Annotated in this window: 53 protein-coding genes and 2 pseudogenes; 41 read left to right on the plus strand and 14 right to left on the minus strand. The window is 69.4% G+C overall.

Features of this window, described 5'->3' with window-relative positions:
• Positions 1–391: 391 nt before the first annotated feature.
• From ACFVDI_RS16055 to ACFVDI_RS16090, 8 genes are read left to right on the plus strand one after another with little or no spacing between them, the layout of a single operon-like run.
• Positions 392–1147, plus strand: coding sequence for an SDR family oxidoreductase (locus tag ACFVDI_RS16055; RefSeq protein ID WP_378906691.1), 756 nt, complete (start codon positions 392–394; stop codon positions 1145–1147).
• Positions 1147–1923: an SDR family oxidoreductase gene (locus tag ACFVDI_RS16060; protein WP_378906693.1), complete on the plus strand. Its 777-nt coding sequence runs from the start codon at positions 1147–1149 to the stop codon at positions 1921–1923. The genes ACFVDI_RS16055 and ACFVDI_RS16060 overlap by 1 nt, the downstream gene beginning before the upstream one ends.
• Positions 1920–2903 carry an NADPH:quinone oxidoreductase family protein gene (locus ACFVDI_RS16065; RefSeq protein WP_378906695.1) on the plus strand — a complete coding sequence of 328 codons (984 nt, stop codon included), beginning with the start codon at positions 1920–1922 and terminating at the stop codon, positions 2901–2903. The genes ACFVDI_RS16060 and ACFVDI_RS16065 overlap by 4 nt, the downstream gene beginning before the upstream one ends.
• Entirely contained in the window at positions 2900–3535 is a 636-nt protein-coding gene (locus ACFVDI_RS16070; protein ID WP_378906697.1) for an HAD family hydrolase, read from the plus strand. Before ACFVDI_RS16065 ends, ACFVDI_RS16070 begins: the two co-directional genes overlap by 4 nt.
• Entirely contained in the window at positions 3532–4566 is a 1035-nt protein-coding gene (locus tag ACFVDI_RS16075) for a phosphotransferase family protein (protein ID WP_378906699.1), read from the plus strand. The genes ACFVDI_RS16070 and ACFVDI_RS16075 overlap by 4 nt, the downstream gene beginning before the upstream one ends.
• Positions 4566–5798 carry an acyl-CoA dehydrogenase family protein gene (locus tag ACFVDI_RS16080; RefSeq protein ID WP_378906701.1) on the plus strand — a complete coding sequence of 411 codons (1233 nt, stop codon included), beginning with the start codon at positions 4566–4568 and terminating at the stop codon, positions 5796–5798. Before ACFVDI_RS16075 ends, ACFVDI_RS16080 begins: the two co-directional genes overlap by 1 nt.
• Positions 5795–6982: an acyl-CoA dehydrogenase family protein gene (locus ACFVDI_RS16085; RefSeq protein WP_378906703.1), complete on the plus strand. Its 1188-nt coding sequence runs from the start codon at positions 5795–5797 to the stop codon at positions 6980–6982. Before ACFVDI_RS16080 ends, ACFVDI_RS16085 begins: the two co-directional genes overlap by 4 nt.
• Complete coding sequence (locus tag ACFVDI_RS16090; protein ID WP_378906705.1) at positions 6979–8061, plus strand: acyl-CoA dehydrogenase family protein; 1083 nt, start codon at positions 6979–6981, stop codon at positions 8059–8061. The genes ACFVDI_RS16085 and ACFVDI_RS16090 overlap by 4 nt, the downstream gene beginning before the upstream one ends.
• 135 nt (positions 8062–8196) lie before the next feature.
• Here ACFVDI_RS16090 and ACFVDI_RS16095 read toward each other — a convergent pair whose 3' ends face one another.
• Positions 8197–9411, minus strand: a complete 1215-nt coding sequence (locus ACFVDI_RS16095) for a PucR family transcriptional regulator (RefSeq protein ID WP_378906707.1) — start codon at positions 9409–9411, stop codon at positions 8197–8199.
• Positions 9412–9561: 150 nt separating this feature from the next.
• On the opposite strand from ACFVDI_RS16095, the gene ACFVDI_RS16100 reads away from it, so the two are divergent.
• From ACFVDI_RS16100 to ACFVDI_RS16205, 22 genes are all read left to right on the plus strand, one after another.
• Positions 9562–10407: an ABC transporter ATP-binding protein gene (locus tag ACFVDI_RS16100; RefSeq protein ID WP_378906709.1), complete on the plus strand. Its 846-nt coding sequence runs from the start codon at positions 9562–9564 to the stop codon at positions 10405–10407.
• Positions 10407–11111 carry an ABC transporter ATP-binding protein gene (locus ACFVDI_RS16105; protein WP_378906711.1) on the plus strand — a complete coding sequence of 235 codons (705 nt, stop codon included), beginning with the start codon at positions 10407–10409 and terminating at the stop codon, positions 11109–11111. The genes ACFVDI_RS16100 and ACFVDI_RS16105 overlap by 1 nt, the downstream gene beginning before the upstream one ends.
• A 13-nt stretch (positions 11112–11124) precedes the next feature.
• Positions 11125–12003 (plus strand): branched-chain amino acid ABC transporter permease, encoded by an 879-nt coding sequence (locus ACFVDI_RS16110; RefSeq protein ID WP_378906713.1) that lies wholly within the window; start codon positions 11125–11127, stop codon positions 12001–12003.
• A 2-nt stretch (positions 12004–12005) separates the two neighbouring features.
• Entirely contained in the window at positions 12006–13100 is a 1095-nt protein-coding gene (locus ACFVDI_RS16115; RefSeq protein WP_378906715.1) for a branched-chain amino acid ABC transporter permease, read from the plus strand.
• Positions 13097–14425, plus strand: a complete 1329-nt coding sequence (locus tag ACFVDI_RS16120) for an ABC transporter substrate-binding protein (protein ID WP_378906717.1) — start codon at positions 13097–13099, stop codon at positions 14423–14425. The genes ACFVDI_RS16115 and ACFVDI_RS16120 overlap by 4 nt, the downstream gene beginning before the upstream one ends.
• 90 nt (positions 14426–14515) lie before the next feature.
• Positions 14516–15295, plus strand: a complete 780-nt coding sequence (locus ACFVDI_RS16125; RefSeq protein ID WP_378906719.1) for an SDR family NAD(P)-dependent oxidoreductase — start codon at positions 14516–14518, stop codon at positions 15293–15295.
• Between the two features lie 10 nt (positions 15296–15305).
• On the plus strand, positions 15306–16076 hold the full coding sequence (locus ACFVDI_RS16130) for a serine hydrolase (protein ID WP_378906721.1): 771 nt from the start codon (positions 15306–15308) through the stop codon (positions 16074–16076).
• Between the two features lie 2 nt (positions 16077–16078).
• On the plus strand, positions 16079–17158 hold the full coding sequence (locus ACFVDI_RS16135) for a dipeptide epimerase (RefSeq protein WP_378906723.1): 1080 nt from the start codon (positions 16079–16081) through the stop codon (positions 17156–17158).
• Positions 17155–17736: a C40 family peptidase gene (locus ACFVDI_RS16140; RefSeq protein WP_378906725.1), complete on the plus strand. Its 582-nt coding sequence runs from the start codon at positions 17155–17157 to the stop codon at positions 17734–17736. The genes ACFVDI_RS16135 and ACFVDI_RS16140 overlap by 4 nt, the downstream gene beginning before the upstream one ends.
• Positions 17737–17821: 85 nt before the next feature.
• Positions 17822–19555 carry a glycerol-3-phosphate dehydrogenase/oxidase gene (locus ACFVDI_RS16145; RefSeq protein WP_378906727.1) on the plus strand — a complete coding sequence of 578 codons (1734 nt, stop codon included), beginning with the start codon at positions 17822–17824 and terminating at the stop codon, positions 19553–19555.
• Positions 19556–19711: 156 nt separating this feature from the next.
• The gene (locus tag ACFVDI_RS16150; protein ID WP_378906729.1) at positions 19712–20311 is read left to right on the plus strand and encodes a hypothetical protein; all 600 of its coding nucleotides are present in this window, start codon (positions 19712–19714) and stop codon (positions 20309–20311) included.
• A gap of 322 nt (positions 20312–20633) precedes the next feature.
• Positions 20634–20978: a hypothetical protein gene (locus ACFVDI_RS16155; RefSeq protein WP_378906731.1), complete on the plus strand. Its 345-nt coding sequence runs from the start codon at positions 20634–20636 to the stop codon at positions 20976–20978.
• Between the two features lie 387 nt (positions 20979–21365).
• Positions 21366–21881 (plus strand): hypothetical protein, encoded by a 516-nt coding sequence (locus tag ACFVDI_RS16160; protein WP_378906733.1) that lies wholly within the window; start codon positions 21366–21368, stop codon positions 21879–21881.
• Between the two features lie 249 nt (positions 21882–22130).
• Entirely contained in the window at positions 22131–22520 is a 390-nt protein-coding gene (locus tag ACFVDI_RS16165; RefSeq protein ID WP_378906735.1) for a hypothetical protein, read from the plus strand.
• Positions 22521–22693: 173 nt separating this feature from the next.
• Entirely contained in the window at positions 22694–23362 is a 669-nt protein-coding gene (locus ACFVDI_RS16170) for a hypothetical protein (RefSeq protein ID WP_378906737.1), read from the plus strand.
• Positions 23363–23803: 441 nt separating this feature from the next.
• Positions 23804–25426 carry a succinic semialdehyde dehydrogenase gene (locus ACFVDI_RS16175; RefSeq protein ID WP_378906739.1) on the plus strand — a complete coding sequence of 541 codons (1623 nt, stop codon included), beginning with the start codon at positions 23804–23806 and terminating at the stop codon, positions 25424–25426.
• The gene (locus tag ACFVDI_RS16180) at positions 25423–27135 is read left to right on the plus strand and encodes a GMC family oxidoreductase N-terminal domain-containing protein (protein WP_378906741.1); all 1713 of its coding nucleotides are present in this window, start codon (positions 25423–25425) and stop codon (positions 27133–27135) included. The genes ACFVDI_RS16175 and ACFVDI_RS16180 overlap by 4 nt, the downstream gene beginning before the upstream one ends.
• A 246-nt stretch (positions 27136–27381) precedes the next feature.
• Positions 27382–28956, plus strand: a complete 1575-nt coding sequence (guaA, locus tag ACFVDI_RS16185) for a glutamine-hydrolyzing GMP synthase (protein ID WP_378906743.1) — start codon at positions 27382–27384, stop codon at positions 28954–28956.
• Between the two features lie 36 nt (positions 28957–28992).
• Entirely contained in the window at positions 28993–30024 is a 1032-nt protein-coding gene (locus tag ACFVDI_RS16190; RefSeq protein WP_378906745.1) for a hypothetical protein, read from the plus strand.
• A 213-nt stretch (positions 30025–30237) separates the two neighbouring features.
• Complete coding sequence (locus ACFVDI_RS16195; RefSeq protein ID WP_378906747.1) at positions 30238–30579, plus strand: DUF3140 domain-containing protein; 342 nt, start codon at positions 30238–30240, stop codon at positions 30577–30579.
• Positions 30576–31217, plus strand: a complete 642-nt coding sequence (locus ACFVDI_RS16200) for a UdgX family uracil-DNA binding protein (RefSeq protein WP_378906749.1) — start codon at positions 30576–30578, stop codon at positions 31215–31217. The genes ACFVDI_RS16195 and ACFVDI_RS16200 overlap by 4 nt, the downstream gene beginning before the upstream one ends.
• Positions 31218–31310: 93 nt before the next feature.
• Entirely contained in the window at positions 31311–31682 is a 372-nt protein-coding gene (locus tag ACFVDI_RS16205; protein WP_378906750.1) for a DoxX family protein, read from the plus strand.
• A gap of 102 nt (positions 31683–31784) precedes the next feature.
• On the opposite strand, the gene ACFVDI_RS16210 is transcribed toward ACFVDI_RS16205, so the two are convergent.
• On the minus strand, positions 31785–32423 hold the full coding sequence (locus tag ACFVDI_RS16210; RefSeq protein ID WP_378906752.1) for a GntR family transcriptional regulator: 639 nt from the start codon (positions 32421–32423) through the stop codon (positions 31785–31787).
• A 147-nt stretch (positions 32424–32570) separates the two neighbouring features.
• On the opposite strand from ACFVDI_RS16210, the gene ACFVDI_RS16215 reads away from it, so the two are divergent.
• The 6 genes and pseudogenes from ACFVDI_RS16215 (at position 32571) to ACFVDI_RS16240 (ending at position 38718) form a co-directional block, all read left to right on the plus strand.
• On the plus strand, positions 32571–33827 hold the full coding sequence (locus tag ACFVDI_RS16215) for an NRAMP family divalent metal transporter (RefSeq protein WP_378906754.1): 1257 nt from the start codon (positions 32571–32573) through the stop codon (positions 33825–33827).
• 5 nt (positions 33828–33832) lie between these two features.
• On the plus strand, positions 33833–34603 hold the full coding sequence (locus ACFVDI_RS16220; RefSeq protein WP_378906756.1) for a LamB/YcsF family protein: 771 nt from the start codon (positions 33833–33835) through the stop codon (positions 34601–34603).
• Positions 34600–35394, plus strand: coding sequence for a putative hydro-lyase (locus ACFVDI_RS16225; protein ID WP_378906758.1), 795 nt, complete (start codon positions 34600–34602; stop codon positions 35392–35394). Before ACFVDI_RS16220 ends, ACFVDI_RS16225 begins: the two co-directional genes overlap by 4 nt.
• A pseudogene (locus ACFVDI_RS16230) lies at positions 35391–35993 on the plus strand (allophanate hydrolase subunit 1); the annotation flags it as partial. The gene ACFVDI_RS16225 and the pseudogene ACFVDI_RS16230, both read left to right, overlap by 4 nt.
• Before the next feature lie 150 nt (positions 35994–36143).
• Positions 36144–36995: pseudogene (locus ACFVDI_RS16235) on the plus strand (biotin-dependent carboxyltransferase family protein); the annotation flags it as partial.
• Position 36996: 1 nt separating this feature from the next.
• Positions 36997–38718, plus strand: a complete 1722-nt coding sequence (locus ACFVDI_RS16240; protein ID WP_378906760.1) for an acetyl/propionyl/methylcrotonyl-CoA carboxylase subunit alpha — start codon at positions 36997–36999, stop codon at positions 38716–38718.
• A gap of 2 nt (positions 38719–38720) precedes the next feature.
• Here the strand turns inward: ACFVDI_RS16240 and ACFVDI_RS16245 are convergent, their stop codons facing one another.
• Both ACFVDI_RS16245 and ACFVDI_RS16250 read right to left on the minus strand, forming a co-directional pair.
• Positions 38721–39566 (minus strand): alpha/beta fold hydrolase, encoded by an 846-nt coding sequence (locus ACFVDI_RS16245; RefSeq protein ID WP_378906762.1) that lies wholly within the window; start codon positions 39564–39566, stop codon positions 38721–38723.
• Positions 39567–39605: 39 nt separating this feature from the next.
• Positions 39606–40661 (minus strand): adenosine deaminase, encoded by a 1056-nt coding sequence (locus ACFVDI_RS16250; protein WP_378906764.1) that lies wholly within the window; start codon positions 40659–40661, stop codon positions 39606–39608.
• Positions 40662–40815: 154 nt separating this feature from the next.
• Here ACFVDI_RS16250 and ACFVDI_RS16255 point away from each other — a divergent pair, with 154 nt between their 5' ends.
• Positions 40816–40974, plus strand: a complete 159-nt coding sequence (locus ACFVDI_RS16255; RefSeq protein ID WP_378906766.1) for a hypothetical protein — start codon at positions 40816–40818, stop codon at positions 40972–40974.
• 35 nt (positions 40975–41009) lie between these two features.
• Here ACFVDI_RS16255 and ACFVDI_RS16260 read toward each other — a convergent pair whose 3' ends face one another.
• The 4 genes from ACFVDI_RS16260 to ACFVDI_RS16275 are packed head-to-tail and all read right to left on the minus strand — an operon-like array spanning position 41010 to position 44356.
• The gene (locus tag ACFVDI_RS16260; protein ID WP_378906768.1) at positions 41010–41831 is read right to left on the minus strand and encodes a hypothetical protein; all 822 of its coding nucleotides are present in this window, start codon (positions 41829–41831) and stop codon (positions 41010–41012) included.
• Positions 41832–41833: 2 nt separating this feature from the next.
• Positions 41834–42226 (minus strand): hypothetical protein, encoded by a 393-nt coding sequence (locus tag ACFVDI_RS16265; protein ID WP_378906770.1) that lies wholly within the window; start codon positions 42224–42226, stop codon positions 41834–41836.
• A gap of 9 nt (positions 42227–42235) precedes the next feature.
• The gene (locus ACFVDI_RS16270; protein ID WP_378906772.1) at positions 42236–44017 is read right to left on the minus strand and encodes a putative T7SS-secreted protein; all 1782 of its coding nucleotides are present in this window, start codon (positions 44015–44017) and stop codon (positions 42236–42238) included.
• 3 nt (positions 44018–44020) lie between these two features.
• On the minus strand, positions 44021–44356 hold the full coding sequence (locus tag ACFVDI_RS16275; protein ID WP_378906774.1) for a hypothetical protein: 336 nt from the start codon (positions 44354–44356) through the stop codon (positions 44021–44023).
• A gap of 105 nt (positions 44357–44461) precedes the next feature.
• Between ACFVDI_RS16275 and ACFVDI_RS16280 the strand changes: the two genes are divergently transcribed.
• The 3 genes from ACFVDI_RS16280 to ACFVDI_RS16290 are packed head-to-tail and all read left to right on the plus strand — an operon-like array spanning position 44462 to position 45517.
• The gene (locus tag ACFVDI_RS16280; RefSeq protein ID WP_378906776.1) at positions 44462–44791 is read left to right on the plus strand and encodes a hypothetical protein; all 330 of its coding nucleotides are present in this window, start codon (positions 44462–44464) and stop codon (positions 44789–44791) included.
• The gene (locus tag ACFVDI_RS16285) at positions 44791–45090 is read left to right on the plus strand and encodes a hypothetical protein (protein WP_378906778.1); all 300 of its coding nucleotides are present in this window, start codon (positions 44791–44793) and stop codon (positions 45088–45090) included. The genes ACFVDI_RS16280 and ACFVDI_RS16285 overlap by 1 nt, the downstream gene beginning before the upstream one ends.
• Positions 45091–45121: 31 nt before the next feature.
• Complete coding sequence (locus ACFVDI_RS16290; RefSeq protein WP_008364099.1) at positions 45122–45517, plus strand: VOC family protein; 396 nt, start codon at positions 45122–45124, stop codon at positions 45515–45517.
• Here the strand turns inward: ACFVDI_RS16290 and ACFVDI_RS16295 are convergent.
• Positions 45514–45969 (minus strand): DUF5709 domain-containing protein, encoded by a 456-nt coding sequence (locus ACFVDI_RS16295; RefSeq protein WP_378906781.1) that lies wholly within the window; start codon positions 45967–45969, stop codon positions 45514–45516. The genes ACFVDI_RS16290 and ACFVDI_RS16295 overlap by 4 nt on opposite strands.
• A 127-nt stretch (positions 45970–46096) precedes the next feature.
• Here ACFVDI_RS16295 and ACFVDI_RS16300 point away from each other — a divergent pair, with 127 nt between their 5' ends.
• On the plus strand, positions 46097–47644 hold the full coding sequence (locus ACFVDI_RS16300) for a sulfatase-like hydrolase/transferase (RefSeq protein WP_378906783.1): 1548 nt from the start codon (positions 46097–46099) through the stop codon (positions 47642–47644).
• On the opposite strand, the gene ACFVDI_RS16305 is transcribed toward ACFVDI_RS16300, so the two are convergent.
• The 5 genes from ACFVDI_RS16305 to ACFVDI_RS16325 all read right to left on the minus strand — a co-directional run bounded on the left by ACFVDI_RS16305 (position 47629) and on the right by ACFVDI_RS16325 (position 56049).
• The gene (locus ACFVDI_RS16305) at positions 47629–48603 is read right to left on the minus strand and encodes a formylglycine-generating enzyme family protein (RefSeq protein ID WP_378906785.1); all 975 of its coding nucleotides are present in this window, start codon (positions 48601–48603) and stop codon (positions 47629–47631) included. The two genes, ACFVDI_RS16300 and ACFVDI_RS16305, sit on opposite strands and share 16 nt — an antisense overlap.
• A gap of 61 nt (positions 48604–48664) precedes the next feature.
• Positions 48665–49879: a hypothetical protein gene (locus tag ACFVDI_RS16310; protein WP_378906787.1), complete on the minus strand. Its 1215-nt coding sequence runs from the start codon at positions 49877–49879 to the stop codon at positions 48665–48667.
• Between the two features lie 20 nt (positions 49880–49899).
• On the minus strand, positions 49900–52446 hold the full coding sequence (locus ACFVDI_RS16315; protein WP_378906789.1) for a bifunctional FO biosynthesis protein CofGH: 2547 nt from the start codon (positions 52444–52446) through the stop codon (positions 49900–49902).
• A 36-nt stretch (positions 52447–52482) separates the two neighbouring features.
• On the minus strand, positions 52483–54762 hold the full coding sequence (locus tag ACFVDI_RS16320; protein ID WP_378906791.1) for a serine/threonine protein kinase: 2280 nt from the start codon (positions 54760–54762) through the stop codon (positions 52483–52485).
• 111 nt (positions 54763–54873) lie between these two features.
• Positions 54874–56049 carry a hypothetical protein gene (locus tag ACFVDI_RS16325; RefSeq protein WP_378906793.1) on the minus strand — a complete coding sequence of 392 codons (1176 nt, stop codon included), beginning with the start codon at positions 56047–56049 and terminating at the stop codon, positions 54874–54876.
• Positions 56050–56152: the final 103 nt, after the last annotated feature.

Consider the following 56152-nt stretch of genomic DNA (forward strand, 5'->3'; position numbering starts at 1 on the left):
GGCCCACAACTGCGTTTTCGGCACTGCCGAGGCGTCACATACGTCGGCCGAGACGTCGCTCTCGTCGGCTGAGACGTCACTCCCGTTGGTCGAGCGGTCGCGACCGTGCCACCTCGGCCGACCGGAGGGACGCTTCGGCCGACGTACGGGACGCTTCGCCCGACCGGGGTGACGCTTCGCCCGACCGGGGTGACGCTTCGCCCGACCGGGGTGACGCTTCGACCGACCTACCTGACGGCTCGCCCGACGTACATGACGCCTCGGCCGACGGGGCCGACTTCTCGGCATTGCTTGGACATCGACCTTCCATGTTCTTGGGCTACCCCGTAGAGTGACCGCTGTCACCACCTAAGCAAGCGCTTAGATTAGCCGAGCACACGAGGGAATGAGCATGTCGAGGTTCGAGGGACGTACGGCGATCATCACCGGGGCCAGCCGGGGCATCGGGCTGGGCATCGCCCAGCGGCTGGTGGAGGAGGGCGCGAAGGTCGTCATCACGGCGCGCAAGCCCGAGGCGCTGGCGGAGGCGGTCGAGGGGCTCGGCGGCAAGGAGGTCGCCCTCGGCATCGCCGGCAAGGCCGACGACCCGGCCCACCAGGAGGAGGTCGTCAAGGCGGCGATCGACACCTTCGGCAGCGCGGACCTGCTGGTCAACAACGCCGGCATCAACCCGAAGGCCGGCGGCCTGATCGACATGGACCGCGAGTCGGCCCGCAAGACGGTCGAGGTCAACTGCCTCTCGCCGATCGGCTGGACCCAGCAGGCCTGGCGGCAGTGGATGTCCGAGCACGGCGGCGCGGTCGTCAACATCTCCTCGGTGGCCGGCCTGGCCCCGACGCCCCTGATCGCGACGTACGGCGCGAGCAAGGCGATGCTCAGCTACATCACCCAGGAGCTCTCGGTCGAGCTCGGCCCGAAGGTACGCGTCAACGCGATCCTCCCGGCGGTCGTGAAGACCAAGTTCGCCGAGCTCCTCTACGAGGGCCGCGAGGCCGAGGTCTCGGCGGCCTACCCGCTCAAGCGCCTCGGTGTCCCTGAGGACATCGCCGGCGTCGCCTCCTTCCTCCTCTCCGAGGACGCCGGCTGGATGACCGGCCAGCTCGTCACCGTCGACGGCGGCCTCACCCTCGCCGGCGGTCGCGTCTGATGCCGATCGCTCCCGACAGCACCGCCGTCGTCACCGGCGCCGCGGGCGGCATCGGCCGGGCCCTGGCCGCCCGGCTCGTCGCCGAGGGCGTCCGCGTGGTGGTCAACGACATCGACGACGTACGTCTGGCCGAGACCGCGAAGGAGATCGGCGCCCACCCGGTGGCCGGCGACGCGGCTTCCGTCGAGGGCGTCGCCCACCTGGTCGAGGCGGCGAAGGACCACCTCGGCCAGATCGATGCGTGGTACGGAAATGCCGGCATCGACCGCGGCATCGGCCTGGACTGTCCCGAGGAGGACTGGCAGGCGTCGTACGAGGTCAACGTCATGGCCCACGTCAGGGCAGCAAGGCTCCTCGTCCCCGAGTGGGTCGAGCGCAAGGCGGGCCGCTACGTCGTGACCGCGAGCGCGGCGGGGCTGCTGATGATGGTCGGTACGCCGACCTACTCGGTCACCAAGCATGGCGCGGTCGCCTTTGCGGAGTGGCTCTCGGCGACCTACCGCCATCACGGGATCGTCGTCCAGGCGATCTGTCCGCAGGGCGTCCAGACCGGGATGCTCGAGCGGTCCGGACCGATGGCGGGGTTGCTCAGCCGCGACGGCGCGCTCACGCCCGAGCAGGTCGCCGACGCCGCCTGGGCGGCGACGACCGATGACCGCTTCCTGGTGCTCCCGCACCCGGAGGTGGGCGACTACTACGCCGCGCGGGCGACACAGACCGACAAGTGGCTCGGCGGGATGAACCGGCTCTGGCAGCACGTGGAGGGACAGGTATGAAGGCGTGGCGGATCAACGAGCTCGGTGAGCCCAAGGACGTGATGAGGCTCGAGGAGGTGCCCGACCCGTCCCCCGGGGCCGGGCAGCTCGTCGTGAAGGTGCTGGCCAGCCCGGCCAACTTCCCCGACGTCCTGATGGCGCGCGGCCTCTACCAGGTCAAGCCCGAGCTGCCGTTCACCGCCGGCGTCGAGCTGTGCGGCGAGGTGGTCGAGGTCGGTGACGGAGTCGACGGCTTCCAGATCGGTGACCGCGTGATCGGCGGTGCCGCCCTGCCCTACGGCGGCTTCGGCGAGCTCGCGCTGATGGACGCCGCGACCACGTTCCCGGCACCCGCGGCGCTCACCGACGCCGAGGCGTCGAGCCTCTACATCGGTTACCAGACCGGATGGTTCGGACTGCACCGCCGAGCGAACATCCAGCCCGGCGAGACGCTGCTCGTGCACGCCGCGGCCGGCGGCGTCGGCAGCGCCGCGATCCAGCTCGGCAAGGCCGCCGGTGCCACCGTGATCGGCGTGGTCGGCGGCCCGGAGAAGGCCGAGGTCGCCAAGAAGCTGGGCGCGGACGTGGTCATCGACCGACACGAACAGGACTTCGTGAAGGTGGTCAAGGAGGTCACCGGAGGCAAGGGCGCCGACGTGATCTACGACCCGGTCGGCGGCGACACCTACGACCGCTCCACCAAGTGCATCGCCTTCGAGGGCCGGATCCTGATCATCGGCTTCGCCGGTGGCCGCATCCAGGAGGCCGCGCTCAACCACTCGCTGATCAAGAACTACTCGATCGTCGGACTCCACTGGGGCCTCTACAACATGCTCGCCCCCGCGCTCGTCGAGGAGTGCCACGCCGAGCTCACCCGGATGGCGGACGAGGGCTCGATCAAGCCGCTGGTCAGCGAGGAGCTGTCCCTGGACGAGGTGGCCGACGGCGTACAGCGTCTTGCCGACGGCACCACCGTCGGACGGGTCGTGTACGTCGCATGAAGGCTGTCATCTTCGACTACGGCGGGGTGCTGACCACACCGATCGGCGACTCGATCCGGGCCTGGCTGAAGGCCGACGGCATCAAGCCGGAGAGCTTCACGACGGTGCTCAAGGAGTGGCTGGGTCGCTACGCCGACGCCGGCACCCCGATCCACCGCCTCGAGCTCGGTGAGCTCTCGGTCAAGGAGTTCGACCAGCTCCTGGCCGCCCGCCTGGAGACGTACGACGGCAGCCCGGTCGATCCCGAAGGCGTCCTGTCCCGGCTCTTCGCCGGGATGCGGCCCAACCCGGAGATGTTCGCGTTGGCCGAGGAGCTCCGTGACGCCGGCATCCGGCTCGCCCTGCTCTCCAACAGCTGGGGCAACTTCTACCCGCGCAAGCAGGTCGACGCGCTCTTCGAGGTGGTGGTGATCTCCGAGGAGGTTGCGATGCGCAAGCCGGAGCCGCCGATCTTCGACCGCACCCTGAGCAGGCTCGGTCTCCCGGCCGAGGAGTGCCTCTTCATCGACGACGCCGAGCCCAACGTCCTCGGCGCCCGCGCGGTCGGTCTCGACGCACTGCTCCACACCGACCCGGCGAGCACCCGCGCAGCGCTCGCCCGGATGATTCCCACCCTCGGAGGTGCCGCGTGACGACCGAATCCCTGCCCGGACTCGACCTCGACAGGCTCGGGCCCTGGCTCGCAGAGCACGTGGAAGGCGCGGGCAGCACCCTGAGCGCCACCCACATCTCCGGGGGCAAGTCCAACCTGACGTACGCCGTCTCCGACGGCACCCACGAGTGGATCGTCCGGCGCCCGCCGCTGGGGCACGTGCTCGCCACCGCGCACGACATGAAGCGTGAGCACACCGTGATCACGGCGCTGCGCGACACCGACGTGCCGGTGCCGCACACCTTCGCGTTCTGCGAGGACGAGGAGGTGCTCGGGGCGCCGTTCTACGTGATGGAGAAGGTCAACGGCCGGCCCTACCGCTACGCCCGTGAGCTCGAGCCGCTGGGCGCCGAGCGGACCCGGGCGATCTCGGAGCAGCTCATCGACGTGATGGCCGCGCTGCACGCGGTCGACCCGGTCGAGGTCGGGCTGAGCGAGTTCGGCCGCCCGGAGGGTTTCCTGAGCAGGCAGGTCCGCCGCTGGAAGAAGCAGCTCGAGGCGTCGTACTCCCGCGATCTTCCCGCGGCCGACGAGCTCCATGCGCTCCTGGAGGCGCGGGTGGGTGCCGCCGAGGCCGCCTCGACCGGGCCCGGGATCGTGCACGGCGACTACCGGCTCGACAACGTCCTCACCGACGAGACCGACCGGATCAAGGCGGTCGTCGACTGGGAGATGGCCACCCTCGGCGACCCGGTCACCGACCTGGCGATCCTGCTCACCTACCAGCGGATGGCCTCGGTCTCCGGCGACGGCACCGTGACCGACGTCAGCAACGCACCCGGCTGGCTCTCCGAGGACGAGATCATCGCCCGCTACGACGCGGCCAGCCCGCGCGACCTGAGCGAGTTCGGCTTCTACCTCGGGCTGGCCGCCTACAAGCTCGCCGCGATCCTCGAGGGGATCCACTACCGCTACCTCAAGGGCCAGACCGTAGGGCCCGGTTTCGACACGATCGGGGACGGGATCCACCCGCTCCTGGACATGGGCATCAACGCGATGAAGGAGAGCTGATGGACTTCAAACCCGACGCCAGGACCGAGGAGCTCGTCGCCTCGGTGTGGGACTTCCAGAAGACGTACGTCGAGCCCAACGAGGCCGTCTTCGACGAGCAGCTCGCGGCACTGCCGGACAGGTGGGCGTGGGACAGTGTCCCGGTCCTCGGCGAGATCCGCGCCGAGGCCCGCAAGCGCGGCCTGTGGAACCTCTTCCTGCCCGGTGAGGGCGGGGCGGGGCTGACCAACCTGCAGTACGCCCCGCTGGCCGAGATCACCGGCCGCAGCCACCTCGCGCCGGCCGCGTTCAACTGCGCCGCGCCCGACACCGGCAACATGGAGGTGCTGCACGACTTCGGCAACGAGGCGCAGAAGAAGGAGTGGCTCTCGCCGCTGCTGGAGGGTGAGATCCGCAGTGCGTTCGCGATGACCGAGCCGGCCGTCGCCTCCTCGGACGCGACCAACATCGAGACCTCGATCGTGCCCGACGGCGACGAGTACGTCCTCAACGGCCGCAAGTGGTGGATCACCGGCGCGATGAACCCCAACGCCAAGATCTTCATCGTGATGGGCAAGACCGACCCGTCGGCCGAGCGCCACAAGCAGCAGTCGATGATCCTGGTGCCCCGCGACACCCCCGGCCTCACGATCAAGCGCGGCATGGAGGTCTTCGGCTACGACGACCACGACCACGGCGGTCACGCCGAGCTGATCTTCTCCGACGTTCGGGTGCCGGTGGGCAACCTCATCGGGGCCGAGGGCCAAGGGTTCGCGATCGCGCAGGCGCGCCTGGGACCCGGCCGCATCCACCACTGCATGCGCTCCATCGGCCTCGCCGAGCGGGCGATCGAGCTGATGTGCGCTCGGGTCGAGGACCGCGTCGCCTTCGGCAAGCCGCTCTCCGAGCAGGGCGTGATCCGCGACTGGATCGCCGAGTCGCGGGTGCGGATCGAGCAGCTGCGGCTCCTCGTCCTCAAGACCGCCTGGCTGATGGACACGGTCGGCAACAAGGGCGCCCACACCGAGATCCAGGCGATCAAGATCGCCACCCCGGCGACCGTCCAGTGGATCCTCGACAAGGCGATCCAGGCGCACGGCGCCGGCGGCCTGTCCCAGGACTTCCCGCTGGCCAAGGCGTACGCCGGCATCCGCACGCTCCGGTTCGCCGACGGCCCCGACGAGGTGCACAAGAACGCCCTCGCCAAGGCGGAGCTGCGCCGGCAGGCCGCACGACGGGAGGGTCGACAGTGACTCCGGAGGAGATCACGGGGCGGGTCGAGGAGTTCCTGGCAGCGCACCCGGTCGCGACGACCGAGCCGAGCGCCTTCCTGCACGCCCGCTACCGGGCCGGGCTGGCCTGGGTCGCGTTCCCCGAGGGTGAGGGTGGTCTCGGGGTCTCCCGGGCCCTGCAGCCGCTGGTGAACGACCTCTTCGAGGCCGCCGGTGCTCCCGACAACAACCCGCGGCGCAACGGGATCGGGCTCGGCATGGCCGCGCCGACGATCCTGGCCTACGGCACCCCGGAGCAGCGCTCGCGCTTCCTGGAGCCGTTGTGGTGCGGCGACGAGATCTGGTGCCAGCTCTTCTCCGAGCCCGGTGCCGGCTCCGACCTGGCCGGACTGGCGACCCGGGCGGTCCTCGACGGCGACGAGTGGGTCGTCAACGGGCAGAAGGTGTGGACCTCGGGTGCCCACAACGCCGACTTCGCGATCCTGGTCGCCCGCACCGATCCGGACGTCCCGAAGCACCGCGGTCTGACCTACTTCTTGTGCGACATGCACGATCCCGGCGTCGAGGTGCGCCCGCTGCGCCAGATCACCGGCGAGGCCGAGTTCAACGAGGTCTTCCTGACCGATGTGCGGATCCCCGACGCGCACCGGCTCGGCGAGGTCGGGCAGGGCTGGGAGGTCGCCAACGCCACGCTCAACAACGAGCGCGTCGCCATCGGCGGCGCCGCCATGCCCCGCGAGGGCGGGATGCTCGGCGTGGTCGCCGAGTCGTGGCGTACGCATCCTGACAACCAGACCCCAGAGCTGCGCGACCGGCTGCTCAAGCTGTGGGTCGAGTCGGAGGTGGCCCGGCTGACCGGGGCACGGCTGCGGCAGAAGCTGGCCGTCGGCCAGCCCGGCCCGGAGGGGTCGGCGATGAAGCTGACGTTCGCCAAGATCAACCAGCAGCTCACCGGGCTCGACCTGGAGCTCAGTGGTGAGGAGGGGCTTCGCTACGAGGACGGGGAGGGCTGGACGATGGTCCGGCCCGAGCACGTCGACTTCGCCGGCCGTGACGCCGTCTATCGCTACCTGCGCGCCAAGGGCAACTCCATCGAGGGCGGCACCTCGGAGATCCTGCGCAACATCGTGGCCGAGCGCGTCCTCGGCCTCCCCGGGGAGCACCGGGTCGACAAGGACGTGGCCTGGAAGGAGATCCCCAGATGAGTGAGGTCGAACTGCTCGACAACGAGCTCGACGCCGACCTGCGTGCCACGGTCAGGTCGTTCCTGTCCGAGCGCTGCGACCCGGCTGATGTCGTCAAGGCCTACGACGGCGACGGCTCGCTCACCCCGGTCCTGTGGAAAGGGATCGCCGGCGAGCTCGGGCTCGCAGGGCTGCTGATCCCGGAGTCCTACGGCGGCGCCGGCGCGTCCGCGCGCGAGGCCGCCGTGGTCCTGGAGGAGCTGGGCCGCTCGGTCGCCCCGGTGCCGTTCCTGACCAGCGCGGTCGTCGCGACCTCGGTCCTGCTGGCCGGCCCCACCGAGAAGGGCGTGGAGCTGCTGGGCGGACTGGCCGCGGGAGAGCGGACCGCGGCACTGGTCGTGCCGCTGACCGCCACGACCGTCCAGCCGCTGGAGCCGGTGGAGACCGAGGTGCGGTCGGTCGCCGGTGCCCTCGAGGCCGACACCCTCCTGGTGCCGGTCGCGACACCTGCCGGCATCGAGGTCCGAGCGGTCCCCGCGGACCAGGCGCAGATCGCCCTGGTGAGCTCGCTCGACATGACCCGCCGGCTCGCCGACGTACGCCTCGACCCGGCCGCCGGCGAGCTGGTCGTGACCGCGGAGCACGGTGCCGACGGCGTACGTTCCGGGCTGCTGGCCGGGGCCGCGCTGATGGCCTCCGAGCAGGTCGGGGTCGCGCAGTGGTGCCTGACCACGACGGTGGACTACCTCAAGGTGCGCCGCCAGTTCGGCCGGATCGTCGGTGGCTACCAGGCGCTCAAGCACCGCCTGGCCGACCTCTACACCAGCGTCGAAGGCGCCGGTGCGGCCGCGCGCTACGCCGCCGGAGCGCTGGCGCTCGGGAACGCCGAGGAGGCCCAGATCGCGACCCACGTCGCCGCCGCGTACTGCGGCGACCTCGCCGTCACCGCGGCCGAGGAGGCGGTGCAGCTGCACGGCGGCATCGGCATGACCTGGGAGCACCCCGCCCACCTCTATCTCAAACGGGCCAAGGCCGATCAGATCGCGTACGGCCTTCCGGGCGCCCACCGAGACCGTCTGGGGGCGCTGGTCGACATCTAGACCGCTGGTCGAGCCGCCGGAGCCGCTAGGCGGAGGCGTGTCGAGACCAACACAGTCCTATCGAGCGCCGAAGGGACCGTGTTGGTCTCGAGCCGTCGTCGTTCGTTCCTCACGACGACGGCTCGACCAGCGCGGCTACTTCTCCAGGGCCATCAGAGCCAGCGCCAGGAGCAGGCGGTCGCCGGGGTCGGAGATGCTCTTGCCGGTGAGGTCCTGGATCTGCTTGATGCGGTAGATGACCGTGTTGCGGTGGCAGATCAGGTCCTCGGCGGCGTGGGTGGGCGAGCCGCCGTGGGCGATCAGGGCGCGCAGCGTCGCCAGGAGCACGTCGGACTGGTGCGTCGGCTGCGCCAGGATCGGGCCGAGGGTGCGGCGTACGAGCAGCGACGAGACCGCAGGAGAGGCGGTCAGGAGCACCTGGGGGAGGCGGTCGTCGACGACCGCGATGTCCGTACGCCCCCGGGGCACCGTCTCCACAGTGTGCGTGGCGAGCTGGAACGCGGTGCCGAAGCCGCTCAGGTCGTCGGCGGTGGCGATCCCGACCCGACCGGAGTTGCAGCAGGCGAGCTGCTCGACCAGGTCGTCGACGGCCTCCGCGACCGGCCGCGACCCGAGCGGGACCAGCCCGAAGTGGTGGTCGCCGCGTACGTGCCAAAACGAGATCAGGTCTGCCTTCTCCAGCCGGTCGTCGGGGTTGCGCAGCGGTGAGTCGCGGTTGCCGTCGAAGGCGGCGACCACGCAGGCCATCTGCTCGTCGGCGGCGATCCCCAAGATGTCCTGCACCTCGGCGGCGAAGGCCGGGTCACCGCCACGGCCCTCGGCCAGGCCGTCCAGAAGCCTGCCCTGGAGCTGCAGGTCGCGACGCTGCAGCAGCGCCGCCTCCTTCCGGTAGGCGCCCGACATGACCGAGTTCTGCACGTCCAGGTCGGTCCACACCTGTCGCCCGGCGAGCACCATCACCCGGTCGTCGATGCCCAGGGCCTCCTGCTGGCGGACCATCGCCTCCCACAGCATCCGGGTGCCGACGGTGTAGGCGTTGAGGCAGTACTCGAGCGGCACGCCCTGCCGCGCGCGCCGCCGGCCGGTCTCGCGCCACAGGTCGACCGGATTGGCTCCCGGGGTCATTCCGGCCATGGCCCGGATGCCGCGGCGTACGTGCTCCCGGGTGCTCGAGCGCAGGTCGGCCCGCACCGACGGGTCGGCGTTCTGGTGCCACTCCGGCTGGATCGCGATCAGCGTCAACGTGATGTCGTCGGCGATCGCATCGGCCTGGCTCACCAAGGAGGCCCAGGCACGCTCCACCAGTGGTCGGAGCTCCGAGTCAGGAGATGTGTCGCGCATCACACCCATGTGCGGAGCGTCCCATGCCCACTGCCGTATCCGCCACCAAACCAGGGAATCTCGGACGGAGTGCCCGAAGGATTTTGGGCGCATTGCCCATATCCCCCGTTGTGCAGAGAGTCCAAAGTGATAGCCGTCACAACCGGCGAAGGGAGCACGATGCAGAATCCTGGCGAGGCCACGCCGCTGTTCGCCGTCGAGGGCGTCTCGGTGAGATTCGGTGGCGTGCGCGCCCTCGAGGACGTCTCCTTGTCGGTCGCGCCTCACGAGGTGCTCGGCGTCATCGGCCCCAACGGTGCCGGCAAGACCACCCTGTTCAACGTCGTGTGCGGCTTCGTGAGTCCCGCCGAGGGCGAGCTCCGGCTGCGCGGCGAGACGATCCAGAGCCTGCGCCCGCACCAGCTGGCCGGCCACGGCATCGCCCGGACCCTGCAGGGGCTCGGGCTGTTCGAGCGGATGACGGTGCTCGACAACGTCATGATCGGCGCCGACCGCCTCGCCCGTGCCGGCTTCCTGCGCGGGCTGCTCGGCCTCGGCCACCGCGACGACGCCCGGCTGGCCGCCAAGGCGCGCGAGGTGCTCGGCGAGCTCGGGATCGAGTCGTACGCCGCCCGCTACCCGGGCAGCCTGCCCTACCCGATCCGGAAGAAGGTCGCGCTCGCCCGCGCCCTGGTCGCCGAGCCGGAGCTGCTGCTCCTCGACGAGCCCGCGAGCGGGCTGAGCGCCGAGGAGATGAGCGAGCTCGGCGAGATCATCACCGGCCTGACCGAGCGCACCGCGGTGATGCTCGTCGAGCACCACATGGACCTGGTGATGTCGGTCTGCCACCGGATCACGGTGCTCGACTTCGGTCGCGTGATCGCGGCCGGTACGCCCGACGAGATCCGCAACGATCCCGCTGTCCTCGCCGCCTACCTGGGTGACCAGGTCGAGCACGACGACGAGGACACCGAGGTCCACGCGGTGGTCTCGACAAGCTCGACCAACGATGAGGTGGAGGCCTGATGTTCGCCGTCGAAGACCTGAGCGCTGCCTACGGACCCGTCAAGGCGCTCAACGGTGTCACCTTCACCGCGTCGAGAGGGCAGGTCACCGCGGTCCTGGGCGCCAACGGGGCAGGGAAGACCACGCTCCTGCGCACCGTCTCCGGGCTGGTGAGGTCGACCAGGGGCACCGTGAAGCTGGACGGCAAGGACATCACCCGCACCGCGACCGAGAAGCTGACCTCGTACGGCCTCTCCCACGTCCCGGAGGGGCGCGGTGTCATCGCCGAGCTGACCGTCGTCGAGAACCTTCGCCTCGGCGGTCTGCACCGCGCGACGGGCTCTCAGCCGATGCCGATCGAGCGGGTCTTCGAGCTCTTCCCGCGCCTGGGCGAGCGCCGCGACGCGACCGCCCATCAGCTGTCCGGCGGCGAGCGGCAGATGCTCGTCATCGGCCGCGCGCTGATGGCTCGCCCGTCCGTGCTTCTGCTCGACGAGCCCTCGCTGGGGCTCGCGCCCCGGGTCGTCGCCCAGATCTTCGACCTGCTCCGCGGGCTGGTGCAGACCGAGGAGCTCACGGTCGTGCTGGTCGAGCAGAACGCCCGCAGTGCCCTGTCCATCGCTGATCACGGCGTCGTGCTCAACCTCGGCAAGGTCGTCGCCTCGGCGCCGGCCGCCGAGCTGGCCGCCGACGAGCAGCTCCGCCACGCCTACCTCGGGTTCTAGGAGGCCACGAACGATGCAACAGTTCCTCGACACCACCCTCGGTGGGCTGGTCCTGGGCGCGGTCTACGCCGCGTTCGCGCTGGCCCTGTGCCTGATCTGGCGCTCGACCCGGATCGTCAACTTCGCCCAGGCGGCGATGGCGATGGTGACCACCTACATCGCGCTCTCGCTGATCAACGCCGACGTGCCCTACTGGGTCGCCTTCATGGCCGCGCTCGCCGCCGGGTTCGGGCTCGGCGCCGTGATCGAGCGGGTGATCATCCGCCCGGTCGAGGGCAAGGCCGAGCTCAACGCGGTGATCCTCACCCTCGGGCTCTTCATGGTGCTCCACGGCCTGACCGCGATCACCTTCGGCGTCCAGCACCGCGGCTTCCCGGCCCCGGTCAGCACCAACGCCATCAACGTCGGGGACACCTCGATCGGGATCACCCCGTTCGGCATCCTGACGATCGTCGTGGTCGCCGTCGTGATGGCCGGCCTCGTCGTGCTCTTCCGCTTCACCGACCTGGGGCTGCGGATGCGGGCGGCGGCGTTCAACGGCGAGGTCTCCCGCCTCCTGGGCGTACGCGTCGGCCGCATGCTCACCCTCGGCTGGGCGCTCGCCGCCGCTGTGGGCGCGGTGGCCGGGATGCTCATCGCCGGTGGCGACCTGGTCAACCCGGCATTCATGGACCCGTTCGTGATCTACGGCTTCATCGCCGCAGTCCTGGGCGGTCTCGACTCACCGCTCGGATCGGTGATCGGCGGCCTGATCCTCGGGCTCTCGCTCTCCTACGTGACCGGCTACGTCGGGGAGCACCTGGCGCCGCTGGTGGCGCTCGGGATCTTGATGGTGGTGCTGCTGGTGCGTCCCAGCGGCCTCTTCGCAGCGGCTGCGGCCAGGAGGGTCTGACCATGGAACGACTGCGTTCGATCCTCCGTCCGGTGACGTCGGTGCCGCTGGCTCGCCACCTGCTCGTCGCCCTCGTCGCCCTGGTGGTGGCGATGGCGGTCATCGGCACCTCCAGCCAGTACCTGCAGACCCGCTACGCCGAGATGGCCTACTTCGCCATCGCCGCCGGCGGTCTCACCCTGCTGACCGGCCTCTCCGGCCAGCTCTCCCTCGGCCACGGCGCGTTGATGGCCGTGGGCGCCTACGCCGCCACCCTCGTGCTCGAGCGCACCGGCGGCGAGACGCTGGCCGACGTCTTCGTCGCCCTGCTCACCGCGATCGCCGTCTGTGCGGTGGTCGGGGTGGTGGTCGGGGTCCCGGCTGCGCGGCTGCACGGGCCCTACATCGCCGGCGCGACCCTGACCCTGGCCGTCGCGGTGCCCCGGCTGGCCAACCAGTGGGACGTCCTCGGTGGCGAGCAGGGCCTCCAGGTGCCGGTGCCGCGGGCGAGCGAGCTCCCGACCTGGATCCAGGACCTGATCTGGTTCTTCACCGCCGTCGAGATCGACCAGTACTCCTTCCTCGCCTACCTCGGCTGGCTGCTCCTCGTGCTCACCTTCGTGGCGCTCGCCAACCTGAGCCGCTCCCGGGTGGGCAGGAGATGGCGGGCGGTGCGGGACGACGACGTCTCCGCCGAGCTGGCCGGCATCCACCTCGGTCGCGCCCGCGTGGTCGCCTTCACCGTCAGCGCCATGTGCGCCGGGCTCGCCGGCGGGCTGATGGCCATGAACGTACGTCTCACGGCGCCGGGCGCGTTCACGATCACGCTCTCGCTGACGCTGCTGGCCGCCGTGGTCCTGGGCGGGCTCGGCAGCCTGACCGGAGCGCTCATCGGGGCCGGCGTACTCGCCTTCCTCCCTCACTTCGCCACCGATCTCGGGGAGTCGGCCGGGCTCAGTGCGACCCAGGCCGCGGAGGTCACCCCGGTCGTCTACGGGCTGGTGCTGATGCTCGTCATCCTCCTCGCTCCGGCGGGGATCGTCGGCAGCCTGCGCTCGTTCCTGGCGCGCTCATCTCTCACCTCATCTCTCGGGCAAACCAAGGAGAAGACAACATGAGAAACACTGCACGCAGAGCCGTACAGGTCGTCTGTGTCCTCACCACTGCCTCGCTCCTCGCGGCCTGTGGCGCGGGGAAGGAGCGGCCCTCCGAGGACGGGACGGCGGTCGGCGTCACCGACACCACCATCAAGGTCGGTGCGCACTTCCCGCTGACCGGACCGGCCGCGCCCGGCTACTCCGAGATCCCCTCCGGCCATCAGGCGTTCTACGAGTACGTCAACGACGCCGGCGGCGTCCACGGCCGCGAGATCGAGATGGTCGTCAAGGACGACGCCTACAACCCGACCAACACCAGCGCGGTCACCAACGACATGATCCTGCAGGACGAGATCTTCGCGATGGTCTCCGGCCTCGGCACCCCCACGCACCGTGCGGTCGTGCAGCGGCTCAACGACGACGGCATCCCCGACCTGTTCGTCTCCAGCGGATCGCTGCAGTGGGGCGACGACCCGGCGACCTCGCCGATGACGTTCGGCTGGCAGCCGGACTACGAGATCGAGGGCAAGGTCATCGGCCAGTACGTCAAGGAGAACATGCCCGACGCCAAGGTCGGTCTCTTCCTGCAGGACGACGACTTCGGCGAGGACGGCGAGAAGGGCGCGCGGCAGTTCCTCGACGCCCAGATCGTCGACGTGCAGAAGTACACCCCGGGTGGGTCGACCGACTTCTCCCCGCAGATGTCCTCGTTCAAGTCCAAGGGCGTCGACCTGGTGATCGGCTTCAACACCCCCTCCTACACGGCGCTGAGCCAGATCGCCGCTCAGGGTGTCGGCTTCAAGTCGAAGTGGTTCTACTCGAACGTCGGCTCCGACCCGGCGCTCGTCGGCGGCCTGCTGGCCTCGATGACCAAGGGGAAGATCCCGGCCGAGCAGGGCGTGAAGCTGATGGACGGGATGCTGACGACCGAGTACATCCCCGGCGTCGACGCTCCTGACGACGAGTGGGTCAAGCTGTGGCAGAAGGTCTGGGACTCCTACTCCAAGAAGGGCACGGAGAAGCTGACCAACTACCGGATCTACGGCATGTCGCAGGCCTACACCCTCGTCCAGGCGCTGCAGGCCAACGGCAAGGACCTGACCCGGGAGTCGATCGTGGAGACGATCGAGAAGGAGGGCGCCTCCTTCGAAGGACCCGGGCTCGCGCCGTTCCGCTTCTCCGAGGACTCCCACATGGGCATCTCCGGGGTGAGCGTGGTCGAGATCAAGAACGGTGCGTCCGAGCCGCTCACGCCGGTCCTCGTCACCGACATCGGCGACGCCCCCATCGAGGAGGACGACAGCGCCGCCTCGGACGCTCCGCCCTCGTCGGGCATCCCGGAGTGATCCGTACTGATCAGTAGGTAGTCACACGTTCACGGATCGACCTCGGTACAGTGGTCAGCCAACCCAAATGCCACTGGAGGTGGTCGGTCCGTGAACGTACTCGCACCCGGGAGCGGGGTAGTTGTGACCGGAGCAGCCCGAGGGATCGGGAGAGCCCTGGCCACGCGGTTCGCCGCGGAAGGGTGTCGCGTCGTCGTGGCCGACATCGACGACGCCGAGCTCCGCTCGGTGGCCGACTCGATCGGCGCCCTTGCGGTCCCCGGTGACGCCGCCTCGGCCGCCGGCACCGCGGCGCTGGTGGACGCCGCCCGGGAGGAGCTCGGCAAGATCGACGCCTGGTACGGCAACGCGGGAGTCGAGCGCGGCCGCGGCCTCGAGGCCTCCGACCACGCCTGGCTGACCTCCTACGAGGTCAACGTCCTCGCCCACGTACGCGCAGCGCGGCTGCTGCTGCCGGAGTGGGTCGCCCGCGGTGCCGGTCGGTTCGTGGTCACCTCCTCCTCCGCGGGTCTCCTCACGCTGCTCGGCTCCCCGTCCTATGCGGCCACCGAGCACGCCGAGATCGCCTTCGCCGAGTGGCTCGCCGCCACCTACCGGCACCAGGGTGTCGTCGCTCAGGCGATCGTCGCGCGCAGCGTGAAGACGGCGATGCTCGAGCGTTCCTCCGGTCTCCCGGGTTTCCGCACGGCCGAGGGCGCCCTCACCGCCGAGGAGGTCGCCGACGCCGTCTGGGATGCCGGGCAGAGCTCGAAGTTCTGGATCTCGCTCGAGCCCGACGTGGCCGAGGAGTACGCCACGCGTGCCTCGGACGTCGACGCCTGGATCGACGACGTGAACCGTGTCCGGCAGGAGCTCGACCGGACCGACTAGTCTCGCGGACGTGGAACCTTTGGTCTCGACATGGCTCAGTGGGCTCGACGGCATCCCGACGCAGGCCCAGAACGTCAACCAGCAGCACTACGCGGCGAGCCTGATGAAGGTGCCCGTGGCGATCGCGGCCTATCGGTTGCGCGATCGTGGGCTGCTGTCTCTGGACGAGCCGATCGCGGTCCATCCCGACTTCGACTCAGCCGCCACCGGGGCGCGCTTCGAGATGGACCCGGCCGAGGACCAGGATCCCGAGACCTGGGAGGCGGTCGGCTCCGCGCTGCCGCTGGGTGATCTCGTACGTCGCTCCCTGACCGTCTCCGGCAACCTGGCCGTCAACCTGGTGCTCGAGCGGGTCGGGCTCGAGGAGGTCGCCGCGGTCCTCGCCGACGCCGGGGTCACGCCGATGACGACGATCGCGCGGGGGATCGAGGATGCACCCGCGCGCGAGGCGGGATTGCAGAACCTGGTCACCGCCAACGACATGGGCAAGCTGCTCACCAAGCTCGCCTCCGGCCGGTTGCTCTCGCCCGAGTCGACCGCAGAGCTCGAGGGGATCCTGGTCGCCCAGGAGTATCGCGACGCGATCCCGCTCGGCGTGCCCGAGGACGCGGTGGTCGGCAACAAGACCGGCTGGGTCGACGGCGTACGCCACGACATGGCGATCATCCGGCCCGCGCAGGGCCCTGCTCAGGTGATGGTCGTCCTCACGACCGGCCTGGACGACGACGAGTCGGAGTTCCGGATCAGCGAGGTCGCTCGCTATCTGTGGTCGACCCTGTGACGGTGCCTCGGGTCGTCGCGGTGCGCACGCAGCGCGTCCGGGTGCCGCTGCACACCCCGTTCGTGACCGCGCTGCGGCGTACGGAGTTCGCGGAGACGGTCGTGGCCACCGTCGAGGACTCCGACGGGTGCGTCGGGTGGGGTGAGGCGCCACAGGTCTGGAGGGTCACCGGCGACTCGCTCGCCGGGTCCGTCGCGGCGCTGGAGGGGCCGATCTCGGACGCGCTGGTCGGTGCCTCCGCCGATCTTTCGTCCGCCGGGCTGATCCAGGGGGCGGTCATCGGGAACCGGTCGGCCAAGATGGCCGCCGACATCGCGCTGCACGACCTCGTCGCCCGGCGAGCCGGGGTGTCCATGGTCGAGCACCTGGCCGGTGAACCGGGCATCCCAACGCACCTCACCACCGACATGACCCTCTCCGTCGGCACCCCCGCCGACCTGGCAGAGGCGGCAGCCGCCCGAGCCGGTGACGGGTTCACGACGCTCAAGATCAAGGTCGGAACGGACGCGGCAGGCGACGCCGGGCGCGTGCTCGCGGTGCGCGAGGCGGCCCCGGGCTGCGTACTCCGTCTCGACGCCAACACCGGCTGGCGCGCGGACGAGGCGGTGGCGGTGCTGACGACCCTGGCCGACCAGGGCGTCGAGCTGGAGTTCGTCGAGCAGCCGGTGGCCCGGCGTGACCTGGAGGCGATGGCGTACGTCCGTCGTCATCAGCCCTACACGATCCTCGCCGACGAGTCGGTCTTCGACCTCGAGGACCTCGTCGACGTGATCCGCGCGGGTGCGGCGGACGCGGTCAACGTCAAGCTGGCCAAGTGCGGCGGGATCACGCCCGCGATCGAGCTGCTGGAGGTGGCGGAGGGCCACGGTCTCGGCCGTCTCGTGGGCTGCATGATGGAGTCCCATCTCGGCATCGGCGCGGCCGCGGCCCTGGTCGCGGCGACCGGCATCCCCGGCGAGCAGGATCTCGACGCGGGCTGGTGGGCGAGGAGCTCTCCCTATGCCGGCGGGATCAGCTACGACGGCCCCCGCATCGTCTTCCCTGATCAGCCAGGCCTCGGCATCGAAGGAGTCCTCCCATGACCACCGTCAACCAGCCCACCTTCGTCGTCGCCGAGCCCGCCCCCGACGCCGAGCACGAGACCGAGGTCGTCCCCGGCGAGGAGGTCGTCGTCCTGAAGACGCAGGGGGAGTGGGCCTACGTCGTCGTCCCAGCCCACGCCTCCTCGAAGGACGAGCGCGGCTATCCCGGCTGGCTGCCGACGGCCGCCCTCGCCGCGCCCGTCGGCACCTTGCTCGCCAAGGCCCGCACCTACCTCGGCGTCCCCTACGTCTGGGGCGGCACCACCGACGCCGGCATCGACTGCTCGGGGCTGGTCTTCCGAGCGGCCGGGGCCATCGGCGTACGTCTCCCGCGAGACGCCCGCGATCAGGTCGTCGCGCTCGAGGCGATCGACCTCGACGACGTCACCGCCGGCGACCTCTACTTCTTCGCCCAGGAGCCCGGGGACAGGGTCACCCACGTGGCGATCGCCACCGCGCCTCCGGAGCCGGACGGCGCCCGCCCGATGATCCACGCCGACGGCGACAAGATGCTCGTCGTCGAGGAGCCGATGGCTCCGGACAGGCTCGCCACCCTGGTCAGCGCCGCCCGTCTGTGACAGCGGTGTGACTTATCAGCCGGCGCCGGTGAACTTCTCGCGCGCCAGAAGTGACAATTCGGCGTGGTGAGTTAACTTCGAACGTATGACTCGTACTGGGGCACTGAGTCCACACAGCCGCGATCTCGCGATCGGCACGATGGTCGGTGCGGCGGGAGAGACCGAGCTCGACGTACTCGTCGTCGGCGGAGGTGTGACCGGCGCCGGAGTGGCGCTGGACGCCGTCACCAGAGGCCTCAGCACGGGCCTGGTGGAGCAGCGCGACCTGGCCTCGGGAACGAGCTCGCGCAGCTCGAAGCTCGTCCACGGCGGGCTTCGCTACCTCGAGATGCTCGACTTCGAGCTGGTCCGCGAGGCGCTCCAGGAGCGCGGTCTGCTGCTCAACACCCTGGCCCCGCACCTGGTCCGGCCGGTGCCGTTCCTCTACCCGCTGACCAACCCAGTCTGGGAGCGCGCCTACATCGGCGCGGGCCTCGCGCTCTACGACGGGATGGCGAGCTTCGGCCCGCTCTCCGGGCTCGGCAACTCCGGCCTCCCGCGCCACCGCCACCTCACCCGTCGGGGCGTCGCCCGGATCGCCCCCGACTTCAACACCGACGCGATCACCGGCGCGATCCAGTACTACGACGCCCAGGTCGACGACGCCCGCCTGGTCATGACGATCGCCCGCACCGCCGCCTCCCACGGCGCCCACATCGCGACCCGGGTCCAGGTGACCGGGTTCCTGCGCGAGGGCGAGCGGGTCGTCGGCGTCCGTGCCCGCGACCTCGAGCACGACCAGGACCTGGTCATCCGGGCCAAGACCGTCGTCAACGCCGCCGGGGTGTGGACCGACGACATCCAGGCGATGGTCGGCGGCCGCGGCGCCCTGCACGTCAAGGCGTCCAAGGGCATCCACCTCGTCGTCCCACGCGACCGGATCCGCTCCGAGTCGGGCTTCATCGTCCGCACCGAGAAGTCGGTCCTCTTCGTCATCCCGTGGGGCCGCCACTGGATCATCGGCACCACCGACACCCCCTGGACCTACGACCTCGCTCACCCGGCGGCCTCCAAGACCGACATCGAGTACGTCCTCGAGCACGTCAACGCGATCCTGCGCGAGCCGCTCGACCTCGAGGACGTCGAGGGCGTGTACGCCGGGCTCCGCCCGCTCCTCACCGGCGAGTCCGACCAGACCGCCGGCCTCAGCCGCGAGCACACCGTGGTCACCCCGCTGCCCGGGCTGGTGCTGATCGCCGGCGGCAAGCTGACCACCTATCGGGTGATGGCGCGCGACGCCGTCGACGCGGCGGCCCACTCGCTCGGCACCACCACCAACATGACCCTGCGCGACTCGATCACCGACAAGGTGCGGCTGGTCGGAGCCGAGGGCTTCGAGACCCGCTCGAACCAGCGCGTCCTGCTCGCCCGCCGCTCCGGCCTCCACGTCGCCCGGATCGACCACCTCCTGGGCCGTCACGGCGGCCTGATCGACGACGTGCTCGACCTCATCCAGGAGCGCCGCCCCCTCGCCCTGCCCCTCGAAGGCGCCGAGGACTACCTCGCCGCCGAGGTCGTCTACGCCGTCACCCACGAGGGCGCCCGTCACCTCGACGACGTGCTCGAGCGCCGCACCAGGATCTCGATGGAGACCTTCGACCGCGGCGTACGCGCTGCTCCGGCCGTCGCCAAGATCATGGCCGACGAGCTCGGCTGGGACGAGCAGCGCGCCAAGGAGGAGGTCGACCACTACCTGCGCCGCATCGAGGCCGAGCGTCTCTCCCAGCTCCAGGTCACCGACGAGGAGGCCGACCGCGCCCGGCACGAGGTGGAGGTCTGAGCCTGCGACCCTGCGACGAAGGAGCAGGGTCGCAACGCGAAGAGATCGAGCGAGCGTGCGGCTGAGCTTGCGAAGCCGCATCCGCGGGTCGAGATCAATTCAAGGCGAGCCGAATTGCCGTGGCGGACCAAGCGGTTGACGTAGCACTCTGACGCCATGTTCCTGGTCGCAGATCCCCCCGAGCCGCTGGCCACCGAAGATTTCGTGCTCGCCCCGCTGCGTCCCGAGCTGCTCGACCTGGACACCGAGGCCTACCTGGCCAGCCCGGACGTCATCCGCGACCACAGCTGTGGCCGGTGGCCGCTGGAGGGCTTCGGCACCGAGGACAACCTTCCGCTGGTGATCCGGCACTGGTCCGACCACCAGGCGAAACGCGCCTTCACCTACCTCTTCCTCGACCCCGAGGGCACCTCCTCGCTCGGCTGCCTCTACGTGCAGCCGCTGTACCCCTACCTGGAGGCGATGGGGGCCGACGCCCAGACCCTCCTCCGGTACGCAGGTGGCTCCACCGCCCGGGTCAGCTACTGGCTCCGCCAGGACCGTGCGCCCGGGCTCGGCGCGTCGGTCGCCGAGCGGCTCGACGAGTGGCTGCGTACGAAGTGGCCGTTGGACGCCTATGTCTACCGGGCAACCCCCGCGGAGCAATGCACCGTGCACGCCCTCGACAGGCTGCCCCTGGACCGTGTCGTCATCGACCTTCCGGCCGAGCAGCACGACTATCTGTGGTGGGCCGCGGAGGTATGTCGAGCCAGTTGACGTCTGCCAGCCAGCTTCGCGTAGTAACGGTTCGGATAGACGTGGCGCGGGTTATGGGATCGGTGGGTGACCGTATTGCTACGCGCTGGTAACAGATCTTGAGAACGGTCCAGGGCGCGTTGGACATGTCGGTAGGGATCGGACCCAACACGACCCGACGCGTTGGGGTAGATAAGGACAATGGCGAGTTTGTTGTGTTTGATGAGACACATCCTGGCAAAGCTGAGTTTCATGGGCACGTGCGTTCGTGGGCCGAGTTGAACCAACAGATGCAGAACGCCCTCATTCGCGGTGGCTTGGCCAACAGAAAGGGGAAGATGCTGTGAGTCTGCAGTTCTCTCAACCGGGGCCTTCGGACCGCCAAGAGCTTGAGCACGCAGAGCAAGCCAGGGACCTCTCGCGACTGCGCGAGGCGATCGTGGCAGTCGCACTTGGGGATTCGGACAGGCGGTGGGTTGACCAGAAGCTACTCGCGCTGACCTTCGATCAAGACGGGTCGGTCAGGGCTGTCGCGGCTCTTGGCTTGGGGCATGTGGCGCGGGTGCACGGCTCGATCGATCGTGCGGCGGTCATTCCCAGGTTGAACGCCTTGCAAGCAGACCCGGTAGCGGCAGGCAACGCTGAGAACGCGCTCGACGACATTGCGATGTTCACCCAATCGGAGTGAGGGACGTAACGGCCTGGCCCTTGTTCCTAGACACGCCGAACCTAGGACCTGCTGGGGAAGCGAGATGGTCCGGAACTGTGTCCTGCGGAAACGATTCAACGGGGTTTCGTCGGCAGGCCGTCGACTTGTACGAGTCCATTCCGGGTGCGACGTTGAAGTACATCGCGGCAGCCCCATGGAACCCTGGCCTACTGCGTCGAGGACCTGGGACGGGCAAGAAGACAGCCGGCGATGGCCCCGCCAGGACGACCGGCGCCCGGCCGGGCCAGCGGCAATCGAAGCGCTCGACCTGGGATGAGTCGCCGGAGGAGAAGGTCGCCCGCCTCGAGGCCGAAGTCGCCGAGGAGCGGGGTGGCGTCCTCAATACCGCCTACCCTGTGGTGGGTCATGACGATGGGCTTCCGTGTGTTCTTTCGGCCTGGAACTCCTACCGCTGGGCAGCGGGAGGAAGCGACGGCACTTGTCGTCGAGGACGACCCGTTCGCAGTCACGATCGCTGCTTGTGGGGTATTGGCCGCTGCCGCGGGTTCCGAGTTCTGCATCGAGGGCTTCGGTCGAAAACAGTGGTCCGTCGATGTGGCGTACGATCTCTCCACCTTCCTCGAGGCCACCCCGGATCTGATGGCGTCTGTCCGGGAGGGTCAAGTCGGGGAGGTCGACCTCTATGGGCAGGGAGTCGAGTGCCGGTTGAGCTTCGGCGGTGGTGATCCGGTTGAGGTTCGTTGTGTCTCGCAGTCCGGATGGCAACCTGCCCCCGAGCACGAGGTCGAACACGTTGCGCGTGAAGAGTTGATCAGGATGCTGACTGACCTAGCCCGAGAAACGGCCCAAGCACTTGCTGTGGTTGCGCCAAGCCTTGCATGGCGAGAGCCGTTCAGGGCATGGAACGAAGGGATAGTGTGAACGGCATGCCGTCCGAGTTGAGGTGCTCAGTTCGTCCTCCTGGTTACCTTCCTTGTGACCCCAGAGACATGTAACGGAGCCTCCATGAAACCCAGGGCTAATCAGTGTTGGGGAAGGAGAGGGGATCAACCTCACGAGAGGCGGAACGATCGTCGACGGGCACCACAGGTGGGGCGAGCTGATACGTCGTGTTGGTGATGGCCGGATCGACCCGGACACCCCAATTACCGTCTGGGGGATCGAGTAGCCATGCCGCTGATCGACTCGACAGACCCGGACTTCAAGGTGTGCCAGCTCGACTTCGGGGTGCTGATGGAGTTGCAGCGGGACGCTGAGGAGCGTGGCTGGGGCACGCGGTGGTCATCGGCTGACGCGTTGCGCAGTCAGGTCAAGGAGGACCACGTGCTCCTGCAGTCGTTCATGCGTGAGCAACGCGGCGGAGGTGCCCACGTCTATCGATGCTTGGTTCTGTTCACTACTGCTGCAGGTGAATCAGCAGGTGGCGTCGCAACCATTGACGTTGACCCTGCTCGCTACGAACAACTCCCGCGGATCGATCGAGATCCGGATGTCAGGGCGGCATATGTCAGGATCTTCCGCTTGGCCATGGGCCGGATTGAGAGAATCTCCAAGAATTGAGCCGGGCAACCGGAGGCGGCCATTGGCGCTGTCTTCCGGCAGAACCGGGGCCTGATCGGCTGTCGTGGCGTAGATATGCCGACCAAGGTGGTTCGCACTTATCGTGGGCGCGACTACACAATGACCGTCGACGGTGGTCGCATCGTGCAGTTCTTCCCGCATTAGGAGAAGCTATGATTGAGATCCGTTCATTTGTTCGCTTGCCGAACGGCGGCGCCATTCTTGCCGAGGAATGGATTCGGGACGCCGCGGGTGGCGATGAAGTCGACCTGGTCTCGATCGAGGGCTACATTGAACTGGTTGTCCAGGGTGAGCAGGTTCTCGGCGCCAACCATTGGGATTACCTTTACTTGCTCTGGGCAGATCTGGCCGCGGCCGTTGAGAATTTGAGGTCGACAGGTGACGGTGCTCTGCAGTTTTCGGATCAGCCACTCGAGTTGGGCATGCAGCGTGTTTCTGAAGGAGTTGAGTTGCGACTCAATGACTCGAGTTACGGCTCACCGGTCATAGTGAACGAAGCGCAGTTCGTGCAGGCTTGCCGTTCTCGGGGGGCAGCCTTCCTTGACGGGCTCGGCTTGGTCGCTCCTAGTCGCATGCCTGTTCTGAGAGAGATCCTTGGACAGTTGCGTCGAGACCCGGCGGAGAACCTGCTTGCGTCCGTGGACTGGCGACAGAGGTTGAGCAGCAAGCAGGTCGCCGCCGTTGAGATGGCGATTCGAGCTACTGGTGTCCAGGGCTCAGGCGATCGCGTAGAGAAGGTCGTTGACCTCCTGGCGGGAGTCGCCGGGGGTTTTGACAGCTGGGTTGCGTTGGCGATCGAAGAGCTGTCCTCGGCGCGATGAGTGGCCGGGTGTGCGGGGGCATGGCGATGCGGTCGTTGGCGATCAGGCAGACCACTTCGACGACGTTCGTCGCACCCACCTTCGTGGACCGCACGGCTGCGCCCGAAACGCGGGAAGGACTGCTGCACGGATAGGTGAAGCGCCCCAGGTTCTCTGCCGCTCCTATACGGGTTGCGGCTCTCGGTTGAGGCCCGTTCGACCTGTCCAGCGGCCGGCGGTGGGCGGCCGCCCACGCGAGTGATCCCTGCGCCTACTTTGCCGGGCTGCGGGGTCCTCCCGCACCGGGTTGCTTCCTGATGATGTGATCGGTCAGGTTGCGAAGCCTGACGTGCCAAGTCGCGTAGGTGCGCGGGTCGGCTGGACCCGTCAGTGACGGTTCGATCGGCCAGTTAGTGGGACGCATGTCTGGCTTCCGAGACGCCGGTCACATACTCTCGGTACATGAGCGCATCCAACCCGACTTCTTCCGGCGGCCCGATCGTCGAGGGCCCGCTCGATCCCGAGCACGACGCCACGGCGTCCCTGGCCCTCGAGCCTGACTACGTCTCCCGCCTGACCGGCCGTGTCGTGGCGACCACCGGGGAGTCCCGAGAGGTCATCAGTCCGCTCAACGGGGCGCCGCTGGCGCACATCCCGCAGTCGAGCGACGACGATGTCGCGGCCGCCTTCGCCAAGGCGCGGGTGGCGCAGGAGAAGTGGGCGGCGACGCCAGTCGCCGAGCGCGAGCGCATCCTGATCAGGCTGCACGACCTCGTCCTCGACCGGCAGGACGAGATCCTCGACCTGATCGTGCTGGAGTCGGGCAAGGCCCGCAAGCACGCCTTCGACGAGCCGCTGCACATCGCGCTGACCGCTCGCTACTACGGGCGCAGGAGCAGCAAGATCCTCGACACCGAGCGCAAGCTCGGCGTCATCCCGATGCTCACCCGGGTCGAGCTCAACCACGTCCCGAAGGGTGTCGTCGGCATCATCAGCCCGTGGAACTACCCGTTCACGATGGCGCTGTGCGACGGCCTGGCCGCGATCGCCGCCGGCAACGCGGTGGTCATCAAGCCCGACTCGCAGACCATGCTCAGTGCGCTCCTCGGTGCCGAGTTGCTCGAGGAGGCCGGCCTCCCGGAGAACCTGTGGACCGTCGTCGCCGGACCGGGCTCGAAGGTCGGCACCAGCATCATCCAGCGGGCCGACTACGTCTGCTTCACCGGCTCGACCAACACCGGCAAGATCGTCGCCAAGCAGGCCGCGGAGCGACTGATCGGCGCCAGCCTGGAGCTCGGCGGCAAGAACCCGATGCTGATCCTGAAGGACGCCGACATCGAGAAGGCGGCCGAGGGTGCGACCCGCGCGGTCTTCTCCAACTCCGGCCAGCTGTGCGTGAGCGTCGAGCGGCTCTTCGTCGACGACCAGGTCTACGACCGGTTCGTGGAGCGCTTCGTCGCCCGCACCCAGGCGATGACCCTCGGTGCCACCCTCGGGTGGGAGAACGACATGGGCACCCTGATCTCGCAGGCGCAGGTCGACACCGCGACCGCCCACGTCGAGGACGCCGTCTCCAAGGGCGCGCGTGTGCTCGCCGGCGGCAAGGCCCGCCCCGACCTGGCGCCGTTCTTCTTCGAGCCGACCATCCTCGAGGGCGTCACCCCGGAGATGACCTGCTTCGGCAACGAGACCTTCGGTCCGGTCGTCTCGATCTACCGCTTCCACAGCGAGGAGGAGGCGATCGAGCGCGCGAACGACGGCGAGTACGGCCTCAACGGCTCGATCTACAGCCGCGACACCGCCCGCGCCCGTCGCATCGCCCGCCAGATCAAGTGCGGCACGATCAACATCAACGAGGCCTTCGGCGCCACCTTCGCGAGCATCGACGCCCCCATGGGCGGCATGCGCGAGTCCGGCCAGGGTCGTCGCCAGGGCGTCGAGGGCATCCTCCGCTACACCGAGACCCAGTCGGTCGCCTCGCAGGCCGTGCTGCGCTTCGCGCCGCAGTTCGGGATGAGCGACCAGGCGTACGCCAAGTTCATGACCGCCTCGCTGCGGGTGCTGAAGTCGCTGGGCCGCGCATGACCCACTACGACGTACTCATCATCGGGTCGGGTTTCGGGGGATCGGTCAGTGCGCTGCGCCTGACCGAGAAGGGCTACAAGGTCGGTGTGCTCGAGGCGGGTCGGCGCTTCGCCGACGACGAGTTGCCCGACACCTCCTTCGACCTGCGCAAGTACCTCTGGGCGCCGGCGATCGGCTGCTACGGCATCCAGCGCATCGACATGGTCAAGGACGCCGTGATCATGGCCGGTGCCGGGGTCGGCGGCGGGTCGCTGGTCTACGCGAACACGCTCTACGAGCCGCTCGACCCGTTCTACGAGGACCCTTCCTGGAGCCACATCACCAACTGGAAGGACGAGCTCGCCCCCTACTACGAGCAGGCCAAGCGGATGCTCGGCGTCAACCTCTACCCCCACATGACCCCAGCCGACGAGGTCATGCAGAAGGTCGCGGCCGAGGCCGGACGCGGTGACACCTTCCACAAGGCGCCGGTCGGCGTCTTCTTCGGAGGCCCGGGCCACGTGCCCGGGCAGGAGGTCGCGGACCCCTACTTCGGAGGGGAGGGTCCCGACCGGCGTACCTGCACGAACTGTGGCGAGTGCATGACCGGCTGCCGCCACAACGCGAAGAACACCCTGGTCAAGAACTACCTCTACCTGGCCGAGAAGAACGGCGCCGAGGTGCACCCGCTGACCACGGTCACCCGCGTCTACCCGGCCAAGACCGGAACCGGGTACGTCGTCGAGACCCGTTCCACCAAGGCCAAGCTCGGCCTGGGCCGGACGAAGCGGTTCACCGCCGACCAGGTGATCTTCTCGGCGGCCTCGCTCGGCACCCAGAAGCTGCTCCACAAGCTCAAGCGCACCGGCGATCTGTCGCAGATCTCCGACCGTCTCGGCGAGCTGACCCGCACCAACTCCGAGTCGATCCTCGGTGCGATCGCGCCGGACAACGCCATCGACTACACCGAGGGCGTGGCGATCACCTCCTCGTGGCACCCCGACGAGCACACCCACATCGAGCCGGTCCGCTACGGCCACGGCAGCAACGCGATCGCGGCCATGCAGACGGTGCTCACCGAAGGTGGTCCCCGGCGGTTCCAGCGCTGGCTCAAGGAGATGTGGCTGCAGCGGCGCTCGCTGCGTACGTTCTACGACTTCAAGCACTGGTCCGAGCGCACCGTCATCGCGCTGGTCATGCAGGCGCTCGACAACTCGATCACGACCTTCCCGAAGCGCACGGTCTTCGGGTGGCGGATGTCGTCGAAGCAGGGCCACGGCAAGCCCAACCCGACCTGGATCCCCGCCGGCCTCGACGCCGTGCGGAAGATGGCCGGGGTGATGAGCAGGGGTGAGAAGCCGGGCTATGCGGGCGGCACGATCGGGGAGCCGTTCAACAAGCCGATGACGGCCCACTTCATCGGCGGCTGCACCATCGGCGACTCGGTGGAGACCGGTGTCATCGATCCCTACCAGCGGCTCTACGGCTACACCGGTCTGCACGTCGTCGACGGTTCCGCGATCTCCGCCAACCTGGGCGTGAACCCGTCGCTGACGATCACCGCGCAGGCCGAGCGGGCGATGGCGTTCTGGCCCAACAAGGACCAGGCCGACCCGCGCCCGGAGCTGGGTGCGGGTTACACCCGGATCCAGCCGGTCCGGCCGGCCTCGCCGGCGGTGCCCGCCACCGCTCCGGCGGCGCTGCAGCTGCCCATCGTTGACGTTCGGTGACCAGACTGTTGCCGTAGTGATACCGCGGCGCACGAAGTTTCTGGCAGGAAGTTTTTGGTTGACCCGTAACCGTGGTTAAGAGGGTTCGTTGGAGTGATCAGACCCGGGATTGCTCCCTCCCTAATACATGCCGGGTCTTCAGTCCGGGACAGTGATGCCTCGGGCAATCAGGGCCCGACCACCTCCCTCCCCGGTCGGGCCCTGGTGCATTTCACGGACGAAGCGACCCGTCGTTAGGATTCGTGCATGACGCAGGCTCCTGGGGCGGAAGAGCACGATCTGGTTCTCGTGGTGGACTTCGGCGCGCAGTATGCGCAGCTGATCGCACGCCGCGTTCGTGAGGCGAAGGTCTACTCCGAGATCGTGCCCCACTCGATGCCGGTCGAGGAGATGCTCGCCAAGAACCCGAAGGCGATCATCCTCTCCGGCGGTCCCTCGAGCGTGTACGCCGAGGGCGCCCCCGCCATCGACAACAGCCTGTTCACCGCGGGCACCCCGGTCTTCGGGATGTGCTACGGATTCCAGCTGATGGCCCAGGGTCTGGGCGGCACCGTCGACGACAACGGCGCCCGGGAGTACGGCCGGACCCCCGTCACCGTCGGCGTCCCCGGCACCCTGCTCCGGGACATGCCGCCGGCCCACAACGTCTGGATGTCGCACGGCGACTCGGTCTCCGAGGCGCCCGAGGGCTTCACCGTGCTCGCGAGCACGGCCGACACCCCGGTCGCGGCCTTCGAGAACGTCGACAAGCAGCTGGCGGGCGTGCAGTGGCACCCCGAGGTGCTCCACTCCGAGCACGGGCAGCAGGTCCTCGAGCACTTCCTGTGGGACATCGCGCAGTGCCGTCAGACCTGGACGATCGGCAACATCGCCGAGGACCAGATCGAGCGGGTCCGCCAGCAGATCGGCGACCACCGCGCGATCTGCGCGCTCTCCGGCGGCGTCGACTCCGCGGTCGCGGCCGCCATCGTCGCCAAGGCGATCGGTGAACGGCTGACCTGCGTCTACGTCGACCACGGCCTGATGCGGAAGAACGAGTCGGTCGCGATCGAGAAGGCGTTCCGGGAGTCGACCGGCGCCGAGCTGAAGATCGTCGACGCCGAGAAGGAGTTCCTCGACGCGCTCGCCGGGGTCACCGACCCGGAGGAGAAGCGCAAGATCATCGGGCGAGAGTTCATCCGCTGCTTCGAGCGTGCCGAGGTCGAGATCCTGGGCGACTCCGACGAGAAGGTCGCCTTCCTCGTCCAGGGCACGCTCTACCCCGACGTCGTCGAGTCCGGGGGCGGCGCCGGCACCTCCAACATCAAGTCCCACCACAACGTCGGCGGCCTCCCCGAGGACCTCGAGTTCGAGCTGGTCGAGCCGCTGCGTGAGCTCTTCAAGGACGAGGTGCGCGCCGTCGGCTCCCAGCTCGGCCTGCCCGACGAGATCGTCCAGCGCCAGCCGTTCCCCGGCCCCGGCCTGGGCATCCGCATCATCGGCGAGGTCACCAAGGAGCGGCTCGACATTCTGCGTGAGGCCGACGCGATCGCCCGCGAGGAGATGACCCGCGCCGGCCTCGACCGCGACATCTGGCAGATGCCGGTCGTGCTGCTCGCCGACGTCCGCTCCGTCGGCGTCCAGGGCGACGGCCGCACCTACGGCCACCCCGTCGTGCTCCGCCCGGTCACCTCCGAGGACGCGATGACCGCCGACTGGGCCCGGCTGCCCTACGACGTCATGGAGCGCATCTCCACCCGGATCACCAACGAGGTGAGCGAGATCAACCGGGTCACCGTCGACATCACCTCGAAGCCGCCGGGCACCATCGAGTGGGAATGAGTCGTCGAGCGGTCCCGGCCGTGGACAATGTCGTCCATGACTGAGCCGGACCTCGCTCGACGACTCCTCGACGCCCATGTCGCCCACGAGATGGCGGCGATCCGTGGCGTACGTTTCCTCGATCTCGTCACCGGCGAGATCGACTTCGCGCTGCGCGCTGCCAGTGACCTGACGCTCGACCAGGTGATGCCGCGTGACCTGATCAAGGAGGTCGCGCTCAAGTACGTCAGCACCTTCCGGCTCCCGGGCGCGATCCCGGAGATCGCCGGGGCGCTCGCGACGCGGCTGAGGGCGCACCCCGCCAACGACACCCAGCTGGGCAAGGTGGTCAGCCGGCCGCGGATCGCGGAGCTGGTCGAGGCCCTCGTCGAGATGCGTACGCTGCGCCAGCAGGTCCTACGCAGCCTGGCCGAGAACTCCGGGATCCAGGCCGGCGTCGGCACCTTGATGCGCGGCACCGCCCGGGGCGCCGTCGACACCGGACGTCGGCTCGCCGACAACCTCCCGGGAGGTGCCTTCGGCTTCTCGATCGCCGAACGCGTCGCCGGCCGGATGGCGGACACGGTCAAGGGCACCCCGGTCGGCGCGGCTGTCGACCAGAGCGCCCGCGAGCTCGCGGAGCGGGGAGCCGGGGCGCTCCTCGGCTATCTGTCCGACACCGCCGCCAGCTCGGTGACCGACGAGGAGGTGCACGACGCGCTGCTGGAGGTCTGGGACGCGCTCGCGACCCGTCCGGTGCGCGAGCTCGCCGACCTGATCGACGACGAGCAGCTGGTCGCACTCTTCGTCGGGCTCTACCAGGTCTGGCTCGACGTCCGGGACTCCGACTACCTGCAGGCCCTGGTCGACACGGGGGTCGACTTCTTCTTCGACACCTACGGGAGCTTCACCCTCGACCGGCTCCTGGAGGAGTGGGGCCTGGGTCGTGACGACCTGATCGAGGAGGCCCTCCGCTTCGGGCCGCCGGTCATCGAGGCGCTCGCCGAGGCCGGCGTCCTCGAGCAGCTGGTCCGTCGTCGGCTGACGAGCTTCTACGAGTCGCCGGAGGCTCGGGCTCTTCTGGGGTGACGCGCGGCGCGGCAATTTCCCGCCATGGCGGGGATCTGCTGGCCTCTTGAGGTCGAGTCGATGTCATTTCCCCGCCATGGCGGGGATCTGCTGGCTCACCTACGCCGAATCACTGTCACTCTCCCACCATGGCGGGAAAGTGCGGCGCCTGCGGGAGTTCACAGTCGCTCGCGAGGGTACCGGGACGGTGAACAAGCTCGAAGGAGGCACGAGATGGCCGAGACGATCGTCGACGACAGGCTCTGGGAGAACTTTCACCGCGCGGTGAACATGACCTCGCGCGACCTGCGGAAGTGGCTCGCCGTGCAGGGTGCGGGGGAGACGACCGAGACCGAGCCGGACCGGGCCGGGAGCGCGCTCGGTCACCGGGTGGCCGACATCCTCGGCAAGCGTCGGGCCGATGTGACTCCGGACGACGTGGACGTGATGCGGCGCGTCGTCGACAAGGTCACCGACCTGCGCGGCGGGGACACCGGCCAGTGGGAGCCGACCGCGGGCGACGCGCACTGGCGCCGCCGGCTGATGAACGTCGGACACGACCCGCTGGGTTCGTGAGTCTCGTGAGCGCCGCGGAGTGGGTGCCGCAGTCGCCGACCCTGACCGACCTGCGCAGCGCCGTCCAGGAGTGCCGCGGCTGCGAGCTCTATCGTGACGCCACCCAGGGCGTGATGGGCGAGGGCCCCACGCCCGCCCCGTTGATGCTGCTCGGTGAGCAGCCGGGTGATCGGGAGGACCGCGAGGGCGAGCCGTTCGTCGGTCCGGCGGGCGGCATCCTCCACGAGGCGCTCGCGGATGCCGGGATCGATCCGGAGGCGACGTACACGACGAACGTGGTCAAGCACTTCCGCCACCGCCTCTCGGGCAAGCGCCGCATCCACCAGTCGCCCACCAGCAAGCAGGTCGGCGCCTGTGCGCCGTGGCTGGCCGCAGAGCTGGACCTGGTACGTCCCGCCGGCGTCGTCCTGCTCGGCGGCACCGCCGGCAAGGCACTGTTCGGCTCGTCCTTCCGCGTCGGCGAGGCCCGCGGTCACCTCCTCGAGTGGCCCGAGGCCATCGCATCGGCGACCCTCGACCCGTGGGTCCTCGCGACGACCCACCCCTCGGCCGTCCTCCGCGCGGAGGACGAGCGGCAGGCGACGTACGACGGTCTGGTCGCCGATCTGAAGGTCGCCGCCGCGGCCCTGAAGAAATGACCGCCGAAAAATAGCGAAAGGCGATGTCGAGATCGCCGGTGCACGCTCGACGCGTGGGTAAGAGCATCACCACCCACGTCTGAGGAGATCGAGATGAGCACGTACGCACAACGAGCCGGCTGGGTCATCACCGTCCTGGTCACCCTGTTCCTCGGCTTCGACATCGTGACGCACCTGCTGCGGGTCGAACCGGTCATGGACTTCAACGACAAGATCGGCGCGCCGGGCTGGTTCCCGGTGGTCTGCGGTGTCGTCCTCGGCCTGTCGCTGGTCGCGTACCACGTGCCGGCCACCCGGGCCATGGGGACGGTCCTGATCACCGCCTACCTCGGCGGCGCGGTCACCGTGAACCTGGTCTTCGGGCAGCCCGCCTTCAACACCGTCTTCGCCATCGCCACCGCCGTCCTCGTCTGGGCCGGTGCCTGGCCGCGCGACGAGCGGCTGCGCGGCCTGGTTGCCGCCTGAGGTAGGCGGCCCCGTCGGGGTAGTCCGGGAGCGAACTGCCCATTACTCGCCAGTAAATGGGCAGTTCGCTCCCGGACTACCCCCCCTCAACCACGAGGCGCCCTAGCGGCGCAGGCGGGTGAAGGCACCGAGGACGGTGCGCTCGGAGAGCACGAGGTAGTCCTGCAGCTCGGCCGCGGCCGCGGGGCCGCCCTGCTCGAGGAAGGTCTCGAGCAGGGCGCGGTTGCGGGTGACGAAGGGGGCGTGCAGGGCTTCGGGGTTGTCGATCTCCAGGAACGCGAGCCGCAGCTCGGCGGCGATGTCGCGGAAGAGCCGCTCCAGGCGCGGGCTGTCGGCGAGGGCGACGATGGCGTCGTGGAACGCCATGTTGGCGGTGCCGACGGTGCGCCAGTCGCGTGCTTCGAGGCTGGCCTCGCCCAGTTCCACCGCCTCGCGCATCGCGGCCACCGCCGGGTGCAGCGGGGAACCCGCGGCCAGGGCGGCCGGCTCGACGTAGCGGCGCGCGCGGTAGATGTCGACGACGTCCGCCACGCCGGGGGAGGCGACCGAGACCCCGCGGTGGGGGATGTGCTCGATGAGCCCCTGCTCCGCGAGCACCCGGAACGCCTCGCGGAGCGTGTTGCGCGAGACGCCGAGCTTCTCGGCGAGGGAGATCTCCGACAGCCGGGTGCCGGGCGCGAACTCGCCGTCGATGATCCGCCGGCGCAGGGCGTTCGTCAGGGTGTCCTCGGCATCGGGCATGACCGCATCCTAGGGGAGTTGCATCCGCGGACAATCGAAACACGATTTTAACGGACCCAACTATCATTGTTGAACAATCGATGTCATCCTGTACTACACAGAGAATGTGGTCCCGACCACATAGCCCGTTGATGGCAGGAGTCCCCCATGACTGACACGACCAGCGCCGAGCGCGCGAAGAGCTTCGCCCGCTCACGCCGAGGACCGATCCTCGGCGCCATCTTCTTGATGGCCACCTCGGCCATCGGCCCCGGCTTCATCACCCAGACCGCGACGTTCACCGCCCAGCTCGGGGCTGCGTTCGCGTTCGCGATCCTGGCCTCGATCCTGATCGACTTCGCGCTGCAGATGAACGTGTGGCGGATGATCACCGTCGCCGGCAAGCGGGCCGGGGACCTGGCCAACGAGGCGGTGCCGTTCTCGGGGCACGTGCTGGCGACGCTGATCGTGATCGGTGGCCTGGCGTTCAACATCGGCAACATCGCCGGCGCCGGGCTCGGCCTGAACGCCCTCCTCGGCATCGACCCGAAGATCGGCGGCCTGCTCTCGGCGCTGCTCGCGATCGGCATCTTCATGTACAAGCGGGCCGGTCGGGTCGTCGACATCGTGGTGCTCGCGCTCGGGATGACGATGATCGCGCTCACCCTCTTCGTCGCGATCGCGTCGCAGCCTCCTGTCGGCGACGCGCTGCGCCAGACCTTCGTGCCCGACACCCTCAACTTCGCCACGATCACCACGATCGTGGGCGGCACCGTCGGTGGCTACATCACCTACGCGGGCGCCCACCGCTACCTCGACTCCGGCCTCGTCGGCGCCGAGCACGTGCCGGCCGTCCACCGTGCCTCGATGAGCGGCATCCTCGTCACCGGGATCATGCGCTACGTACTCTTCCTGGCGATCCTCGGCGTCGTCGCCTCCGGTGTCACCCTCGACTTCTCGAGCCAGGCGGCCAACCCGGCCGGTCAGGCCTTCGGGGCCGTGCTCGGCGACGCGGGCATCCGCATCTTCGGTGCGATCTTCTGGGCCGCGGCGATCACGTCGGTCATCGGCGCCGCCTACACCTCGGCCACCTTCATCTCGACCTTCTCCAAGAAGCTGGGATCGGGGTGGCCGCTGCAGGTCGCGACGGTCGCCTTCATCCTGGTCTCCCTCGTCCTCTACCTGCTGATCGGTGCGGCGCCCGCGGCCATCCTGGTCTTCGTCGGCGGCTTCAACGGCCTGATCCTCCCGATCGGCATGACGATCTTCATGTACATCGGCTGGTTCCGTCAGCGTGACGTCCTGCACGGCTACCGCTACCCGGTGTGGCTGCTGGCCCTGGGGACGCTCGCGACCCTGCTCAGCTGGTACATGGGCATCGTCTCGATCGGCCCGATCTTCGCCTTCATCGGCATTGGAGCGTGACACACATGGCAACCATCGACCTGAACTCCGACCTCGGCGAGAACGCCCCCGACCGGGTGGTCGCCGACGACGAGGCCATGCTCGGCATCGTCTCGAGCGCCAACGTCGCCTGCGGGTTCCACGCGGGCACCCCGGAAGGGATCCGTACGACGCTGGCCGATGCCGTGGCGAACGGCGTCACGATCGGCGCGCACCCGGCATATCGCGACTACGAAGGCTTCGGGCGTCGCGCCATGGACATCGAGTCGGCGACGCTGCAGGCGCACGTGGAGTACCAGCTCGGCGCCCTGATCAGCCTGACCACGGCGGTCGGCGGCGCGGTCCGCTACGTGAAGCCCCACGGCGCGCTCTACAACACGATCGCCCGCGACGATCGGCAGGCGCGCAGCGTGGTCGCCGCGGTCAAGGCGATCGACCCGTCCCTCGTGCTGCTCGGGCTCGCCGGCGGCGTCGTGCTCGACGTGGCCGAGAAGGCCGGCCTCGTGACGGCTGCGGAGGCCTTCGCCGACCGCGCCTACACGCCGGGTGGCGAGCTCGTCTCGCGCGCCGAGCCGGGTGCGGTCCTGCACGACGCCGAGGCGGTCGCCGCCCGGATGCTGCGGCTCGCCCGCGAAGGTGTCGTCGAGGCGATCGACGGCACCGACGTGGCCGTACGCGCCGACTCGATCTGCGTGCACGGCGACAGTGACGGGGCCATCCGGATGGCCGCGGCCACCCGGGCCCTGCTCGAGGCAGAGGGCATCGTCATCGCCCCGTTCGCGGGGACCGTGGCATGACCGCGAGCGCCACCCAGCTCGAGGAGGCGCGCGCCGCGCGCGCCTCCTACCGAGCCGGCGAGGTCGCACCCACGAGCGGCGTCGCCCACGGCCTGGTGCAGGCGAACCTCATCTCCGTTCCGGCCGACTGGGCCTTCGAGGTGCTGCTCTTCGCGCAGCGCAACCCGAAGCCGTGCCCGGTGCTCGAGGTGCTCGACCCGGGCGCCTACGAGTCGTCCCTGGCGCCCGGCTCCGACCTGCGCACCGACATCCCGGCGTACCGGATCTGGCGGGATGGCGAGCTGACCGAGGAGGTCACGGACGCGGGTGCTGCCTGGGAGGAGCATCCCGACCTGGTCTCGTTCCTGATCGGCTGCAGCTTCACCTTCGAGGCGGGCCTGGCCGACGCCGGGATCCCGATCCGTCACCAGGAGCTCGGCCGCAACGTGCCGATGTACCGCACCTCCCGCGCGTGCGCGCCCGCCGGGCGCCTGCGAGGCGACATGGTGGTCTCGATGCGCCCGATCCCCGCCGACCGGGTCGCCGATGCCGTACGCATCTCCGGGCGCTATCCGGCGGTGCACGGTGCGCCCGTGCATGTCGGCGACCCGGCCTCGCTCGGCATCGCCGACCTGGCCGCTCCCGAGTTCGGCGACCCGCCCGAGGTGCGGGACGGCGAGGTGCCGGTCTTCTGGGCCTGCGGGGTCACGCCGCAGGCGGCGATCATGGCCTCGCGCCCGCCGTTCGCGCTCACCCACGCGCCCGGCCACATGTTCATCACCGACGTACGGGATGCGGAGTATCTGGCGTGAGGCGCGTTCTCATCGCATCGGACCAGGCGCTGCTGGTCGAGGAGGACGACCTCGAGGGCGCGATGCGGCTGCACGCCGCCCTCGTGGCCGCACCTCCGACCGGCGTCGTCGAGCTGGTGCCCGCGGCCCGGACGGTCCTCGTCCGGTTCGACCCCACGCTGGTCGACGAGGCGACGCTCGCCAAGGAGCTGTCCCACGTCGAGGCCGTCCACGGCGGTCTCCCGACCGCGGGCTCGGTGACGATCGGCGTGCGCTACGACGGGCAGGACCTCGACGAGGTAGCCGAGCTGCTGGGGGTCAGCGCCGAGCAGGTCGCCGCGCGCCACGCGGCCGCGACCTGGCGGGTGGCCTTCACCGGCTACGCGCCCGGGTTCGGCTACCTCGTCGGCGACGACCCGCTCTTCGACGTACCCCGCCGCTCCTCGCCGCGCACCCGGATCCCGGCCGGCTCGGTCGGGCTGGCGGGGACGTTCTCGGGCGTCTACCCGCGGGAGAGCCCCGGCGGCTGGCAGCTGATCGGGCGTACGGACGCGCCGATGTGGGACCTGCACCGGGACCCGCCCGCGCTCCTCGCGCCCGGGATGACGGTACGGTTCGAGCGGCTCGAGCGTGAGTCGGTCTCGGTCGCCTCGCCTGTTGCGCCGGCGGAGACCGCGGAGCACGCTTTTCGCGTCGAGGTCGTACGTCCCGGCCTGCAGCTGGTGCTCGAGGACCTCGGCCGCCCGGGCCATGCCGCGCTCGGCGTCTCGGCGTCGGGGACGGCCGACCGCCGGGCCCTGCGGGCCGCGAACCGCGCCGTCGGCAACGAGCCCGGCGCGGCAGGCTTCGAGCTCGCCGGCGGCGGCGCCGTCCTACGCTTCACCGGCCCCGCGGTCGTCGCAGTCACCGGCGCGGTCGCCGAGACGACGATCGTACGCAGCGACGGCCCGCCGCTCCCGGTCGAGCACGGCGCCGCCACCGCGCTCGAGGACGGCGAGGAGCTGCGGTTCGGCGCGGTGAGCGCGGGCCTGCGTGCGGTGATCGCCGCGCGTGGCGGCCTGGACCTTCCGGACGCGCTCGGCAGCCTCTCCAGCGACACTCTGGCGGGCCTCGGCCCGGGCGACCTCGGCGGGCGTCCACTGCGCGCGGGGGACATCGTCCCGCTGCGCGGCCCCGCGGCAGCACCGTACGCGGTGGAACCCGGTGCCGCGCCCGACGACCAGCTGCCCGCGCCCGGTGAGACCGTCGTGCTGCGGATCGTGCTCGGCCCGCGCGAGGACTGGTTCACCCAGGCCGGCGTACGCACCCTCGTCGAGCAGGAGTGGACCGTCACGCCACGCTCCGACCGCGTCGGCGTACGTCTCGAAGGAGCCGTCCCGCTCGAGCGCGCCGTGTCCGGCGAGCTGCCGAGCGAGGGCGCGGTGACCGGCGCCATCCAGGTGCCGCCCGACGGACAGCCCGTGCTGTTCCTTCCGGATCACCCGCTCACCGGGGGCTATCCGATCATCGGCGCGGTCGTCGACCGCGACCTGGACCTGGCCGGGCAGCTGCCGCCCGGGGTCCGCATCCGCTTCCGACCCGTCGCGCCAGAGGCGCCGGCGGCCGAGATCCGAGGAGACTGACATGCGCAGGGTGCTCATCGCCAACAGGGGAGAGATCGCCGTCCGCGTCGTGCGGGCGGTCGCCGAGGCCGGCCTGGTGTCGGTCGCCGTCTACGCCGACCAGGATGCCGACGCGCTGCACGTGCGGCTCGCCGACGAGGCGTACGTCCTGGGTGGCTCCACCGCCGCCGACTCCTATCTCAGTATCGAGTGGCTCCTGGCCGCGGCTCAGGCCTCCGGTGCCGACGCGGTGCATCCCGGCTACGGGTTCCTCTCGGAGAGCGCCGAGTTCGCGCGCGCCGTCGAGGCCGCCGGCCTGACCTGGATCGGCCCGAGTCCGGAGAGCATCGACAAGCTCGGCGACAAGATCACCGCGCGCCGGATCGCGCAGAGCGTGGGTGCCCCGCTGGTGGCGGGCACCGACCGGCCGCTGGAGTCCGCCGACGAGGCGGTCACGTTCGCGCGCGAGCACGGTCTGCCCATCGCGATCAAGGCCGCCTTCGGTGGCGGCGGGCGCGGTCTGAAGGTGGCCCGTGAGCTCGACGACGTCGCCGACGCCTTCGAGTCCGCCTCGCGTGAGGCGCTGGCCGCCTTCGGCCGTGGGGAGTGCTTCGTCGAGCGGTTCCTGGAGCGTCCACGGCACATCGAGGCGCAGGTGCTGGGTGACGGCAACGGCCATGTGGTCGTCGTCGGTGACCGGGACTGCTCGCTGCAGCGGCGCAACCAGAAGCTCGTCGAGGAGGCGCCCGCGCCGGGGCTGACCGACGAGCAGCGCCGCCGCATCCACGACGCCGCCCGCGACATCTGCGCGGCAGTCTCCTACCGCGGTGCGGGCACCGTCGAGTTCCTGATGGGGGCCGACGGGGTGATCTCGTTCCTCGAGGTGAACACCCGGCTGCAGGTCGAGCACCCGATCACCGAGGCGGTCACCGGGGTCGACCTGGTTGCCGAGCAACTCCGGATCGCCGCAGGCAAGGGCCTCTCCTTCTCGTCCACCCCAGCGCCCATCGGCCATGCGATCGAGCTGCGGATCAACGCCGAGGACCCGGGCCGCGGCTTCCTGCCGAGTCCCGGTGTCGTGACCGGCCTGCGGGTCCCCGCCGGGCCGGGGGTGCGCTGGGATGCCGGGATCGAGGCGGGCGACACGGTGCAGGGCGCCTTCGACTCGCTGATCGCCAAGCTGATCGTGCACGCGCCCGACCGGGACACCGCCCTCGTACGCGCCCGCCGCGCGCTCCGCGAGCTCTCGGTCGAGGGCGTCGCGACCGTCATCCCCTTCGATCGCGTGCTGCTCGAGGACCCGGCGTTCTCGACCGACGGGTTCGCGGTGCACACCCAGTGGATCGAGACCACGCTGATGCCCCGCCTCGAGGCGCAGCGGCGACCCGAGCGGGCGCCCGAACAGCCGCTCCGGCGGGTGCCGATCGAGATCGACGGTCGCCGGGTGATGCTCGGGCTTCCCGACGACCTGTTGCGCGGTCTCGCCGCGGGCGGTTCCGCGCCGGACGACGCACCGGCAGCGGCAGCCGCCGACCCGTCCGTGCTCGAAGCACCCGTTCCCGGCGTACTCGTCGAATGGCTCGCCGCCGACGGCGAGAAGGTCGCCGAGGGTCAGGACGTCGCCGTCCTCGACGCCATGAAGATGGAGACCCGGGTCACCGCGCATCGTGCGGGCGTGCTCTCCCGCGGCACCGATGTGGGTGGCACGGTCGCGATCGGGGACGTGCTCGGGAAGATCGAGTAGCTCTAGGCGGTGTGGTCGAGGATCGCAGGGACGGCCGTGTCCCAGGTGTAGGGAGGCGGCGGCTCGTGGCCGACGTCCTCGAGGGTGAGCAGCGTGGCACCGGGGATCTCCCGGGCCAGGACCTCGCCGTGGCCGACCGGCATCAGCGGGTCCGCGGTGCCGTGGATGACCAGGGTGGGTGCGGCGATGTCAGCGAGCGTGCCCTCGACCCGCTCGCCCTCGGGGGCGGCGTCGTGGTTCTCGAAGGTGGGCCGCATGTCCGGCGTACGCTTCACCGCCTTCTCGCACACCGCCCGCATCCGCTGCTCGTCGAAGCGCTTCGGGATGAAGGCGCGCTGGTCCTCGACCAGCATGGCGACCAGCGCATCGTGGTCGTCCATGTCGGGCATCGGCCGCTCGGCAGCCGCCGCGAAGAAGTCGGCCATCGCCTCACCGATCGGAGGCAGCTCGACCCCCTCGAACGCGGACGTGGTCTGGTCGAGTACCACGGTGGCGACCCGCTCGGGATAGAGCACAGCGGCGCACTGGGCGAGCGCGCCGCCCATCGAGATGCCGAAAAGGTGAGCGCGGTCGAGGCCGAGGGCGTCGAGAAGACCCGGTACGTCGGCGACCATGTCACGCCAGGTGTAGCCCGGCTTGCCGGCCGGCCAGGTCGTGGAACGGCCGGTGTCGCGATGGTCGTAGCGGATGACGTACCTGCCGCCGGCCGCCAGCGCCGCGCAGAAGTCGTTCTCCCAGTAGTCCATCGAGGCGGACTTCCCGCCGATCAGCAGGATCGGCGGGTCGGTCGGTGAACCGAACGTCTCCGTGCACAGCTCGATCCCGTTGACCGCCAGCATCTGCTCCATGGCGACCAGCAGATCGCCCCCGGCAGATCGCGTCAAGCGTTATTCGGCGTCGGCGGCGTACGCGTCGATCTCGCTCGACAGCCGAGCCTTGACGTCCTCCGGTGCGTAGGAGACCTCGACCGCGGTCCGGGCGAGGGCCGCGATGCCGGTCGTGTCGAGGCCGAGCAGGTCGGTCGCGATCTCGTACTCCTGGTTGAGCGTCGTCGCGAACATCGGCGGGTCGTCGGAGTTGATCGTGACCGCCACGCCGGCGTCGACGAACGTCTTCAGCGGGTGCTCCTCGAGCGAGGCAACCGCACCCGTGGCGACGTTGGACGACGGGCAGACCTCGAGCGGGATCCGGCGCTCGGCCAGGTGGGCGAGCAGGGCCGGGTCCTGGGCCGCCGAGGTGCCGTGACCGATCCGCTCTGCCTTCAGTACGTTCAGGGCGTCCCAGATCGTCTGCGGCCCGGTGGTCTCCCCGGCATGCGGCAGCGAGCGGAGCCCGGCGGCGCGGGCGGCGTCGAAGTGCCTCTCGAACTGCGGCCGCGGAACCCCGACCTCGGGCCCGCCGAGACCGAAGCCGATCAGCGCCTCGGGCCCGTGGTCGACGGCGTACGCCAGGGTCGCATCGGCCGCCGGGATCCCCGCCTCGCCCGGGATGTCGTAGATCCAGCGCAGCACGATCCCGAAGTCGCGCTCGGCCGATGCCCGGGCGTCCTCGAGCGCCTCGGTGTAGGCCTCGATCGCCATCCCGTTGTGCCCGGTGCCAGGCTCGCGCACGGCCAGGTCGGGACGTACGGAGGTGTAGGGGGTGCAGGTCAGCTCGGCGTAACGCACCTGCTGCGTCTGCGCCAGATCGCGCGCGATCTCGTAGGTCAGGTAGCGGATGTCCTCCGGCGTCCGGACCAGGTCGACGACCGAGAGGTAGACCTCGATGAAGTGCGCGAAGTCGCTGAACGTGAAGTAGTCCTTGAGGAGCTCGACGTCCGCCGGCACCGCCCCCGGATGCCGCGCCGCCAGCTCCGCGACGATCCGCGGCGAAGCCGACCCGACGTGGTGGACGTGCAGCTCCGCCTTCGGCAGCCCGGCGATGAAGGTCTTCAGGTCACTCACGCCCCGATCGTCACATGTCGTACGCCGCCGCGCGACTCGGTTTCATACACGTCAGAAGAAATGTCGGTGATCCGGATAGCAGGTGAGGGTCGACAAGGACCGCCAGAGATCTGGAACGCATATCCGGTGGACGCTGAGGACCAGCCTGGTGGCCATGAACATCAAGGACTTCGCCTACGGCGTGCTGATGGAGGCGCTGCCGTCCATCCCTGCCGATGTGCTCGAGGGTCACCTGGCGACGCTTCCCGAAGGCCCTCATCGTCGCGTGGGCGCTGATGCCGTGGCTCGACTTCGGCATCTCAAGACTGCCTGAGGTACCTGTTCGCGAATCGATCCGCGGACGCCATCTCAACCCCTCATCTCGTTGCGAACGCCCTGGGTGTCGGTCAATTCCGCGGTAGGGACGACGGCCTCGAAGACTCCAGGTTCTACCTCGGTAGCGTTGAGGCGCTGGATCGAGTACGCATCCGGTTCAAGGATCTGAACTCGCGCTTCGTCGCCAACCCGAGACAGGAAGCGTACGCGGGTCCCCATCCAGCGGGCGGTCACGATGATCTCGAATACCGAGTCACATTCGGCCAGCGGAACCTGGCTCGTGTGGATTCCTGGCATCGACTCGACGAACTGCCCGGTGGTCGGCGGAGCCCCTAGCGACAAGAGGCTGATGTTGTTCGTTCCAGGAATCAGCGCTGCCGGGAACTCCACGCCGCGCCATTCGGCGCGGGGGCCGATGAGCTCGGTTGGCGGAGCGTACCCCTTGGCATTCGCCCAGCCGCGATCGAGTCCGCCGTAGACAGACAGCATCCGCTGCTCGCCATCAGCGCGGATGCGCCAGAACTCGGTGCCGATCGGCACTCGCGTCCTGGCCAGTTCCCACACCGGCGCAAGCGAGGTGCCTTTGAGGAAACCGCTCGGGTAGGAAGGCCATGGCACCTCAGCGGTGGACGGCTTGGAGAACGTCATCATTGCGTTGGTCTCGAACCGCAGGACATCCACATACTCCGGCTCGTCTCCGAGGATCGCCTCCCAGCCGTTCGCCGCGACCAGTTCTGAAGCGTTCAGAGCACCAATGTCGCGAGCGTCAGCGACGTAGCCACCTACGCCGGCGTACCCCTCGTCTACGATGCGCGACGTGCCAGTTGGAGTGAGCAACTTCTGGACAACAGTCATGTCTATAGGCCCGTCAACTTCGTGGAGACGTCCTCAAGTTCGGCAATCGGTGCTACGACGGTCCATCCCATGTACTGATCGCCATCCATGCCCAGCTCCTTCGCCTTGGCCGGTGGACCGACGTACGCGAGAAGTACTTCCGTGTCGCTCACCTGCGAGTCAACAATTACCACCGCATCTCGCCACTTCGCTTGGACAGTTTCCTTTCTGCGATCCTCGACGACCTCCCGGGGGAGTTTGACCCAATGCTGTTCATCAGTCATCCCAAATTCGATTGCGTCGGGAAACTCCGAAGGATCAGGAGCCGCGACGTCTAGCCCGATCCAGGCATCGCCAGAGAACGACTGCTGGTAGTCATGGCCCCGGTAGCTGAAGTAAATTCCAGATGTGCGCATCGCAACCTCTCAGTTCCCTTGAGGAACCCATACTTTGTCTTGAAGAACCGCAACCAGGCGCTGGTTCCCGTTGTCCAGGATCTCCCACATCTCAGCACCTTCGCGCATCTGTACTCCATTGCTATAGAGCTCTGGAACCACGTCATCCGTAGCCTTCGTGAACCCGTTTCCGGTAAAAGGGTCGGTCCAGCCATCGAATTTCGTACTGCCGCCCATATCGGCGTTTCTCGGCACCTCGAGGTCGGCAACCTCATCGGTGCGAAAGCGAAGGACGTGTGTCGACGCATCCCCTTCCTGGAACGGGGTCCCGTCGTAGTCGAGGCGAAGTCCACGACGGATCTCTTCGGGGGTGCCGAGATGGGCGACATCGTCCGCCATAGCCACTGACCCTCGGACCTGCTGAACGTCGAAGTTGGGTCTGTTTCCCAGGATGTAATCGTCCGCCCCCGCTTGGATCAGGTTCCCGTCCTTGTCGAAGCTGGGCTGGCCGATCACCTTTTGTATCACCGTTCCCTTTTCGGGCAACGGCATGTCGTCGCGGACGTTGCGCAAGAGGCTCGTCTCCGCGTCGGTGAGCTGGGATGTGGGCTTGTTGATGAGATTGATGATCGAGTCGCGGTCGGTGCCATGCCGCTCCAGGACCGCATCTATCGCCGCCCGGTTGGACCCCAGCTGCTCCGGCGCGAAGTCAGTCTTGTGGACTGTGCCATCCATCATCTGATACTCGCGAGCCGTAGGAATCTCGTCGACCTTGCCCAGGTCGCCGAGGTCGTCGATGGCGTTGTCGAGCTTGCCGATGTCGCCCAGGCCGTCGAGGTTGTCCACGCCGCGCAAGGCCTTGGTCATGTCGCCCAGGGCGTCGAGGGCATCGGCGCCGCCCTTGACGCCGCGGGTGGCAACGGTGCCGGTTCCGCCAGTCAGGACTCCGGCGACGATGTCGGGGACGAGGTGGCCGATGGCTCGGGCCGGGTCGTCGGCCCAGGTGTCCCAGTCGAGCAGGCCCTTGCCGAGCTGTTTGCCGAACTCGAGGGGATCCTTCTTGAGGGCCTCCCAGAGCGCCTCGGCGTCTTCGAGCATCATCGACTTCTGAGCGGCCAGCTCCTCGGCGGTGAGGTCACCGGTGGCGAACTCGATGATGTCGTGGAGCGGGCCCATGTTGTAGCCCATCTTGACCAGATCCCAGACGGCTTCGCCGGCACCCTCGAAGATGCCGCCGACGAAGGCAAGCCCGGACTCGAACCAGTTGCGCTTCTCGGGGGCGTCCTTGCAGCCGACGCGTACTTCCCGGGCGCACCGAGCCGCAGCGAGCTTCACGTCGCTCTTGGCGGTCTCGAACATCTCCATGGCGCCGGAGCGGATCTCGGCCCCCGGATCCGTGAAGGGTTCCTTGGTGTAGGGATAGGTCATGCCACCGGCCAGCGCATCGGAGCGGGCCCGGTCGAAGCGGCTGGAGTATTCGGCGTAGTCGGACTTGGCCTGGGTGGTGACGCCCTCGCCTCGCTCATACTCCGACTTGGCGGTGGCCGCGTTCCGCTGGGCGACCTCCAGAGCCGCGGCATAGTCGATCAGGGCGTTGCCGGCGGCGCGAAAGCCGGTGCCGGCCTCGTACCAGCGGTTCGGTTCGCGATCATGGGCGTCGCGGAAGTTGTCGGCAGCCCGGCCGATCCAGCCCTGGGTGTCGATCTTGGTCAAAGCGTCGCCGGTCTGGTCGAAGAGCCGTCCTTTGTCGGCGCAGGTCTGACCCCGCGAGCGGATCTCGCCGGGGTTGCCCTTGATGGTGAAGTCGGGCACCGGCTACTTCCCGCCGCCGGTGATGGTGAGGTCGGTGGCGGCGGACTTGGCCTTGTCCATCTCGGCCGTGCCCTTCTCGTTGAGCTCGAAGTAGTTCATCGCGATCTTCCCGATCCGCCCGGACATCTCACCGACGTCCTCGCAGAGGTTGTTCATGCCGCGCTCCCAGCGGTCCTTGAACTCCTCCACTGCGCCCCAGACTTCCTCGGAGCCACAGGCTTCCTCGGACGGAACGAGGTCCTCGACGTCCTTGTCCTTGAAGAGCTCGACTGTCTCGGCCAAGCCTTGAGCTGCCTTCGCCAAGGACTCCAGATCGACCTCGAAGTCGTACGACGCCATCGTCCAGCCTCCCCCATCGTGTGCCGGGCGCGATGCCCGAGCCGCGTACGCGGAGACAATGTAACCTCAGGATCGGGTGCACATCCACCAGCGCCAGGGGAGCTCGTGAACGACAACATCCAGCTGACACTCGGGCAGCAGACCGCTGCGGCGAAACTCATCGAGGACCGGATCGCTGACCTTGAGAAGCTGCTGACCACGCTTTCCGGAGATATCGAGAACGCGATTCCGGGAATGATGGGAAGCGCTGCCGGAGGCCTCGTGGAGTCCCTGCAGACCTGGTTCGAGAAGGTCGGTGGGCTGGGGACCCTGATGCAGGAGTACGCCGCCGCACTGCGTGACGTCGACATCCAGCACACCACCACCCAGAACGACATCGTCCAGGAGGCCCACGGTCAGGCCTCGAACCTCGAGCAGCGACTGGGGACCCTCTGATGAGCGACAACAGTCTGATCGTCAAGGAAGCCAGCATCGACGACCTCGAGACGACCTTGAGGACGGCCGCCGAGGACCTGCGCACCTTCTTCACCGACCTGATGGACGAGGTCGACCGGATCACCGCCGGCTGGTCGGCCGAGACGGGCTCGAAGCAGGCCGCGGACCGGGCCGCACGCAGGATGATCGACGCCTCCGGCCGCGCCGCGAGCGTGCTGGAGACCATGGCCACCGCCGTGCACGACTACGGTGAAGAGGCACACGACATCGAGGTCAAGAACGTCGCGATCGTGGGCTAGTCCGGACCAGATCGAAGGCTTGGAGGCAGGCATGCGGGCGATCCACCACTGGGACCTCTGGGTCGACGACTTCGAGACCGCCTCGGGCGAGTGGGGCTGGCTCTTCGGCGAGCTCGGCTGGGAGGCCGGGGAGAAGGGTCACTTCTGGGAGGCGCCGGACGGGACGTACGTATTCATGGAGCACTCCACGGACCAGCACGGCACCCAGGACCGCCTCAGGCCGGGCGTGAACCACATCGCCTTCACCGTCGAGAGCCGGGAGGTGCTCGACCGGATGCGGGCGGCGTCGACGGAGCACGGCTGGCACGAGATGTACGCCGACCGCTATCCGCACGCCGGCGGCGACGAGCACACCGCGCTCTATCTGGAGAGCTCGGAGGGGTTCGAGGTCGAGATCGTGCTGGAGGTCGAGGATCTCACCGCCTAGCTGTAGTCCTCGTCGCCGTCCTCGTCGATGATGTGCATCGCAGCCTCCTCCGCAGAGGCGCCGGCGCCGTCGATGCCGGCGTCGATCCCGTAGACCTCGGAGTCGGTGTCCTCGCCGCCGCCCTGGTCGGGGTCGACCAGCCGGCCCGCTCGCTTGTTGCCGACCTCGCGGCCGTCGGGATCGTCGGCCTCCTCGGCGTCGTCGTACTCGACCGCGTAGGGATCCGGCTCCGGGATCTCCTGGTGCTGGCGCTGGTCGATGCACTCGCGGTGCTCCTCCTCCCACGGCGTGTTGCCGTAGTCGGTGGAGTAGTGGTCAGCGGTGACGATGCCGTGGTCGAGCTCGTCGCGCACCTCACCCTCGAGAACGTCCCCGGAGAGTGCGTCCTCGCCGGTGATCTGATCCTCGTCGTCGACGCTGTAGTCGCCGTAGTTCTCGCGCGATTCGCTCACCTGGGTCTCCTCATCGGCCGGGCATTGGGGTCATCGAGGCCCCCTTCGGTAACGTTAACCCGGTCCGGTATGGAGCGGAACCAGACGGACACAGACGACGCGGGGAACGACCGAGGGAGCAGACCAGATGGCGCCTCGCGCCCGATTGGCGGTGGCGGCTGTTGCCGTGCTCGCGGGCTCCTCGATCGCGCTCGGCGTGATGCCCGACTCGACCGGTCCGCTGGGGTCGTTGGGCACGCTGGCGGGCAACGCCTTCGCCCGCATCGCGCCGGACGAGGGCGTGGTGCCGTCGACGCCGACGAAGACCCCCGAGTGGGCGCCCTACTCGACCAAGCCCAACATCTTGATGATCACGGCGGACGACCTCGCCTACGAGGATCTCGAGTTCATGCCCCACACCCGCAGCCTCCTGGCCGAGCAGGGCACCTCGATGACCGAGGCGATCGCGCCCACGCCGATCTGCGTGCCGGCCCGTGCTTCGCTGCTGACCGGGCAGTACAGCCAGAACCACCACACCGTGACGATCAACGGCGAACGCGGTGGCTACGAGTCGATGGACCACACCGGCACGCTGCCCGAGGCACTGCAGGAGGCCGGCTACGACACCCTCTTCGCCGGCAAGTACCTCAACGGCTACGGCCTGCGCGGGACCGCCGAGGACGTGCCTCCCGGCTGGACCGACTGGCGGGCGACGACCGACATGTCGACCTACAACTTCATCCGGCCACGGATCAATCACAACGGCAAGTTCACGACCTACCACCGCTACACGACCTACGTGATGCGGGACCAGGCCAACGAGATGATCTCGGCGCCGGAGCGCGCCGAGAAGCCGTGGTACATGTGGCTCAACTACGTCGCGCCGCACCATGGCGGCCCCGGCGAGCCGGACGACCCCGAGGGCACCAGCACGACCAGGCCGGCGGCTGAGGACAAGCACTCGTTCGACGGTCTCGAGCTGCCGGACCTGCCCTACATGTTCCGTACGCCGACAGACGCGCCCCGGATCTCGGCCTCGCGCAAGTACTTCGACGCGGAGGGGCGCGCCGAGCTGCGGATCGCTCACGAGCAGCGGGTCGAGGCCGTCCAGGCGCTCGACCGGGCGGTCGCCAGCCACGTACTCCGTCTGCAGGAGACCGGCCAGCTCGACAACACCATCATCATCTTCTCCTCCGACAACGGCTACACGACCGGCGGCCACAACATCAACGGCAAGCTGATGCACTACCGCGAGACGCAGCGGATCCCGCTGATCCTGCGGGGTCCGGGCATCCCGGCCGGGCGGAGCCTGGCCACCGGCGTCGGCAACCCCGACGTCGCCACCACGGTCATGGCGATCGCCGGCGCCGAGCCGGGACGGACCCAGGACGGGGTCAACTTCATGCCCTGGCTCACCGCGCCCGCTCAGAACCGGGTGATCCCGCTCTCCGCGTGGCGGGTCAACGACGGTCACAAGCAGATCTACTCCGGCATCCGCTTCGGCGACTGGACCTACGCCCGCTTCTCCGACGGCAGCGAAGAGCTCTACGACCTGGCCGAGGACCCCTACCAGATCCGCTCGCTCGCGCTGCTCCCCGAGTACGCCGACGAGCTGACCGAGCTGCGCTCGCTGAGCAAGAAGTACGCCGACTGCGCCGGTGACACCTGCCCCAAGGAGTTCTACCCGGCGGACTGATCGGCCGCGTCGGGGGCATCGGCCGCGCAGCGGAAACCGAGGTTGCCCGCGGTCGAGTCGGGCGGGCTGCTGGAGCGCGCCGAGAGCCGGTAGCGATGGCAGTAGGAGTCGTGGCAGAGGTAGGATCCGCCACGCATCACCCGGGTCAGGCCCTCGGCGGGGCCACGCGGGTCGCTCGACTGGCCGGAGTCGACGAGGTCGCGGTAGTAGGTCGGCGAGAACCAGTCTGCACACCACTCCCAGACGTTGCCGATCAGCTGGAACAGGCCGAACCCGTTGGGGTCGTACGTCCGCACCGGCGCGGTGGTGACGAACCCGTCGTCCGCGGTGTTGGTGTCGGGGAAGGCTCCCTGCCAGACGTTGGCGTGGTGGGTGCCGTCCTGCTCCAGGTCGTCGCCCCACGGGAACCTCGAGCCGGCGCGGCCGCCGCGGGCGGCGTACTCCCACTCGGCCTCGGTCGGCAGCCTCGTCCCGGCCCAGTCGCAGTAGGCGAGCGCGTCGTCGTGGGAGACGTGCACGACCGGGTGGTTGCCGCGGCGGCCGACGTTGGAGCCGGGGCCCTCGGGTGTGCGCCAGGAGGCGCCACGCACCCCGAGCCACCAGGGCGCCTCGGGGGAGCGGCCCAGCACGTCGCGGGGATCGCCCTCGAAGGCCAGGTGGAAGACGGCGGAGAAGCCCTCCCGCTCGGCCGTGGTGACGTGGCCGGTCGCCTTCACGAACCGGGCGAACTCCTCGTTGGTCACCGCGGTCGCGTCGAGCCGGAAGCCGGGCAGCTCGACCTGGTGCACCGGGCCTTCGCCGTCGGCCTGGTAGCCCTCGCCGAAGGGGTCCCCGGCGGCGTACGTCCCGCCGGGGAGGTCGACGAGCGTCCGGCGGCGCTTGCGGGGCAGAGCCGGCGGACGCAGCGCTGGGTCAGGGCTGGGTCCGCGGGTCGCGCCGAAGGTCAGGTCGGAGGGCACGGCCACCAGCCTACGAGCCGAGCCTTTGGGCTCAGCTGTGCCTATGGCTTCGGGCTCCGCTTCAGCCGGGGTAGGTCGTCTTCAGGCTGCCCGCGCTGGCCACGACCTTGCCCTTCTTGCCGGTGACCAGGATGCCGGGCGCCCGAGCCTTGCCCGTGTCGTCGGCCTTGACCGTGGCGCTGCAGCTGGGCTTCTTGCGCGGGCACTTGAAATCGCCCGACATCCGGTAGGTGACGGTCAGGCTCTGGTTGTCCGCCAGCCCCTCGATGTACGCCGCCATGTAGGCGCACCTGGGCATGTTCTTCGGGCAGGCGTGCTTGTAGGGGCGCCACTGGATCGTGGCGGCCTGCGCCTTGCCGCAGATCTTGGCCGGCTCGCCGGTGCGGACCGTGCCCCACGCGTACGTCACCTTGGTGGTCGCCTCCACGCAGGCCTCGGTGCCGCCCTTGGCGACCGGGAGGGTGTAGGTGAGCTCCGGGTCCTCCCCGGCGGTCGGCTGCGCGGCGCCGTCGTCGATGGAGGCGACGCCGGAGGTGACCGCCGGTGCGGTGACCTTCAGCGTGACCTCGCGGTAGCCCGCGGCCGCGGCACCGGTCGGCATCTCGGGGGTGCGGGCGTAGCAGCTGTCCAGGGCGGTGATCGCCGCGACGTTCTTGGCGGCGAGGTCCTCGTCGCTCAGCCGCAGGTTGGTGACCGCGAGGACGCCGGCGATCGCCGGGCGGCCGACCTCGCGCAGGCACCGCGGTTCCTCGAGCGTCCAGGCACCGGCGACCTGCTTGCTCCAGGCGTTGGCGCCGCCGTCGGCGCAGTCGAGCAGCTCCGCGTACCACTGCGCGCCCAGCGCGGACGGCCACTCGCCGGTGTAGCTGAAGCCGCTGCCGTTCTTGGTGACCACTCCAGCGGTGGCGAGGCCGGCGCTGCCCTTGTCCTCGACGACCGCTTCCGCGGCGCACCGGATCTGCGCGGGGTCGGCCCACGACGGGGTGTCGCCGGCGAGGCTGAGGGTGCGCGCCACCGCCTTCTCGTCACCGCGCATCGGACCGATCTGACCGGTGAAGTAGGCCCACGCCGAGGTCCCGAGGAACGCGACCGCCACGAGCACCCCGACGATCACCAGCCAGCGCAGCACGCGGCGTACGGGCCGGGTCCGGTCGCGTCGTCGCCGCGGCATCGGAGGCAGCCCGAGCCGCCGCCGGCGCGCCTCCTCGGCCGCCGCGTAGGCGAGCTCGGTGGGCTTCGGTTGTTGTTGAGCGGTGCTTCCGGTGGGGTCGGACATCTCACTCCCTCGAGAACAGTTCAGCGAGGATCGTAGAGGGTAGTCCTTTCCGATACCGCCCGGCCTATGCCGGCACCGATGTCTTCGAGCTCGGACACAGTTTTTGCCGAGCCGTGCTCGGAGCCGGCCATGCGGGAGATGGTCTCCTCCATCAGGGTGCCACCGAGGTCGTTGGCGCCGGCCTGGAGCATCGCCCGGGTGCCGTCGACACCGAGCTTGACCCAGCTCGTCTGGATGTTGTCGATGCGGCCGTGGAGCATGATCCTGGCCAGTGCGTGGACGGCGAGGTTGTCGCGCATCGTGGGGCCGGGGCGGGCTGCGCCGGCGAGGTAGATCGGTGCGCTGGTGTGCACGAACGGGAGCGGCACGAACTCGGTGAAGCCGGCGTTTCCGTGCTCGCGGGCCTGGTCCTGGATGCAGGCGAGGACGCGGAGGTGGCCGACCCAGTGGCGTGGGTTGTCGACGTGGCCGTACATCATCGTCGAGGTCGTCGGGATGCCGACGCGGTGGGCGGTCGAGACGATCTCGATCCAGGTCTTCGCGGGCAGCTTGCCCTTGGTCAGCACCCAGCGGACCTCGTCATCGAGGATCTCGGCGGCCGTGCCCGGGAGCGAGCCCAGTCCGGCCTCGCGGACCTTGATCAGGAAGTCCTCGATCGAGAGACCGGTGCGGGCGGTGCCGTTGACGATCTCCATGGGGCTGAACGCGTGCACGTGCATCTCCGGGACGCGCTTCTTCACGGCCTGGACGAGGTCGAAGTAGGCGGTCGAGGGGAGCTCGGGGTCGATGCCGCCCTGCATGCACACCTCGGTGGCGCCGAGGTTCCACGCCTCCTCGGCGCGGTCGGCGACCTGGTCCAGGTCGAGGGAGTACGCATCCGCGTCCGTGCGCCGCTGGGCGAAGGCGCAGAACCGGCAGCCGACGTAGCAGACGTTGGTGAAGTTGATGTTCCGGTTCACCACGTACGTCACGGTGTCGCCGTTGACCTGTGTGCGCAGGTCGTCGGCGAGCCTGGTGACCTGGCGCAGCAGGTCGCCCTCGGCGGTCATCAGGGTCAGCGCGTGCTCGTCGGAGAGGTTGCCGGGGTCCTTCTCGGCGGCTCTGAGCGCCGCAAACCCCTCGCTGGACCCGGTGGTCGAGCTTGTCGAGACCACCCCGGAGGAGGCAGTTTCCACCGCAGCCTCCCGAACCGCCTCCCAGTCGCCGTAGACCGTCTCGAAGTCGTCGCGGCGGTCGTGGGTGCGCCCGGTGGTGTCGACGGAGGCGTGCAGGTCGACCCGGCCGGCGGCGGTGAAGCCACCGTCGGGCTCCTGCCACGGGCGGCCCTCGGGGCGGACACCGTCGCGGGCCAGCCCGTCCTCGTCCGCGAGCGCCTCGACGTGGGAGAGGACCCGCGGGTCGATCCAGGCCTGGCCGTCGCTCAGGGTGCCGGTGACGTACTCCGGGTGGACGGTCAGCCGCGGCCTCAGCTGGAAGCCGGCCTCGGCGGTGACCTGGCGCAGCGCGTCCAGCGATGGCCAGGGGCGCTCGGGGTTGACGTGGTCGGGGGTGAGCGGCGAGACGCCGCCCCAGTCGTCGATCCCGGCTCCCAGCAGCGCCCGGCACTCGTCGAGGTCGACCAGGTTGGGCGGGGCCTGGACCCGGGCCTTGGGCCCGAGCACGATCCGGGAGACGGCGATCGCGGCCAGATACTCATCCAGCCCCAGGTCGTCGACGTGGCGCATCGCGGTCGACGGCTTCGCCCGGAAGTTCTGCACGATGATCTCCTGCAGCCCGGAGTAGGCCTTGTGCACCTTCCGCAGCGCGAAGATCGTCTCCGCGCGCTCGGTGAGGTTCTCGCCGATGCCGACCAGCAGCCCGGAGGTGAACGGGATCGAGAGGCGACCGGCGTCCTCGAGCACCCGCAGGCGCACCGCCGGGTCCTTGTCGGGCGAGCCGTAGTGGGCCTCGCCCTTGGTCTCGAACAGCCTGCGGCTCGTGGTCTCGAGCATCATCCCCATGGACGGCGAGACCGGCTTGAGCCGGTTCATCTCCTCCCACGACATCACGCCCGGGTTGAGGTGGGGGAGCAGACCGGTCTCCTCGAGCACCCGGATCGCCATCGCCCGCACGTAGTCGAGGGTCGACTCGTAGCCGCGGCTCTCCAGCCACTCCTGCGCTTCCGGCCAGCGGTCCTCGGGCCGGTCGCCCAGGGTGAACAGGGCCTCCAGGCAGCCCAGCTTCGCGCCCTGGGCGGCGATCTCCAGGATCTCGTCGGGGCTCAGGTAGGGCTCGCGTCCCTCGCGTGCCGCCTGACCCGGCGTCTCCACGAACGTGCAGTAGTGACACCGGTCCCGGCACAGCTTGGTGACCGGGATGAAGACCTTCGGGGAGTAGGTCACCGTCTCGGGTCGTCCGGCCGCGACCAGCCCGGCGTCGCGTACCTTCGCCGCGGCGGCGGTCAACCGGTCGAGGTCGTCGCCCCGGGCCGCGAGGAGCGCCGAAGCCTCCGCCACGTCGAGGGCTGCGCCGCGTTCGGCCCGGGCCAGCGCCCGGCGGATCTGCTGAGGTGTCGGCTGCTCGCTCATCACGAGCAGCCTAGTAGGCCCCGCCCAGTTGTCGAACTAGTTGTCGATCTGGGCGCTCGCCCCAGGGGCGGTGGCGACGAACTTGGCGGTCCAGTCCTTCGGGCCAGACCAGTCGACGACGGCGCCCTTGCCCTCGCCGTCGGGGGTGCCCGGCCAGACGCACTTCGCACCCTTGCCCTCGGAGCACTTGCCGCCGTTGAGGGTGAGCTTCACGTTGAACGTCTTGCCGGGCTGGAACCCCTCGAAGGTCAGCCGCCAGGTGTTGCACTCGACCTTCTGCTTCGTATAGATCGGGTCGGTGCACTTGTCCTGCTTGATCCACTCGAGCTTCTTCGGCTCCGCCTTGCCGCAGGCGTTGGCGTCGGTGGCCTTCTCGGTGCCCCAGGCGAAGGTGACGGTGGTCTTGACCGCGATGCAGCCCTCGACGCCACCCTCGGTGACGGGCAGCTCGTAGGTGGAGCCCTTGAGCTCCTCGTAGCTGCTGCTGCCCGTCTTGGCGATCCCGATCACCGACTGCCCGCCGGGAGCGGTCGGCTCCTGCACGTCGAAGTCGACCTGCATGTAGGCGGGCTTGGGGGTCACCTTGGCACCGAGTGCGTCGGCCTTGACGTAGCACTCGTCGAGAGCCTTGACCGCCTTCTCCTTGGCAGGCCCGGCCGCGCCGGGGTCGCCGTCCTTGAGGAGGTCCCCGACGGCGAGGAGGCCGGCCATGGAGGTCTTGTCGACCTCCTTCTCCATGCAGCGGGTGTCGCCGACCTTCCAGTTGTCGCCGATCTCGGTCGCCCAGGACTCGGTGCAGTCGAGCAGGCCCTGGGTGAACTTCATCGCGTCGTCGGCGGGCCACTCACCGGTGTAGGTCCACTCGTCGCCCGCGTCGACGACGCCGTGGGAGCGCAGCTCGGCCGCGGGGACCTTGCCGACCAGGCTCTCGGCGGCGCAGGTCATCTGGTCCTCGCTGGCCCACCCCGGCTTGGGTACGCCGCTGGCGATCGCCTCGGCCGCCTTGCCGTCGTCGCCATGGAGACCGAAGATGCCGAAGCCCTGGGTGAAGATGCCGACACCGAGGAGCAGGGCCGCAGCGACGCCGCCGCCGACCATGGCGTAGAGCTTCTTCTTGTCGCCACCGTCGCCGCCCTGGCCGGCGTTGGAGTGGTGCGACGGCAGCCATTCGGGCTGGCCCCCACCGGTCGCACCGCCGGAGTTGGTCGCGGCAGCGGCGGCAGCCGCAGCAGCGACCGCAGGCAGGCCCTTGCCGCTGTGCACGACGGTGGAGTCGGTCTCGTTGGCGAGAGGTGCCGGGGTCGGGGTGCCCTCGCCCGGGCGCTTGACGATCGTCGGCTGGGCCTCGGCCTCGGGCACGGGTGTGCCGCCACCGGAGGTGCCGCTCGCGGTCGTGTCATAGCTGGCGCCGGGACGGGAGCCGAGGTCGGCGCCTGCCGCTCCGGCACCGCCGATGACTCCGCCGCCCAGGCCGGCCTCCTCGAGCCGGTCGGCGGCCTTGTCGAGGGCCTTGGAGAGCTCGGCAGCGGTCTGGAAGCGGTTCTCCGGCTTCTTGGCCAGCGCCCGCTGGATGATCGGGTTGATCAGGTCGGCACCCGGGGTCGCGGCGGGCAGCCGCGGCACCGGGCTGTTGATGTGGGCGCTCATCAGCTCGAAGTCGGTGCCGGTGTAGGGGGCCTTGCCGGTGAGGCAGGCCCACAGCAGACAGCCGGCGGCGTAGATGTCGCCCGCCGCGGTCGCCTGCTCACCCATGTGACGCTCGGGCGACATGTAGGGCAGCGAGCCCACCACCGAGCCGGCGCGGGTCACGTTGGAGTCGCCCTCGGTCGCGATGCCGAAGTCGGTCAGGTAGGGGACGAGCTCGCCCTCCTGGCGCTCCCACAGGAGCACGTTGGACGGCTTCACGTCGCGGTGGACCACGCCGGCGCGGTGGGCGTCGAAGAGCGCGTCGCTGACGTCGCCGACCAGCCGCAGCGCCTGGACCGTCTCCAGCGCGCCCTGGGTCTTCAACCAGCCGTGGAGGTCGCCGTCGGGGACGTACTCGGTGACGAGGTAGACCGTGCCCTCGACCTCGCCGTACTCGATGATCTGCACGATGTTGCGCGACCGCAGCTTGGCCAGGATGTTGGCTTCACGCTCGAAGCGGGTGATGAAGTCCTTGTCGACCGTGAGCGAGGGCAGCACCAGCTTGAGCGCCACCTTGCGCCGCAGTGCCGGGTCCTTCGCCTGGTAGACGACACCCATGCCACCTTGACCCAGGACCCGCTCGATCACGTAGCGACCGAACTGTTCGCCTTCCTGGGGGAACGCAACCATCTTTAGAACCTCGCCCTGATTTTTTTACCCGAATGACCTCTGCCGAAACCCTAGCGTCCCGTCAACGATCGTCGCGCCCCAACGCCACGGGCGAGACCAATTGTTAAGGCGTTAGTTAGGAAGTACGGCGGTGAGCCCGTCGACCTCCGCGGTGAACCGATCCTTCCAGCCCTTGGGTGCGGTCCAGTTGGTCCAGGTGCCGCTCGGCTTGGTCACGAAGGCGGTGTCCGAGCAGGACCCCGACGCGGACTGGCAGTTGCCGCCGTTGAGCTTCAGCTTGATCGTGACGCTGGAGAGCAGCTCGTAGCCCTCGTAGTGGAGCGTCCAGGAGCTGCACGGGGCGAACTTCGGCTGCGCGCAGGACTTGTCCTTCGTCCACCACAGCCGGCGGTCCTTCGCCTTGCCGCAGGCCTCGGCCTCGCTGGTCTTCGTGGTGCCCCAGGGGTAGCTGATCGACGCCTCGAAGGTGGCGCAGCCCTCCTGGCCGCCCTCGCGCACGGGGATGTTGACCTTCCCGCCCGACACCGGGGTCCACTCGGTGGCATCGGCGGACTTCGCCCGCAGGACCACCTCGCTGCCCTCGACGGCCGGGCCCTTGACGGAGAAGTCGACACCGAGCACGGCGGGGGTGGCCGTCGCGGTCGGCGCGGTGAGCTCGTCGCTCGCGTAGCACTCGTCCAGTGCGGAGACTGCCGTGTCGGCCTGCTTCTGGACGCCGGCGTCATCGACCTCCATGACCTGGGTGGTGATCAGGCCGGCCATCGCGGACTCGTCGACGTCGCCGAGGCAGCCGGTGTCGGTCAGCGCCCACTCGTTGCCGATCGCCTTGCTCCAGTCGCCGGCGCAGGAGAGCAGCCCCTCGGCGTACGTCGTCGCCTGCTGCCCGCGCCAGGCGCCGGTGTAGGTGACGGTCTCGCCGCTGGTCTGGATCAGCCCGGCCTTGCGCAGCGCGTCGCTGCGCTCGTCCTTGACCAGCTGCTCGGCGGCGCACTTCGCGTCGCCCTCGGAGGCCCAGGCCGGCCTCGGCGCGTCCGCGGCGATGGCGGTCACCGCCTTCTTGTCCTCGGCACTGAGCGGACCGAAGCCCAGGCGTCCGGTGAAGAACGCCCATGCCCCGGTGCCGAGCAGCGCGACCAGCACCACCGCGCCCGCGGCGCCCAGACCGATCAGCAGCCCCTTGTTGCTCTTCTTCGGCTGGTGGTGAGACGGCAGCCCGTAGGCCGAGCCGTACGCAACCGGGGGCTGTCCCGGAGGCGGACCGTAGCCGCTCGCCGGTGCCGTGGGCATCGCCATCGTGGGCGGCGGCGGGGGCGGTGCTGCCGGTGGCTGAGCGGCCGGCGGCGCGGTCGGCGGCTGCGCCGGGGGAGGAGAGGACGGCGGAGGCGCCGTC

This window comes from Nocardioides sp. NPDC057767 (assembly GCF_042798275.1).
GTDB lineage: Bacteria > Actinomycetota > Actinomycetes > Propionibacteriales > Nocardioidaceae > Nocardioides.

Coding starts and splice junctions, on each gene's coding strand:
- ACFVDI_RS16080 (WP_378906701.1), top strand. CDS start 4,566: ATGGACTTCAAACCCGACGCCAGGACCGAGGAGCTCGTCGCCTCGGTG.
- ACFVDI_RS16205 (WP_378906750.1), top strand. CDS start 31,311: ATGAGCACGTACGCACAACGAGCCGGCTGGGTCATCACCGTCCTGGTC.
- ACFVDI_RS16065 (WP_378906695.1), top strand. CDS start 1,920: ATGAAGGCGTGGCGGATCAACGAGCTCGGTGAGCCCAAGGACGTGATG.
- ACFVDI_RS16225 (WP_378906758.1), top strand. CDS start 34,600: ATGACCGCGAGCGCCACCCAGCTCGAGGAGGCGCGCGCCGCGCGCGCC.
- ACFVDI_RS16120 (WP_378906717.1), top strand. CDS start 13,097: ATGAGAAACACTGCACGCAGAGCCGTACAGGTCGTCTGTGTCCTCACC.
- ACFVDI_RS16150 (WP_378906729.1), top strand. CDS start 19,712: ATGTTCCTGGTCGCAGATCCCCCCGAGCCGCTGGCCACCGAAGATTTC.
- ACFVDI_RS16090 (WP_378906705.1), top strand. CDS start 6,979: ATGAGTGAGGTCGAACTGCTCGACAACGAGCTCGACGCCGACCTGCGT.
- ACFVDI_RS16210 (WP_378906752.1), bottom strand. CDS start 32,423: ATGCCCGATGCCGAGGACACCCTGACGAACGCCCTGCGCCGGCGGATC.
- ACFVDI_RS16105 (WP_378906711.1), top strand. CDS start 10,407: ATGTTCGCCGTCGAAGACCTGAGCGCTGCCTACGGACCCGTCAAGGCG.
- ACFVDI_RS16175 (WP_378906739.1), top strand. CDS start 23,804: ATGAGCGCATCCAACCCGACTTCTTCCGGCGGCCCGATCGTCGAGGGC.
- ACFVDI_RS16095 (WP_378906707.1), bottom strand. CDS start 9,411: ATGGGTGTGATGCGCGACACATCTCCTGACTCGGAGCTCCGACCACTG.
- ACFVDI_RS16315 (WP_378906789.1), bottom strand. CDS start 52,446: ATGAGCGAGCAGCCGACACCTCAGCAGATCCGCCGGGCGCTGGCCCGG.
- ACFVDI_RS16170 (WP_378906737.1), top strand. CDS start 22,694: ATGATTGAGATCCGTTCATTTGTTCGCTTGCCGAACGGCGGCGCCATT.
- ACFVDI_RS16300 (WP_378906783.1), top strand. CDS start 46,097: ATGGCGCCTCGCGCCCGATTGGCGGTGGCGGCTGTTGCCGTGCTCGCG.
- ACFVDI_RS16265 (WP_378906770.1), bottom strand. CDS start 42,226: ATGCGCACATCTGGAATTTACTTCAGCTACCGGGGCCATGACTACCAG.
- guaA (WP_378906743.1), top strand. CDS start 27,382: ATGACGCAGGCTCCTGGGGCGGAAGAGCACGATCTGGTTCTCGTGGTG.
- ACFVDI_RS16245 (WP_378906762.1), bottom strand. CDS start 39,566: ATGGAGCAGATGCTGGCGGTCAACGGGATCGAGCTGTGCACGGAGACG.
- ACFVDI_RS16285 (WP_378906778.1), top strand. CDS start 44,791: ATGAGCGACAACAGTCTGATCGTCAAGGAAGCCAGCATCGACGACCTC.
- ACFVDI_RS16070 (WP_378906697.1), top strand. CDS start 2,900: ATGAAGGCTGTCATCTTCGACTACGGCGGGGTGCTGACCACACCGATC.
- ACFVDI_RS16275 (WP_378906774.1), bottom strand. CDS start 44,356: ATGGCGTCGTACGACTTCGAGGTCGATCTGGAGTCCTTGGCGAAGGCA.
- ACFVDI_RS16290 (WP_008364099.1), top strand. CDS start 45,122: ATGCGGGCGATCCACCACTGGGACCTCTGGGTCGACGACTTCGAGACC.
- ACFVDI_RS16220 (WP_378906756.1), top strand. CDS start 33,833: ATGGCAACCATCGACCTGAACTCCGACCTCGGCGAGAACGCCCCCGAC.
- ACFVDI_RS16255 (WP_378906766.1), top strand. CDS start 40,816: ATGAACATCAAGGACTTCGCCTACGGCGTGCTGATGGAGGCGCTGCCG.
- ACFVDI_RS16325 (WP_378906793.1), bottom strand. CDS start 56,049: ATGCCCACGGCACCGGCGAGCGGCTACGGTCCGCCTCCGGGACAGCCC.
- ACFVDI_RS16240 (WP_378906760.1), top strand. CDS start 36,997: ATGCGCAGGGTGCTCATCGCCAACAGGGGAGAGATCGCCGTCCGCGTC.
- ACFVDI_RS16195 (WP_378906747.1), top strand. CDS start 30,238: ATGGCCGAGACGATCGTCGACGACAGGCTCTGGGAGAACTTTCACCGC.
- ACFVDI_RS16115 (WP_378906715.1), top strand. CDS start 12,006: ATGGAACGACTGCGTTCGATCCTCCGTCCGGTGACGTCGGTGCCGCTG.
- ACFVDI_RS16110 (WP_378906713.1), top strand. CDS start 11,125: ATGCAACAGTTCCTCGACACCACCCTCGGTGGGCTGGTCCTGGGCGCG.
- ACFVDI_RS16180 (WP_378906741.1), top strand. CDS start 25,423: ATGACCCACTACGACGTACTCATCATCGGGTCGGGTTTCGGGGGATCG.
- ACFVDI_RS16320 (WP_378906791.1), bottom strand. CDS start 54,762: ATGGTTGCGTTCCCCCAGGAAGGCGAACAGTTCGGTCGCTACGTGATC.
- ACFVDI_RS16310 (WP_378906787.1), bottom strand. CDS start 49,879: ATGTCCGACCCCACCGGAAGCACCGCTCAACAACAACCGAAGCCCACC.
- ACFVDI_RS16165 (WP_378906735.1), top strand. CDS start 22,131: ATGCCGCTGATCGACTCGACAGACCCGGACTTCAAGGTGTGCCAGCTC.
- ACFVDI_RS16100 (WP_378906709.1), top strand. CDS start 9,562: ATGCAGAATCCTGGCGAGGCCACGCCGCTGTTCGCCGTCGAGGGCGTC.
- ACFVDI_RS16060 (WP_378906693.1), top strand. CDS start 1,147: ATGCCGATCGCTCCCGACAGCACCGCCGTCGTCACCGGCGCCGCGGGC.
- ACFVDI_RS16145 (WP_378906727.1), top strand. CDS start 17,822: ATGACTCGTACTGGGGCACTGAGTCCACACAGCCGCGATCTCGCGATC.
- ACFVDI_RS16190 (WP_378906745.1), top strand. CDS start 28,993: ATGACTGAGCCGGACCTCGCTCGACGACTCCTCGACGCCCATGTCGCC.
- ACFVDI_RS16215 (WP_378906754.1), top strand. CDS start 32,571: ATGACTGACACGACCAGCGCCGAGCGCGCGAAGAGCTTCGCCCGCTCA.
- ACFVDI_RS16260 (WP_378906768.1), bottom strand. CDS start 41,831: ATGACTGTTGTCCAGAAGTTGCTCACTCCAACTGGCACGTCGCGCATC.
- ACFVDI_RS16140 (WP_378906725.1), top strand. CDS start 17,155: ATGACCACCGTCAACCAGCCCACCTTCGTCGTCGCCGAGCCCGCCCCC.
- ACFVDI_RS16055 (WP_378906691.1), top strand. CDS start 392: ATGTCGAGGTTCGAGGGACGTACGGCGATCATCACCGGGGCCAGCCGG.
- ACFVDI_RS16160 (WP_378906733.1), top strand. CDS start 21,366: ATGACGATGGGCTTCCGTGTGTTCTTTCGGCCTGGAACTCCTACCGCT.